This is a genomic window from Pseudomonas sp. TE3-3-F2023 (genome assembly GCF_036784815.1).
GTDB classification, from domain to species: domain Bacteria; phylum Pseudomonadota; class Gammaproteobacteria; order Pseudomonadales; family Pseudomonadaceae; genus Aquipseudomonas; species Aquipseudomonas pudica.
On sequence record NZ_CP145113.1, the window covers coordinates 5292509 to 5348173 of the forward strand.

The window sequence follows — 55665 nt, forward strand, 5'->3', positions numbered from 1 at the left end:
GCTCCCACAGGTACTGCACAGGTATTGAAAACTGTGAAGTACCTGTGGGAGCGGGTTCACCCGCGAAAGGGCCACTGCCGACATCAGAACAATCCACAGCAAACATCAGAATTCCCCTCCCCACTCCTTCCCCATCTGCATCTAGTCTTCCCTCAGCCCAGCCAGTAACACCATATAACAAAAACGAATATAGTTTTTGTTTGAAAGCATATCGTCACAGGCTAGGGTGTATGCCCGTTCCATCGTCAACTGCTCATGGAGAGCCTATAGCCCGTGCGTAGCCTGTTCACCCGCTTCTTCCAGCTCGAAGCCGCCAGCGGCCTTTTGCTGATCGCCGCGGCCATTCTGGCCCTGGTCATCAACAACTCACCGCTGTCCTATCTGTATAGCGGCCTGCTCGACGTTCCCGTCGCCGTCCAGGTCGGCGCGCTGCATATCGCCAAACCGTTGCTGCTGTGGATCAACGACGGCCTGATGGCCCTGTTCTTCCTGCTCATCGGCCTGGAGGTCAAGCGCGAGGTGGTCGACGGCCACCTGTCCAAGCCCTCCCAGGTGATCCTGCCTGCCACCGCCGCCGTGGGCGGCATGGTGATTCCGGCACTGATCTACTGGTTCATCAACCGTGACAACCCTGCCGCCGTGGCCGGTTGGGCGATCCCCACCGCCACCGACATCGCCTTCGCCCTCGGCGTACTGGCCCTGTTGGGCAAGCGCGTGCCGGTGTCGCTGAAACTGTTCCTGATGACCCTGGCGATCATCGACGATCTGGGTGCGATCATCGTCATTGCCCTGTTCTACTCGGGCACCCTGTCAAGCGTGTCGTTGCTGCTGGCCGCCGCTTGCCTGATAGTGCTGGTGGCCATGAACCGGCTTGGCGTGGTCAAGCTTGGGCCATACATGATCGTTGGCCTGATCCTGTGGGTCTGCGTGCTCAAGAGCGGTGTGCATGCCACCCTGGCCGGGGTAGCCCTGGCCCTGTGCATCCCGCTGCGCACGCGCCATGCCGAACGCTCGCCACTGCTCGCCCTGGAACACGCCCTGCACCCGTGGGTCGCATACGCCATCCTGCCACTGTTCGCTTTCGCCAATGCCGGTGTATCGCTGGCAGGCATGACCGTAGACAGTTTCACCCACCCGGTGCCACTGGGCATCGCCGTCGGGCTGCTGCTGGGCAAGACCGTGGGGGTCTTCGGGCTGACCTGGGTCGCGGTCAAGCTGCGCCTGGCCGCGCTGCCTGTCGGCGCCAGTTGGGGGCAATTGCTGGGTGTGGCGATACTTTGCGGCATCGGCTTCACCATGAGCCTGTTCGTCGGCTCGCTCGCCTTTGTACCTGGCAGCAGTGATTACGCCGGTATGGACCGCATGGGTATTCTCACCGGCTCGTTCTTCGCCGCCGTGATCGGCTATGCGGTAACCGCCATGGCCAGCCGCAAGCCCAACGTCGGCTGACCTGGTCGCAGCATGAAAAAACCCCGACTGGCGAGCGCCATGTCGGGGTTTTTCTTGTTGGGCTACGGTCAGTGCGTAACGCGGCTGGTGCCGTCGACGGTCATGATGCGTACGCGGTCGCCAACGCGGAAGATCTCGTTCTGCTGTACGGCCTGCACATAGGCCCGCATGCTGCCATCGTCCTCACGCACGGTGATTTCGACACCCTGGGTACGAGTCAGGCCTTCTTCGGCGGCGGAACCGGCCAGACCACCGGCTACGGCACCGATCACGGCGGCAACGATGCTGCCACGACCACCACCCACGGCGCTGCCGGCCACACCACCGACGATGGCGCCAGCACCACCACCGATCGGGGTCTTGGTGCCCTCGATCTTGACCGGACGCAGGGACTCGATGGTGCCCATGCGCACGGTTTGCACGCGGCGGGCCTCATCACGGGAGTAGCTGTCACCGGTCAGGCTCGAGGCACAGCCACCCAGCAACAACGACATGGTGGTAAAGGTCGCCACCAGCAAAGCGGATTTACGCATGGGTAAAGTCTCCATAAGTCAGGTGTCCATTAGACGCTGCAGGTTGACCGCTGTCACGGTACAAACGTAATAAAATTGTTTTCATTCAGCCAGGGTACAGCCTGCATGGCTGTGTCGAGGCCATTTCAAGTGAGACCAAGGATAGCCATGGATTACTTCATCGTCGTGGTCACCACCGTCGCGGGGCTTTACTTCCACTGGTGGCTGTATGTGCGCATGCGCCGCTGGATGGACCGTGACCTGGCATTGTCGCTGGCTGGGTCGGCCCCAGAAAAGCGCGCGTATATGCTGCAACGGCTGGAGCAGGCGCGCGTGGAGAAGGTGGGGCGCAAGCAGTTGGCGGGGTGGTTGGAGCGGGAGGCTGCCGGGTTTCCGGGATAGCCTTGTGTCGCGAAAGGGCCGCAAAGCGGCCCCACAATTTCAGGGCGCCAACCGCTCCCGCAGCCATTGCCCATCCACCAGCCGGTAGTTCAGTCGGTCATGCAGGCGACTGGCCCGCCCCTGCCAGAATTCGATGCGTTCAGGCAGCAAACGATACCCACCCCAATGTTCCGGACAATGCGGCTGAGTGTCGCAGAAGCGCGCCTCGGTGGCCTTGACCAGCAGCTCCAGCTCCTCACGGCTGGCGATTACCTGGCTCTGCGGCGAAGCCCATGCCCCCAGGCGGCTGCCCAGCGGGCGCACCTGGTAGTAGGCGTCAGATTCCTCAGGCGTGACCTTTTCCACACGCCCTTCGATGCGCACCTGGCGCTCCAGTGCAGGCCAGAAGAAGGTCATGGCGGCGAAAGGGTTGAACAGCAGTTGCTGGCCCTTGGCGCTATCGTAGTTCGTGAAGAAGGTGAAACCACGCTCATCGAGCCCCTTCAGCAACAAGATACGACAGTGAGGACGGCCTTCACCATCGACAGTGGCCAGGGTCATGGCGTTGGCTTCCACCGGTACCTGCTCGGTTTTCACCGCGTCGGCGAACCACTGGTGGAACAGGGCGAACGGCTCCCCCGGGGCCTGGGCTTCAGCCAGGCCATCGCGGGTGTAGTCGCGGCGCATATCAGCCAGGGATTGGGTCATTGCTGCGTTCCTTGACGATCAGTTGGTCTTCGCAGGGCTGTTTGCAGCTACTTTCTTGTCAGCGGTAGCTTTCTTGGCGACGGGCTTGGCCGGCGCGGCTTTTTTCTTGGCCGTTGTCTTGGCAGGCGCCTTGGCCTTGGCTTTGGTGACAGATTTCTTCGCCGCAGCCTTGGTGGCCGGCTTGCTGTCGGCAGGCTTGGCAGCAGGCGCCTTGACGTCCTGCACCGCCACCATCGGGGCCCGCGCCGGAGCGGCTTGCTGGTACTTGGCCAGCAGGGCGACCATGGTGTTCTGCGGGGTCAACAGCATTTCCACACGGCGGTTCAGGGCACGGCCCTCGGCGCTGTCGTTGGCGGCGCGCGGCATTTCCGAGCCCATGCCCTTGAGGTTCAGGCGATCACGCTGCAGGCCGCTGAGGCGGAAAATGGCCGACACCGAAGCGGCGCGCTCCAGGCTGAGCTTCTGATTGGCAGCAGCGACACCGCTGCTGTCGGCATGGCCAAGCACCAGCACGGCGGTCTTGGCATCGCCTTCGACGGTCTTGGCCACACGGGTGATCGGGCCCAGGGTCATCGGCAGCAGCATGTTCGGACGATCGGGGTTGTACGAGCTGTCCACCGGGATGGTTACGGCCAGCACGTTGTCACGGCGCTCCAGCTCCAGCTTGCTGCCCTTGATCGCCTCACGCAGCTTGGGCTCGTACTCGTCCAGCCAGGCCTGGGTGGCCTTCTGGTCGATCTTCGGTACCACCGGCCCCTTTGCCTGCTTTTCTTCACCGCCAAACGGCCACCACCAACGGCTGGCGTTGTCGGACTTGGCGTCGGCCTTGGCCACGTTTTCAGTGACGGCTTCCTTCACTTCCTGCTCGGCAACCTTTTCCGAACCAAAGGGCCACCAGCTCGAGGCGCTGTCCTTCGAGCCGTCCTGGGGGTGACTGGCGCAGCCTGTAACGGCGGTCAGGCACAGGGCGAGTGCTAAGGTTTTGTGTGAAGACATCAGCGATACACCATGAAATAGAAAGAAATTTTGCCTACACGCTTCAGGCGTTGGCATTGAGGATAGTCAAAGGGGTGGGGCAACACCCGCATTACCCGATCAAAGGCAACTGGCAAGGACACGTACCAGTTTCTGGGCTCGCGGGTCCATGAGCACATAAGGGCCGAGGGTATTGACCACGAAACCGAAGGCCACATCGTGTTCCGGGTCAGCGAAACCGACCGAGCCGCCGGCGCCTGGATGGCCGAAGGCGCGGGCCCCGAGGCCGAAGGTGGCATTGGCCACATCGGGCTGGTCGAGCATGCAGCCCAGGCCAAAACGCGTCTGGGTGAGCAGGGTGCGATCCTGCCCGATGCTGTGCTCACGGGTCAGTTCGTCGAGCAGTTCGGATTCGAGCAGGCTACCGTCCAGCAACCCGGCATAGAAACCCGCCAGGCTACGCGCATTCCCATGACCATTGGCCGCTGGCTGCTGCATGCGCCGCCACTCAGGCTTGTTGGTACTGGTCAGTATCGCCGGCGGGTTGGTGAAGGCACGGGTCGACAGGGCCTCGGGCTCGCGCATGGTCACCTGCAGCAGGCGCTGCGCCGCGGCGTCCCCGGCGTTGCCCTTGCCACGGGCGATATGCGCTACGCGATGGAACTCATCGTCCGCCAGGCCGACATGAAAATCCAGCCCCAACGGCCGAGCGGTACGGGCCACGATCGAGTCGCCGGGGCCACGGCCGTCGGCACGGCGGATCAGCTCGCCGATCAGCCAGCCATAAGTAATGGCGGCGTAGCCGTGCTCGGTGCCGGGTTTCCACCAGGGCGTTTCGGCTGCCAGCGCATCGACCATGGCCTGCCAGTCATACAGCGCCTCGGCCGGCAGCAGCTCACGGATGGCCGGCAGACCGGCACGGTGGCTGAGCAACTGGCGCAGGGTGATCGCCTGTTTGCCTGCCTGGGCGAACTCGGGCCAATAGTTGGCCACTGGCGCATCGAGCGCCAGCTTGCCCTCGCCGACCAGTTGCAGGGCGGTGACAGCGGTGAAGGTCTTGGTGCAGGAGAACAGGTTGGCGATGGTATCGCTGTGCCAGGCCTGCTGGCCGTCCTTGTCGGCACAGCCAGCCCACAGGTCGACCACGGTTTCGCCACCGACCTGGATGCACAGCGCGGCGCCACGCTCCTGGGGATCATCGAACAGCGCGGCAAAGGCTTCGCGCACTGCTTCGAACTTCAGCTCATAGTGACCCTGGATCTGCACCCGCTGTTCTCCGTACGACCAATTCCGAAAATGGTGTGCATTGTTTCAGTAGTTGCGTGTTTTGCAAACTGGCTTGGGCCAAGTGGTCGCGACGAATGGCAGCCAGGACGAACGGTGCCCCTGTAGGAGCGGCCTTGTGTCGCGATAGGCTGCGCAGCAGCCCCAGGATCTCAGCCGCAATGCACAAATTGCCGGGGCTGCTGCGCAGCCCATCGCGACGCAAGGCCGCTCCTACACCAGACCGCGTCAGCCGGTTGCTAGGGCGCCGGTTTTTCCAGTTGGGCTCGCAGCTGGCTCATTGCCTGCAAGTTGCTCTTGCGCACGGCATCGACAAACCCCGGGTAAGGCACATCGGTGATCGCCACCAACCCAAGGTGGCCGTTCTCGCCATCGAGCAGGCGGCCGCTGGCCGGCTGGTCAAGGTACTGGAACCAGTGCGCGCCAACGATCATCGGCTGCGCCAGGGCTGCCTTGAGGAAGTTGCCGTAGGCCGGGCCGCGGTCTTCTTCCCGCGCTACTTCCAGCGGCCCCGGCCAGAACGGCCCGCGATCGCGCGAGCCGAACTGGAACTCGGACACCAGCACCGGCTTGTCCAGCTCGGCCAGGCGGGCAAAGTCGTAGCCGTCCTGCGGTTTGAGGGTATAGAAGTTGAAGCTGAGCACATCGCAGAACTCGGCGCAGGCCTTGACCGCCTCCGGCGTGCTGACGGCATAGCGGCCACCCAGCAGCAGGTGATTGGGCGCATGCCACTTCAACGAGTCGGCAATGGTCTTGAAGTAGGTTTCGGCGAACACCTGCTGGAAGTGCTGGTAGTCACGCTCGATTTCCGGATGCTCCGGGTTGGGTAACGGTGCCTCGAAGCCTGGGTCTTCCATCAGTTCCCAGGCGGTCAGCTCGATGCCCCAGGCCTTGGACAAGCCTTCCTGGTTGCGGTATTTGTCACGCAGCTGCTTGAGGAAAGCACGCTTGGCCGGTACATCGGTGGTCAGGCGCAAGGTTCCGTAGGCCAGGCCGTAACGCGCCTTCGCGTCACTACCGGGGGCGGCCCAGGCCAGTTCGTTGTCGGCGAAATAGCCGATCAGCCAGGGGTCGTCACGGTGATCGCGGGCGGCAATGGCCACGGCGCGTTCGGTGGCCATGGCAAAACGCGGGTCGAACGGGTCGGGCATGCGGCCCCACCAGTCCATGCCGGTGCTGATGCTGGCGTAATCCCCGACGATCGATAGCGGCAAGGTGTACGGCATGCGCCTGGCTTGGCCCAGGGCCGGCTCGCTCCAGTTGCCGACCGTGTTGAAACCCCAGGCCTGCAGGCGATCGAGCGCATGCGCCTGCCAACGGGCGGTATCAAGCGCCAATGGAGGGCAGTTGGCCGGCTGCCCTTCTACCGCGGGCGAACAGGGTTTGCCATAGGTGCGCTGCAGGTTGGCGGCATAGAAATCGAACCAGCGCCCCTGTTTGAAGTTGCGCCCCTGCGACGAGGGGTTGCCGTCGTCGTTGTTGCCGTCGCCATAGAATGCGGCCAGTGCATCCCCCTCGCCCGGCAACGCCTTGAACATTCCCTCACGCCCGGCGATGTAGGTACGCCCGCCATCCGCGGCCACGGCATTCACCCCCAGGGAGTAGAACGGATGCCCCTCGGGCGTTACCAGGTACCAGCGGCCGTCACGCTTTTCGGTGCGGAAAAAGCCTTTGGCCTCGAACGCCGGCCCGGCCAGCAGGCCACCGTACGCGTCCAACTGCTGCTTGCCACGCTCTGCCAACCAGCCTTTGAGCTGTTGCTGCTCGCGCATATCGGCCGCCTTGAGCTGCTCGTCATTGGCAACCTTTTCAGGCCAATGGCCGCGAGTGGACTGGCCATAGGCATCGATCAGCTCCTGGTAGGCCGCCTTGTAGGCCTGGTCGTCATCCTGGATGCCGACCCGCTCGATCAACAGGTTCTGCGCCACCCTGGGGTTGGGGATACTCAGGCTGACCGACACCACCTGCTTGAGGTCGAGCGCGCCGGCGCTGCTGGTCAGCAGCAGGCGCTGGCCGCCATGGTTCCAGGGCATGGGCGGGCCGGCGCGCATGCCCTGGCTCAGCGGCGAACTGGCCGTCAGCGGTACCATCACGGTTTGTGCAGGCCCGGCCGGTAGGTCGATGCGGCTGGTCAACGTGCGACCATCACTGCTCTGTACCATGACGTCCACGGTCAGCGCCCAATCCATCGCGCTTTGCAGTCGCAAGGTCAGGAACTGACCGCCGGACCAGTCCCACACACCGCTTTGCGGGCTCAGGCGCAGGGTCGGCCGCTGGGCAGGGTTGAACACCACGCGCCGCAACACTTCGCCTTCGGCCGTCTGCTCCGCGTTGTACTGCGGCATACCGGCATCCTCGGTCACCACGTTGACCACCGAGGCCGGGCGCACGAAGCTGAACAGCGTCTGCTGCCCAGCCAGCAAAGGCGAGCTGAACAACAGGGCGAAAACGGCGGGCAGGGTACGGCGGACCATAAGGCTGGGGCTCTCCTTCAGGGCCCTCATGGCCCACGACTGAGTATGGACAACGCGCCAGAGCAAGTGCTCCGGCGGTCAGGAAATCTCCCGCCGGAACGGCGGCAGCGCATTGAGAATAGCCTTGCCATAGCGTTGGGTGACCAGACGCCGGTCAAGCAAGGTGATGACACCGCGGTCCTGCTCGGTTCGCAGCAGGCGGCCGCAGGCCTGGATCAGCCGAAGCGACGCGTCGGGCACGGCAATTTCCATGAACGGGTTGCCGCCGCGAGCCTCGATCCACTCGGCCAGCGCCGCTTCGACCGGGTCGTCTGGCACGGCAAAGGGAATCTTGGCGATCACCACGTGCTCGCAGTAGGCACCCGGCAGGTCGACACCCTCGGCAAAGCTGGCCAGGCCGAACAGCACGCTGTGCTGGCCATCATCTACCCGCGCCTTGTGCTTGTTCAGGGTTTCCTGTTTGGACAGGTTGCCCTGGATCAGCACCAGCTTGCGCCAGTCACGGTCCAGGCCATCGAACACGTCCTGCATCTGCTTGCGCGAGGAGAACAGCACCAGCGCGCCACGGGCCTCTTCCACGATACTCGGCAGTTCGCGGATGATTGCCGCGGTATGCGCCGCTGCATCGCGCGGGTCGGCCTTGAGGTCGGGGACCCGCAGCAGGCCGGCATCGCCATGCACGAACGGACTGGGCACCACGCAGGTGACCGCGTCACGCGGCAACCCCGAGCGCATGCGGAAACGGTCGAACTTGCCGAGCGCGGTCAGCGTCGCCGAGGTCACCAGCGCGCCATGGGCCACGCTCCACAGACTGCGGCGGAGCATTTCGGCGGCCAGGATGGGGCTGGCGTTGACTTCGATATCGAACAGCGCACCGCTCTCGGCCAGGGTCAGCCAGCGGGCCATGGGCGGGCTGTCTTCCGGGTCTTCGGCGGTAAAGGCCGTCCACAGCTCCCAGTTGCCCTGGGCACGGGTGACCAGGCTTCCGAACAGCGGGTACCACTCCTCGGCCTGGTGGCTGGCGATGCCGATGTTGACCTCACCGTCCATGCCTTCCTTGAGCAGGTCGGCCAGGCGAGTGAACAGGTCGTTGAGGCGAGCAAAGCCCTTTTTCAGCTCGATGCCCACTTCGCGAATCTGCTCCGGCACCACACCGCCTTCGAAGCGGTAGCGCGGGCGCTCACGGCCTTCGTTGTCCTCGCTGGGGCGGAAGTCGGCAACCTGCTCGCACAGGGTGAACATGAACTGCTGCTGGGTGCGCACTTCCCGCGCAAGCTCCGGCACCTGCTCGATGTACTTGCCAAGGTCACCGGGCAGCGGGTGCTGGGCCAGCAGCTTGGTCAGGTTCTTGGCGGTCTGCTCCAGCCAGTCGGCAGTGGAGCGCAGGCGCGAATAGTGGGCGAAATGGCCGATGGCCTTGTCCGGCAGGTGGTGGCCTTCGTCGAACACGTACATGGTGTCGCGCGGGTCGGGCAATACCGCGCCGCCGCCCAGGGCCAGGTCGGCCAGCACCATGTCGTGGTTGGTGACGATCACGTCGACCTTGCCCATGCCTTCGCGGGCCTTGTAGAACACGCACTGCTGGAAGTTCGGGCAATGACGGCCGGTGCACTGGCTGTGGTCGGTGGTCAGGCGTGCCCAGTCCTGGTCTTCCAGGGCTTCTGGCCAGCTGTCGCGGTCACCGTCCCAGCGGTTGCCGGCAAGCTTCTCGATCATGCTGTTGAACAGCTTCTGGCTGCGCTCGTCGACTTCGATGTGGAAGCCTTCTTCCTCGAACAGCTGGGCGGTAGCCGATTGGGCGTGGCCTTCCTGCAGCAGGATGTCGAGCTTGGACAGGCACAGGTAGCGGCCACGGCCCTTGGCCAGGGCGAAGCTGAAGTTCAGCCCGCTGCTGCGCATGAGGTCGGGCAGGTCCTTGAAGACGATCTGCTCCTGCAGCGCCACGGTGGCGGTGGCGATCACCAGGCGCTTGCCGGCGGCCTTGGCGGCCGGAATGGCAGCCAGGCTGTAGGCCACGGTCTTGCCGGTACCAGTACCCGCCTCCACTGCCACCACGGCAGGCTCGCCGGCACGGCGGCCTTCCTCGTCGCAGGCGATGTCGCCGAGCACCTTGGCCACTTCTGCGATCATCAGGCGCTGGCCATAGCGCGGCTTGAGGCTCTTGGCTTCGAGAAAACGCGTATAGGCGCCCTGGATGGTGGCTTTGAGTTCGTTGCTGATCATGGTCTGCAGGCGCCCGGAGGGCTGGATATATTTTCAGTGTTTCGCATGGGGCGGCTATCATACCCCGCTATTGCCCTTTATGCCGCATGGAGATCCAGATGCTTGCCTTTGCCTTGCCCTACACACTGCATGTCATTGCCGCCCTGGTGTGGGTCGGCGGCATGTTCTTCGCCTGGCTGGTGCTGCGCCCGGCAACGGTTGCAGCCCTTGAGGGGCCTGCCCGGCTGCGCTTGTGGGTAGAAGTTTTCCGACGCTTCTTCGGTTGGGTCTGGCTGGCCGTGGCGATTTTGGCGATAAGTGGTATCGGCATGTTGCACATGCGCTTCAGCGGCTTCGAGACTGCACCGAAGTATGTGCAGGTGATGATCGGTGGGGGCATCGCCATGTTTGCCCTGTTCATGCGCATCCAGGCGTTGCTGCTGCCGGAGCTGAGGGCTGCGGTGCAGGCCGAGGACTGGCCGGCGGGTGCGGCAGTGCTGGGGCGGATTCGGCGGATGGTAGGGATCAACCTGCTGCTGGGCCTGGCGGTGGTAGCCGTGGCCAGTTCGCGGCTGATGCTCTGACAGGATCTGCGCGGCCCGTGTAGGAGCGGCCTTGTGTCGCGATGGGCTGCGCAGCAGCCCCGACAATTTGTGCGAAGGCACTGAAATCCTGGGGCTGCTGCGCAGCCCATCGCGACACAAGGCCGCTCCTACAGGGGGCGCAGCAAGGCTTCAGAGGCGCTGCAGAATCAGCTCACCTGCAGCGCCGGCCAACCCAGGCTGGCCCGGCTGCCCCGGTCGGCCATTTGCGCCGGCGTCTGTGCGGTACACCAGGCACCCCTTGCTAGCCCCGCCCTTGCCGGCCTTGCCTGCTGCCCCGGCCTTGCCCGGTGCGCCGCCGTCCAGGCGCACCACGATGCGCTCCTGCGGGAAGCCCTGCGGCACGCTCAAGCGGATGCGCCCACCCGGCGCACCATCGTGCCCGTTGCCGCCGTCATCGCCATTGGCACCGCGGCTGGCCTGGCCCCAGGTGCAGCCACCGGCCTGGCCGTTAGCGCCATCGAGTCCCACGTACCCTGGCGCACCGGCACCGCCACGGGCATCGATAGCCAGGCGCTCGGCATCCACTTCAGCCAGTTTCAGGTCCAGGCTGCGGCCAGACCGGGCTCCCCGCTGGTAGGTGCCCGCCGCCCCCGGCGCACTGAATTCACTACCCTCACCCAGCCGTGCGCTGCGCGCCTCGATCAGCAACGGGCTATCGGATGGAGCAATGGCGATACGCGCATCACGCCCCAGTTCCAGCTGGTCGACCTTCAATTCCGCGAGCGTGGCAGGCAGCAGCAGGGTTGCGGCATCGGCGACACGCAACTGTGCCAGGTGCACGCTAGCCGACTTGTCGGGCAGGCGAAGCATGGAATTGGCAGCGACCTCCAGGTTTTCGGCCTGGGCCAGGGGAGCGGCCATCATGGCCAGCAACATCAAATTACGCATTTCGCGGCGCCTCCTGCACACGGGGAATGGACATGACATGGAAGATACCCGTCAACAGGATCTGCAGACGATCGAACCAACGGTGGCTGCGCCCGCGCAGGCTGCCATTGAAGAACAACACTTCGAGCAGGTGCAGGCCGAGCAAGGTGATGCCGGCGGCGTTGATCAGCAGGTTGAAGGGCAAGGGTTGTGGCATCAACTGATTGAACAGCACCACACCCCAGAAAGCGACAGTCAGGACCTTGCCCAAGCCCAGGATGAACTTCATATCCCGCCCCCATGGATTGTTGTTATGTCGAGCCGGCCCGTTCGAGCGGGCCGTGCGGCCAACATTAACCGCAATGTCAAGACAGGCGCCAGCACCACTCAGTTGAGGTGCAGTTCCACCCGTCGGTTGCGGGCGCGGCCCTCCTCGCTTTCGTTGTCGCTGAGCGGCTCACTCTCACCGCGCCCCTGGCTGGTGACCTTGCCCGCCTCCAGCCCCTGGCTGATCAGGTAAACGGCCACGCTGCTGGCGCGGCGTTCGGAAAGTGCCTGGTTGTAGCTGTCGGAGCCTACGTTATCGGTATGTCCGATCACGCTGACTTTGGCCACCGTCGGTGAATCGAGTTTTGCCACCAGGCCTTGCAGGCGCTGCTGGGCCGCCGGGGTCAGCTCGGCGGAATCGAAGGCGAACATCACCGCGCCGTTGTCATCCAGGATGATCACCTCCGGCGAGGGTTCGGGTTCAGTGGCAGGCGGCGATACGGGGTACACCTTCAACGGGCACCCCATATGGTCGACCGCAGTGTTTGCCGGGGTATCGGGGCAACGATCGCGGCGGTCGAAAATGCCATCGCCATCTTCGTCACCATCCTGGACGTAACAGATCAGCCCCCCGGCAATGGCACCAAGGGCACCGCCACCAGCCGCCCAACTCGAGCTTTCGATGGCGCCCAGGCCACCACCGACCAGGCCGCCGAGCAGGCTGCAGATGGGCCAGGTCTTCTGGTTGAGCGGCGCGCTACCATCGCTTTGGGTGGCGCAGCCCGCGAGCAGGCTGGCAGCCACCAACAGCGGCAGCGCCGCTTTCGACGTCACACTCATGCTGAATGCTCCTGTGTCATTGGCCACGGACGGCTGACTGCCGTTGAAGACACGCCCGTGCCACTGCTCAAGGCACGGGCGCAAGTCGCTCTACCGCTGGATCTTGATCTCGGTACGGCGGTTCATGGCGCGCCCCTCAGCCGTGGCGTTGTCTGCCACCGGCTGGGTTTCACCAGCCCCTACCACCGACACGAAGCTGCTGCGCGGTACTCCGCTCTCGACCAGGTAGTCGGTCACCGAGTGGGCGCGGCGCTCGGACAGTTTCTGGTTGTAGCTGTCGGAGCCGACGCTGTCAGTATGGCCGCTGACGCTCAGGCGGGCGGACGGCGCTTCCTGTTTCAGGCGCGTGGCAATTGTGTTGAGGCGCTCCTTGTCGCTGGCGGTCAGGCGCGCAGAGTCGAACTCGAAGTGCACATCGCGGATGACGATGACTTCTTCCTTCTGCACCACCACTTCCTCGACCACTGCGGCCGGCTCCGGTGGGCAGCCGTTGGCATCGACCTGCACACCGCGCGGGGTACCTGGGCACTTGTCACGGCTGTCCGGCACACCGTCGCCATCCTCGTCGCCATCGCCATGGGCCCAGCAATAGCCTGCCGCCAGGCCACCACCCAGCAACGCGCCCCAACCAGCCCAGCTGGAGCTCTCGATGGCGCCCAAGGCAGCGCCGCTTACACCCCCGACGGCGGCACATTTAGGCCAGTCGGTCTTTTGCAAACCTGCACAACCAGTCAACACACTGGTGAGCAGAACCAGGGGTATCGCTGTGCGTACTATGCTCATTTCATTGCTTCTCCTAGGGGGAATCGGCATAAGGCCGATTTCAGGGAGTAAAGACCGAGCATCTGATCCCTGCCACCAATAAGCCACGACACAGCCACATGCCTCTTTGCCCGCACGCTGCGGCCCGCTAGTCTTGGACGACTTCAACGAGGATTGCCAATGACCGACGGTTTTTCCCAGCGCACCCCGCAGCAGGCCCTGGCGGCCCTGCTCGAGCGCTTCACCCCGCAACGCCTGCTGCTGGTGGGCACGCGTTTCCCGGCGCTGGACGCCTTCGCCCAGGCGCACCCACAGGTAACCATCGCCACAGCCGCCCCAGGCCCGCTGCCGGCCGAACTGGCAGCCCAGCGCTTTGACCTGGCGGTACTGGTGGACTGCCTGGAGCACCTGCCCAAACGCACCGGCCTGGAGTTGCTCGGCGGCATTCGCAACCTCAATGCCAGCCGGGTCGCGGTGCTTGCCGACCTGGGCGCCTGTGGCTGGCAAGACACCGATTTCTTTGCCCTGGCCCTGTCGGCCAGCGAGAAATTCCGCCGTGACCAGCAGGTATTGAGCCTGTTCACCTATGATCTACATGACTACAAGCAGGTACCGGACTGGCTGAATGCCAAGTTCTGGGCCAACCCTGAAAACTTCGGCAAGTACTGGTGGTGATGATGAGTGTCTCGGTCTGCCCTTGTGGCAGTGGCAACCTGCTCGACGCCTGCTGCGGGCATTACCATGCCGGCACCCCGGCACCGGATGCCCAGGCGCTGATGCGCTCACGCTACAGTGCCTACGTGCTGGGCCTGGTCGACTATCTGGTGGCCACCACCCTGCCAGCCCAGCAAGCTGGCCTGGATCGCGCTGCCATGGCTGCCTGGAGCGCCCAGAGCACCTGGTTGGGCCTGGAGGTAGAAAGTGCGGAGGTGCTCGGCGGCCAGCCAGAGCACGGTTTTGTCACCTTCACTGCACGCTGGCACGACCAGGAGGGTGACCATCAGCACCGCGAGCGCTCGGCATTCGTCCAGCATGCCGGGCGCTGGTACTTCATCGACCCCACGGTCGGGCTCAAGGCCGGGCGTAACGACCCCTGCCCCTGCGCCAGCGGGCAGAAGTTCAAGAAATGCTGCGCCAGTTACGTGGGTAGCTGAACATGGTCGCCCGCACCCGCCCGCTGCTGCTCGCCCCCCTGATGGCATGGCTGGCACTGCTGGCGGGCTGCGCCAGTTGGGGCGGTGACGAGTGGCGCGAACCCGAGGTGCAACTGGTCGAGGTGGAGACAGTCAAGGCCAGGTTGCTGGAGCAGGAGTTCGTGCTGCACCTGCGAGTCGACAACCCCAATGACAGCCGACTGTTCATCCGCAACCTGTCGTATGCCATACGCCTCAACGACCTGTTGCTGGTGCAGGATGAAACCAGCGTGTGGCGCAGTGTCGGCGGGCACGCCCAGCGTACTTTCAAGATCACCGCGCGAACCAACCTGTGGCAGCACCTGAAACCACTGGCCAAGCTGCTGAAAAGCGAACAACCGCTGCACTACAGCCTGCAGGGCGAGCTGGCGACCGGGTTGCTCATCCATCGGGACCTGCACTTGTCGCGCAGTGGTGAGATAATCCCCGGCGACTACAACCCGGAGTAACCCTGCAATGTCCCAGCAACCCCACGTTCATGGCCCTGACTGCAACCACGATCATGATCACCACCACGATCATGGCCATGTACACGGCCCGCACTGCAACCACGGCCACCAGGAGCCGGTACGCAACGCCCTGAAGGACGTTGGCCGTAACGACCCGTGCCCGTGCGGTAGCCAGAAAAAGTTCAAGAAGTGCCACGGCGCCTGACCTGAACAGCACTTGCGCGTCCCAGCCGCGGGCCGCGCAGTGGGTAGCCAGGGCCTAGCTGACCCTGGCAGGCCCTGAAACATTGCGCTGCAGCACCACTGAGGTGGCCATCAGCAGCACGATGCACAGGGCCATGCAAATGGCATTGGTACCATCCCAACCGACCGTGCCCAGCAACAGCGACGGGCTGAATGCGCCAATGGTCGCGAACACCGCGATGGCCAGATCGTTCTTCCCCTGCATCTGCATCGCTGCCGGGCTGTTTTGCAACGTCTGCGCCAACAGCGCCCCACCGCCCACGTAAGTCAGGTTCCAGCCCAGGCCCAGGGCTATCAGTGACAAGGTCATCATCGCGTAGCTGTGCGACCACATGTTCATGGCCGTGCAACCGATCAGCAGGCCCAGGCCGAGACAGATGGTGGCCCTGATACCGAGCTTGTGGATGATGGCGCCAGTGAAGAACGATGGCGCAAACATGGCAATCACATGCCATTGAATCGCCAGGCGAACGTCGGAAAAGTCCTCATGCATGTGTTTCATGTGCATGGATGCCTGGATCATCAGCAAATTCATGATCCCGTAGCCCAGCGCGGCCACTGCCATGGCCACGGCAACCACCGGGCTCAGTGGCTCGGCGGTCGTATCAGCCGGTTTCGCTGCACGGTCTTTACTGGCGGTGCCGGTATCGGCGGGCAGGCAGGCCGCTGTCAGCAACGACATCACCGCCAGGACGACAAAAGCGGCGTAGCAGAGAGAAAACAGCGGATACCCGCCAACGTCCCTCAGCCACTCGGTGAGCGCCGGCCCGACCACGGCAGCGATCACCCCACCGGCCACTACCAGGGAAAGCGCCTTGGGTTTCAGGTTCTGGGCCAGATTATCGGTGGCCGCGAAGCGATTGAAGTTGGCAAACGCAATGTAGATGCCCAATGCCGAATGGCTGATCACCAGCGTCGGGAAGTGCTGGTACTGCACCGCCAGGTAGCCACTGATGCCAGACACCGCCAAAGGGATCGAGCCCAGCATGAAGGCGCGCTTGCGGCCGATACGGCTCATCAGCCTGGAGACCGGATAGGTGGCCAGCATCAGGCAGAGGAACTGGAAACCATAGGGCACGGTGGACCACGTGGCGGCAGGCGCCAGCGCCGCCCCGACAATGGCCGCCATGGTCACGGACATGACCGCAGTCGTCAGGTTGATCGATTGGGCGGTGAAATACAGGTACGTGCGCCGCGGGAGTGTGCTCGACATAGCGTGTGCTCACGGTTGGTGGACGGGTCGATTTCGGAATTGGGAAAGATGCCGACAGGTCCATGGTCGCATCTGCCGCGCCCTGAAATTCGAACAGTCGACGCGTTTTCCGGTTAACTGTTAGGCTGTTTTTTCTAACAGCCGCTGGACCCACCATGCGCCCGCACAGCCTTCATGACCAGTTGAAACAGCGCCTCGAAGCCGGCGAATGGCTGCCCGGCCAGCGCATGCCGTCCATCCGCAAGCTGACGGCAGCGGTTGGCTGCAGCTACCACGATGTCGTCTCCAGCTATGCCCGGCTGGTCAGCGAAGGTGTGTTGACCGCCATTCCTGGGCGCGGCTACTTCGTCGCCAGCCACTCACGGCAAACCGGCGCATTGGATGCGCCCGCAGGCATGGCCGGCGACCCGCTGTTCAAGCTGCTGCAGGGGGGCCAGCACAACATCAAACTGGGCAGCGGCTGGCTGCCACCCGCCTGGCGTGACACCGAGCTGCTGGCCAAGGCGATTCGGCGCACGGCGCGGCTGGAGCAGAGCTCGCTGGCGGAATATGGCGATATCCAGGGCTACCTGCCCATGCGCAAGCAGTTGTGCGTGCACCTGCAACGCCTGACCCGTGTCGATGCCCGGCCAAGTCAGTTGCTGACTACGCTGGGCGCCACACAAGCGCTGGACCTGGTGGCGCGGTTGTTGATCAAGCCAGGGGATCACGTGTTCGTCGACGAGCCTGGCAATGGCAACCTGATCAAGCTGATCCAATTGGCCGGCGGCCACGTGGTCGGGGTGCGCCGAACCCAGGACGGACCAAACGTGCAAGACATGAAGGAGCACCTGGCCAGGCACAAGGTGAAGGCATTCTTCTGCAACAGCACCTTCCACAACCCGACCGGTGGCAACATCAGCCCGCACAATGCCTTCAGCGTCCTGCGACTGGCGGTGGAACACGACTTCTTCGTGGTCGAGGACGATGTCTACGGCGACTTCAGCCCGGGTGTACGCCAGACCTTTGCCGAACTGGACAACCTTGAGCGGGTCATCTACATCGGCAGCTTCTCGAAATGCCTGTCCGCTTCATTGCGCGTGGGCTACATCGCCTGCTCGGCAGAGCTGATGGAGCCGCTGACGCGCCTGAAGCTGCTGACCTGCGTGGCGGTGCCGGCGTTTTGCGAACGCTTCGTCAACACCATCTTGTCCGACGGCACCTATGCCCGGCACATGCAAGACCTGCAGCAGCGCCTGATCCGGCAACAGGCACAGACGCAGCAGTTGTTGCGGGCGCGTGGCTGGCAGTTCGACATAACGCCCCAAGGTGGCATGTTCCTGTGGGTCTACCACCCCGAACTGGCCGACCTGCAGCCTTTCATGCGTCGCCTGGAACTGCACCAGGTGCTATTGATGCCAGGCTCGGCCTTCGCTGTCAGCCGCGACTTTCAACGCCATGCACGCATCAATTGCGCGCACTTTTCCGACGCCGTGGCCGAACATTTCAAGGTTTGAGTGCATGTCTTGATGTTTGAGGTGGCGCTCGATCTAACAGGCACCACACACCCCACGCCAAGCACAAAAAATAAACCGCCCAGGGACCTTGCATGGCGCCTGCGCGCTCACTACCTTAGCGCCTTTCGAAACCCGCCACGCCTTGCAGGAGCCCTCGTCATGGCCGCCTCCGCCTTTCCTCCATTCCGCCCGCGGTTCGCAACCGCTGCCACGCTGCTCGGCATGCTCGGGCTGGCAGGCTGCCAGACGGGCGGCTATCAGGACAGCGTGCCACCGGCCAGCGGTGTGCAGCCGCTCAAGGGTCTGGCGCAGAACGTGTCGGTTCGGCGCAACGCAATGGGCGCACCATTGATCGAAAGCAGCAGCTTCCATGACGCTCTGTTCAGCTTGGGCTATGTGCATGCCGGCGACCGCATCGAGCAGATGGTCGCCATGCGCCTGCTGGCCCAGGGCCGCCTGGCAGAACTGGCCGGCAGCGACGCGCTGGACATCGACCGCCTGATGCGTGCGGCCAACCTCAAGCAGAGCGCCGCCCAGCAGTATGCTGACGCCTCGCCACGGCTCAAGCGCTTCTTCGAAGTGTATGCGCGCGGCGTCAACGCCTACCTGTTCCGCTACCGCGACAAGCTGCCCGCCGGCCTGGCCAGCAGTGGCTACCGCCCCGAATACTGGAAGCCCGAAGACTCGGCGCTGATCTTCAGCCTGTATGCCTTCAGCCAGTCGGTGAACCTTCAGGAAGAACTGAGCGCCCTGACCCTGGCGCAGAAAGCCGGCAGCGACAAGCTGGCCTGGCTGCTGCCTGGTGCCCCGGACGAGCCGTTGGCCGAAGCCGAAGTGGACAAGCTCAAGGGCCTGAACCTGGCCAACCAGTTGCCGGGGCTGCCGGCCTTGGCGGCTGCCAGCCAGAAGCTGGCCGACCTCGATCTTCTGGGCAGCCCGGGCTCGGCCAACCTGGCCCTGGCGCCGCAGCGCAGCCGCAGCGGCAAGAGCCTGCTGGCCAGCGACAGCCGAGCCGCCTGGGCCCTTAGCCCGGTGCAGATCCACACCGGCAAGTACCAGGTCGCCGGCCTGTCGCTGCCTGGTTTGCCGATCGTGCTGGCCGGCTACAACGGCAAGCTGGCCTGGAGCAGCAGCGCGGTCATGGCCGATAACCAGGACCTGTACCTGGAGCAACTGCGCCACCAGGGCAGCCAGCTGAGCTATCTGGCCGACGGCAAATGGCTGCCGGCCCGCGCCCGCAGCGAAACCTTCTTCGTCCGCGGCCAGCGCCCGCTGCACGAGGTGATGTACGACACCCGTCACGGCACTCTGCTGGCCCAGCCAGGCAATGCCAGCCTGGGCCTGGCGCTGAACCTGCCACAGTTCAAGGGCGACCGCAGCCTGGATGCTTTGTTCGACCTGACCCGCGCCAAGAGCGTGGAACGTGCCTTCGACAGCACCCGTGAGGTGAGCGCCGCCGCGCTCAACTTCGTCTTCGCCGAACCCGAACACATCGGCTGGCAAGTCAGTGGCCGCTACCCCAACCGCCGTGAAGGCCAGGGCCTTCTGCCCTCGCCGGGCTGGGACGGGCGCTACGACTGGGACGGCTATGCCGACCCGATGCTGCACCCTTACGACCAGGACCCGCCCGCCGGCTGGATCGGCCACGCCAACCAGCGCAGCCTTCCGCGTGGCTATGGCATGCAGCTGTCCAGCACCTGGTACTACCCCGAACGCGCCGAACGCCTGGCCCAGCTGGCCGGCAATGGCCTTCACGACAGCCGCAGCCTGATGGCCCTGCAGAACGATCACAGCACCCTGCTGGCCGACAAGCTCAAGCAGATGTTTGATGCCCCAGGCATGGCCCAGCCGCTCAAGCAGGCGATCGATGCGCTGCCCGCCGCACAGCGCGACAAGGCCAGCGACGCTCTGGCCCGACTCAAGGCCTTTGATGGCCGTCTGAGCCCTGTATCGGCCGATGCCGCGCTGTACGAACTGTTCCTCCAGGAAGTCGCCCGGCAAACCTTCCTCGACGACCTGGGCCCGGAATCCGGCCCGGCATGGCAGGCTTTCGTCAGCAATGCACGGTTGTCGTTCTCGGCACAGGCCGACCACCTGCTGGGCCGCGACGACAGCCCATTCTGGGATGACCGCAGCACCCCGCAGAAAGAAGACAAGCCGGCCATTCTAGCGCGCAGCCTGGCGGGCGCGGTGGATGCTGGCACCGCGCAACTGGGCGCCGACCGCCGCACCTGGCAGTGGGGCAAGCTGCACCAGTACCGCTGGCCTGCACCGGCCTACCATGGCCTGGGCGACGCCCTCGGCCGCTCGCCGCTGGCTGCCGGTGGAGACTTCACCACCCTGGCCTTGACGCCATACGCCTGGGGCAGGGATTTCGACACCCGCCTGCCGGCCTCGGCGCGGATGATCGTCGACTTCGGCCAGGCCGAGCCATTGCAGGTGCTGACCAGCAGCGGGCAGTCCGGCAACCCGGCCAGCAAGCATTACAGCGATGGGCTGGACGCCTGGTTCAAAGGGCGCTTCATGAGCCTGCCACTGCAACAGCAGAACTTCGCGCGGGCATATGGCAACCAGCGTTTGACGTTGGTACCCGGGAAGTAAGCAGTAGCATCTGTGTTGGGGCCAACTTGTGCCCCAACCATTCCCAGTCGAACTTCCCGCCCCTACCATGGTTCCTAACTGGTAACTCCAAGCCAGCACCCATGCCATGGACCTCGTCATCGCCCGCCCCGAAGGCCTGTACTGTCCGCCAGGTGATTTTTACATCGATCCCTGGCGGCCAGTGGAACGTGCCGTCATCACCCACGGCCACGGCGACCATGCCCGCGTCGGCAACCGCCACTACCTCACCGCCGCCCCAGGCGCCGGCATCCTGCGCAGCCGCCTGGGCCAGGACATCGACCTGCAAACCCTGCCTTACGGCGAACGCCTGCTGCACCATGGCGTAACCCTGAGCCTGCACCCAGCCGGGCATGTACTGGGCTCGGCGCAAGTGCGCCTGGAATATCAGGGTGAGGTCTGGGTCGCGTCCGGCGACTACAAGGTGGAACCCGACGGCACCTGCACGCCGTTCGAACCGGTGCGCTGCCACACGTTCATCACCGAATCGACCTTTGGCCTGCCCATCTACCGTTGGCCCAGCCAGGGCGAGATCTTCACCAGCATCAATACCTGGTGGCGCGCCAATAGCGAACAGGGGAAAGCCAGCGTGCTGTTCTGCTACGCCTTCGGCAAGGCCCAGAGAATCCTCCACGGGCTGGACGCCGACATTGGTCCTGTCCTCGTGCATGGCGCTGTCGAACCACTCAACCGGGTGTACCGGGACGCTGGCGTCTACCTTCCGCAAACCCGCTATGTCGGCGATATCCCACGCAACGACCCGCTGCTGCGCCAGGCACTGGTCCTGGCACCGCCTTCGGCGGGTGGCAGCAGCTGGATGCGCCGTTTCGGCGACTACAGCGATGCCTTTGCCAGTGGCTGGATGCTGTTGCGCGGCACCCGTCGCCGGCGCGGGGTAGACCGAGGTTTCGTGCTCTCGGACCATGCCGATTGGCCGGGGTTGCTCTGGGCCATCGGCCAGACTGGCGCAGAACGCGTGATGGTCACCCACGGCTCGGTCAATGTGCTGGTGCGCTACCTCATCGAACAAGGCCTCGATGCCCGCGCCTTCGTGACCGAGTATGGCGAGGAAGATGACGTGGTAGCCGCGGAGCCAGACGCATGAAAGCATTCGCCGAGCTGTACCTGAGGCTGGATGCGACCACCTCCAGCACTGCCAAGCTCACGGCGCTGCGCGACTACTTCAGCACCGCCCCGGCTGGGGATGCCGCCTGGGCGGTGTACTTCCTTGCAGGCGGCCGCCCTCGTCAACTGGTACCTACACGCGTGCTGCGGGAGCTGGCCGGCAGGTTGGCGGGGCTGCCTGACTGGCTGTTCGAGGAATGCTACCAGGCCGTTGGCGACCTGGCCGAAACCATTTCCCTGCTGATACCGGAAAGCCATCACCCTGGCGACGACGGCCTCGCCCGCTGGGTCGAAGCCCATCTACTGCCATTGCGCGGGTTGCCGGTAGAGGAGATCCAGGAACGCCTGCCGCCTCTTTGGGCCCAACTGGACCGACCCAGCCTGATGCTCTGCCTGAAACTCATCACTGGCAGCTTTCGCGTAGGCGTATCGAAGCTGCTGGTCACTCGTGCCCTCGCACAACTGGCCAGGCTGGATGCCAAACGCGTGGCCCAGCGCCTGGTTGGCTACACCGACATCAGCCACCGCCCGACGCCAGCCAGCTATCAACGGCTGATAGCCCCGGAATCAGACGATGAACATAGCCAGCGTGGCGGCCAGCCCTACCCGTTTTTTCTGGCCCACCCCCTTCAGGTACCAACCGACCAGCTCGATGCACTGCTCGGGCCGCCGAGCGAATGGCAGATCGAATGGAAATGGGACGGCATTCGCGCCCAGGTGGTCAAGCGCGAAGGCCAGCTGTGGGTCTGGTCGCGCGGTGAGGAACTGGTCACCGAACGCTTCCCCGAATTGCACAGCCTGGCACAGACGCTACCCGACGGTGTCGTGCTCGATGGCGAGATCCTGGTATGGAAACCCGGTGGTTCAGCAGATGAACTGGCTGTACAACCCTTTGCCATGTTGCAGCAGCGCCTGGGGCGCAAGACCTTGGGCAAGAAGCTGTTGAGCGACGCACCGGTCGTGCTGCAGGCCTACGACCTGCTGGAATGGCAAGGCGAGGACTGGCGCAGCCGGCCGCAGCATGCACGCCGCCAACAGCTGGAACACGTGCTTGAGCAGCATCCATTGGCCCCGGTGTTGCTCTCGCCTCTGCTCGAAGGCCAGGACTGGGCCGACCTTGCCCGCCAGCGCGAACAATCCCGCAGCCTGGGGGTGGAAGGGCTGATGCTTAAGCAGCGCGAGGCCTTGTACGGCGTGGGGCGCACCAAGGACATGGGCACCTGGTGGAAGTGGAAGATCGACCCGTTCAGCGTCGATGCCGTGCTGATCTATGCCCAGCGCGGTCACGGCCGGCGGGCCAGCTTGTACAGCGACTACACCTTCGCCGTGTGGGACGCGCCAGCCGGTACGCCGGGGCGGGCATTGGTTCCCTTTGCCAAGGCCTATTCAGGGCTCAGTGACGAAGAAATGCGCAAGGTCGACGCCATCATCCGCAAGACCACGGTTGAAACTTTCGGGCCGGTACGCAGCGTGACGCCGACGCTGGTGTTCGAGCTTGGGTTCGAGGGCATCGCCCTGTCCAGGAGGCACAAGAGCGGCATTGCCGTGCGTTTTCCGCGGATGCTGCGCTGGCGGCTGGACAAGCCAGTGGAAGAAGCGGATGACCTGGCCACATTGCAGGCGCTGTTGGCCTGAAAACATTTCTGGACCGTGCTGGCTTCTTCGCGGCTAAACCCGCAAAGAAGCCAGCGCGGTGACCAGGAGGGCACCGATGCAGGCGCAAGGCCAAAAACTGTGCTTCTATCTGTGTGCCGCCCCGTGTCGCAGACCGTTTTCGCCACGCACCCAGGACCACCATGCACCATTCAACTCACGACCTGCTCTCGCCCGTTCCGGGTATCACCCGCCAGTTGCACAGCTTCCACTTCGGACCTCGCGGTGGCGGCAAAGTCTATATCCAGGCCTCGCTGCATGCCGACGAGCTGCCCGGCATGCTGGTGGCCTGGCACCTCAAGCGCCGCCTGGGTGAACTGGAAAAGCAAGGCCGCCTGCAACGCGAAATCATCCTGGTGCCGGTGGCCAACCCGGTCGGTCTGGAACAAGTGCTGCTGGATGCGCCGCTGGGGCGCTTCGAACTGCAAAGTGGCGAGAACTTCAACCGTAACTTCGTCGACCTTTCGGACAGCATCGGCGACCAGATCGAAGAGCACCTTACCGAAGACCCGGCGCACAACCTTGCGCTGATCCGCGAATACCTGCGCCGCGGGCTGGACGCACACCCGGCGCGCACACCGCTGCAAGCCCAACGCCTGATACTGCAGCGCCTTGCCTGCGATGCCGACATGGTGCTGGACCTGCACTGCGACTTCGAGGCGGTCGAGCACCTGTACACCACGCCAGACGCCTGGCCGCAGATCGAGCCGCTGGCCCGCTACCTGGGTGCCCAGGCCAGCCTGCTGGCTACCGACTCAGGCGGGCAGTCGTTCGATGAGTGCTTCAGCCTGGTCTGGTGGCAGTTGCAGCAACGCTTTGGCAAACGGTTCCCGATTCCGCTGGGCTGCTGCTCGGTCACCGTCGAGCTGCGCGGCCAGGCCGATGTAAGCCACGACCTGGCCAGCAAGGACTGTCAGGCGATCCTCGACTTCCTGACCCATGCGGGGGTCATCGAAGGAGCCGCAGCCGCCCTGCCCGCCTTGCGCTGCCCGGCCACGCCGCTGGCCGCCGTCGAACCGGTGATAACGCCACTGGGCGGGCTGCTGGTGTACCACGCCCGGCCAGGCCAGCACCTGGAGGCGGGCCAGCTGATCGCTGAAGTAATCGACCCGCTCAGCGACCGGGTCACTGCCATCCGCAACAGCCAGCCCGGCCTGCTTTATGCACGAAACGTACGGCGCATGGCTACCGCAGGCATGGTCATCGCCCATGTCGCAGGCGAGCAGGTGTGCCGCAGCGGCTACCTGCTTGCCAACTGATCCGGTAAAACCATTGCACCAGCCTGGTTGTCTGTAGCAACACAGCCATCGAAGGACCCTATGCCCCATGCCCGCCGCCACCGACCTCGCCAAGGCCTGGTTCGCCAAGCGTGGCTGGAAGCCTTTCGCTTTCCAGCGCCGTGTCTGGGCTGCCGTGGAACGAGGCGAATCCGGCTTGCTGCATGCCAGTACCGGTGCCGGCAAGACCTACGCGATATGGCTCGCCGCGCTGCGGGCCTTCAAGGCCCAAGCCCAGGGACGTCATGCTGCCCCCTTGCAGGTGGTGTGGGTCACCCCCATGCGAGCCTTGGCCGCCGACACCGCCCGCGCGCTGCAGCTGCCGCTGGACGACCTGGGCCTGCCCTGGAGCGTGGGCGTTCGCAGCAGCGACACCGGCAGTGCCGAACGTGCCCGGCAAGCACGGCGCCTGCCCAGCGTACTGGTCACTACCCCTGAAAGCCTTACGCTGCTGTTGACCCGGGCACAAGCCCGCGACGACTTCGCCACGCTGCGCCTGGTAGTGGTGGACGAATGGCACGAACTGCTGGGCAACAAGCGTGGGGTACAACTGCAACTGGCTCTGGCCCACCTGCGCCATTGGCACCCGACCCTGCCGACCTGGGGCCTGTCTGCCACCCTCGGCAATCTTCAACATGCGCTGGACGTATTGCTGCCACAAGGTGGCTTGCTGGTACAAGGCCGACAAGACAAGCCGCTACAGGTCGATACCCTGCTGCCAACGGCCATCGAGCGCTTCCCCTGGGCTGGGCACATGGGCTTGAAGATGCTCGACCAGGTCAGTCGGGAAATCGACGCCAGCAGCAGTTGCCTGGTATTCACCAACACTCGGGCGCAGGCCGAACTCTGGTACCAGGCCCTGCTCGAAGCACGCCCCGACTGGGCCGGACTGATTGCCTTGCACCATGCCTCGCTGGCCCGCGATACCCGTGACTGGGTGGAGCGCAGCCTCAAGCAAGGCAGGCTGAAGGCAGTGGTCTGCACCTCCAGCCTGGACCTGGGAGTAGACTTCCTGCCCGTGGAGCGAGTACTGCAGATCGGTTCTGCCAAGGGCATTGCCCGCCTCGTGCAACGGGCCGGGCGCTCCGGCCATGCGCCGGGGCGGCGCTCCCGGGTTACTCTGGTGCCCACCCACAGCCTGGAACTGGTGGAAGCAGCCGCCGCCAGGCAGGCCCTGGCAGCCGGGCACATCGAGGCCCGTCATTCGCCGCGCTTGTGCATGGACGTGCTGGTGCAACACCTGGTCAGCATGGCCCTGGGCAGTGGCTTTCATCCGGAGCAGTTACTGGACGAAGTGCGTAGCACCTGGGCCTTTCGCCAGTTGCGCGACAGCCAGTGGCAATGGGCGCTGGACTTCGTCTGTCATGGCGGCAGTTCACTGAGCGCCTACCCGGATTACCAGCGCGTCGAGCGCCAGGCCGACGGCGCTTACCGGGTTGCCAGCGAACGTCTGGCACGCCGCCATCGCATGAGTATCGGTACCATCGTCAGCGACGCCAGCCTGCAGCTCAAGTACTGGAGCAAGGGTGGTGGGGGCAAGGCGCTGGGCAGCGTCGAAGAGGCATTTATTGCCCGTTTGCGCCCTGGCGATACCTTGGTGTTCGCCGGGCGAGTGCTGGAACTGGTGCGCGTGGAAAACATGACCGCTTACGTACGCCGCAGCACCGCGCGCAAGGCGGCGGTTGCACGCTGGAATGGTGGCCGCATGCCGCTCTCCAGCGAACTGGCCAACGCACTGGTCGAGCAGTTCGGCGCAGCATCTCAGGGGTGTTTCCAAGGCCCGGAGATGCGCGCAGTGCGCCCCTTGCTTGCCTTGCAGGCGCAGTGGTCGGCGCTGCCCACTCCCACCACGCTGCTGGCCGAAACCTTCAAGTCGCGCCAGGGTTGGCACCTGTTCCTGTATCCGTTCGCCGGGCGTATGGCAAATCTTGGCCTGGCCAACCTGATTGCCTGGCGAGTGAGCCGCGTGCAGCCGCTTTCGGTTTCGATTGCCGTCAATGACTACGGGTTCGAACTGCTCAGCCCTGGCAACGTGGACTGGGCAACGCACCTGCCGCAGGCACTCGGTACCGAACACCTGCTGGACGATGTGCTGGCCAGCCTCAATGCAGGAGAAATGGCATTGCGCCGCTTTCGCGAGATCGCGCAAATTGCCGGGCTGGTGTTTGGCGGGTATCCGGCGGCGCAGAAAAGCCTGAGGCAGATCCAGGCCTCCAGCGGGTTGTTCTACGAGGTATTTCGCAAGCACGACGCCGGCAACCTGCTACTGACCCAGGCACGGGACGAAGTGTTGAACGAGGAACTGGAGATCGAGCGGCTGCACCGGCAATTGCTGAAAATGGGGCAGTTGCGGCTGGAGCTGCGACAGCTTGAGCGACCTGGGCCGTTGGCCTTTGCCTTGCTGGTGGAAGGCATGCGCGAGACATTGAGCACCGAGAAGCTGGCGGACCGGATTGCCAGGATGGTCGCTGAGCTGAACAGTGTGGCGGACGCTACGGTATGACCAACTTTCTATCCATCGAACACCATGGCCAAGTGCTCTGGCTGCTTTCGGACAAGGCGATCTACTGGCCAGCCCGTCGTGCCCTGCTGGTGGCCGACGTGCACATCGGCAAGGCAGCGAGTTATCGCGCCCTGCACCAACCGGTACCACGCGGCACCACCGACGCGACACTCGACCGCCTGGATGCATTGCTGGCCGCACATGATTGCGAGCAACTGATCATTCTTGGCGATTTCCTGCATGCACGAACAGCGCGTGCGCCGGCAACGCTCGCCAAGCTGCAGACGTGGCGGGAACGGCACAAGGCCCTGAAAATTGTGCTGATACGCGGCAATCATGATCGGAACGCCGGCGATCCACCCGTGTCGCTCGAAATAGAAGTCTTGAGCGAACCCTGGCTGCTGGAACCCTTCGCGCTACAGCACGAACCCGATCCACACCCGAGCCATCCGGTACTGGCAGGCCATGTACATCCGGTATTCGTATTGCGTGGCAAGGCTCGGCAACGCCTGCGGCTACCTTGCTTCCTGATCGACGGCCAAGTCAGCCTGCTGCCGGCGTTCGGTGAATTCACCGGGGGTTGGGAAATCGCGCCCACGAGCACCAGCCGGGTGTATCTCGCCGGAGCAAACCGTGTCTGGGCACTCTAGCCGAGGTCATTCAGGCTACAGGCGCCGGAGGAGGCTCATCAGGCAAGGTTGGCTCGCCCGGTTCCATGGGTGGTGCTTCACCGGGCTCCGGCGGTTGCGGGGTATCCGGGTCAGGCTGGTGGGGCACGCCGCCCGCCTGCATGGGCAGCGGGTGTGCCAGCAGTGACCATGGCAGCAACCCGACGTGGTTGGGCTGCAGAACTGCCAGCTTGGCACTGATTGCGGGGTGGAGTTTCATTGGCTGCTCCTGACAAGGCCGCTGCGCATCATGCGCACCGGCGTTATCCAGTTGGAGTGCCAAAGGCGCGGGGAATTCCCCGCGCTCGTCGGCTCAGGTACGCGGCAGGGTGACGCCGCGTTGGCCCTGGTACTTGCCGCCACGGTCCTTGTACGACACGTCGCATTCTTCGTCGGACTGCAGGAACAGCATCTGGGCCACACCTTCGTTGGCGTAGATCTTCGCCGGCAGCGTGGTGGTATTCGAAAACTCCAGCGTCACATGGCCTTCCCACTCGGGCTCGAGCGGGGTGACGTTGACGATGATGCCGCAACGGGCGTAGGTGCTCTTGCCCAGGCAGATGGTCAGCACGTCGCGCGGAATGCGGAAATACTCGACGGTGCGCGCCAGGGCGAAGGAGTTCGGCGGGATGATGCATACGTCGCTCTTGATGTCGACGAAGCTGCCGGCATCGAAGTTCTTCGGGTCGACGGTGGCCGAATTGATGTTGGTAAACACCTTGAATTCGTCGGCGCAGCGCACGTCATAGCCGTAGCTGGAAACGCCGAAGGAGATCACCCGGCTGTCCTGTTCGCCGCGCACCTGGCGCTCGACGAACGGTTCGATCATGCCGTGTTCCTGCGCCATGCGGCGAATCCACTTGTCCGATTTGATGCTCATGGCGGAGTGTCCTGAAGAGTTGCGAGGTGAAAATTCGAGACGCGCATCTTACCGGTCCCGGCGCCCAGGTTAAAGTTCCATGCCTCACCCCGCGCCGGGCGGGGGCTGCAGCCGCCGTCGATCCGAATTTGCGTAAAGCGCCTTCTGACCATTGGCAGGTTGCGGAAAGTGGGGTAAGGTGGCGCCACTGTGCTGCACGTGACACCGAGAATCTCTAGTTTGATGCACGATCCTGATCGGCCCATCGCTGAATTTTCTGCTCTCTTTGCGCTCAGTCCCGGCCAGGGTTTTTCCTGACCGTTATCAAATTGTCCAAGGAGACAGAAAAATGTCCAACCGTCAATCCGGTGTTGTTAAGTGGTTCAACGATGAAAAAGGCTACGGCTTCATCACCCCTCAGTCGGGCGACGACCTGTTCGTGCACTTCAAAGCCATCCAAGCTGACGGCTTCAAAACCCTGAAAGAAGGCCAGGCTGTTACTTTCGTCGCTACCCGCGGCCAGAAAGGCATGCAGGCTGAAGAAGTTCAGATCGCCTAAGTCGATCGAAGCTTCCTAGCTTTCAAAAAAACCCGCCTTCCGGCGGGTTTTTTTATGCCTGGCCGAAAGACCGAGTCGCTTGCTTCGCGGGTAAACCCGCTCCCACAGGGACAGCGCGGTGCTTGAAGGCTGCGCTGTCCCCGCGAAGCAGGCGACTCGGTCTGCCAGTCAATCTTCGCTGATGGTAATGCTCGGCATCGCCGGCGCCGCAGCTTCCTGTAGCACGATCCGTGCGCCCACCTGGCGGGCCAGTTCCTGATAGACCATGGCAATCTGGCTTTCCGGCTCGGCGATAGCCGTCGGCTTGCCGCTATCGGCCTGCTCGCGAATCAGCATCGACAAAGGCAACGACGCCAGCAGATCGACGCCGTACTGGCTCGCCAGCTTCTCGCCACCGCCTTCGCCGAACAGGTGCTCGGCATGGCCGCAGTTCGAGCAAATGTGCACGGCCATGTTCTCCACCACGCCCAGCACCGGGATGTTGACCTTGCGGAACATTTCCACGCCCTTCTTGGCATCCAGCAGGGCCAGGTCCTGCGGGGTGGTGACGATCACCGAACCGGCCACCGGCACCTTCTGCGCCAGGGTAAGCTGGATGTCACCGGTGCCCGGCGGCATGTCGATCACCAGGTAATCCAGGTCGTCCCAGGCGGTCTGGGTCACCAGCTGCAGCAGCGCGCCGGAAACCATCGGGCCACGCCATACCATCGGCGTGTTGTCGTCGGTAAGAAACGCCATGGACATGACTTCCACGCCATGGGCCTTGATCGGCACGAACCACTTCTGCTCGCGAATCTGCGGGCGGGTGCCTTCGGCGATGCCGAACATCACGCCTTGGCTGGGGCCATAGATATCGGCATCGAGAATACCCACCCGCGCACCCTCGCGGGCCAGCGCCAGGGCCAGGTTGGCCGCGGTGGTCGACTTGCCCACACCGCCCTTGCCCGAGGCCACTGCGATGATGTTCTTGACGTTGGCCATGGCCGGCACCTGAGCCTGGGCCTTGTGCGCGGCCACCACGCAGTCGATCGACACCTGGGCACTGCTGACACCCTCGAGGTTGCCGATGGCGGTCTGCAGCACCTGGGCCCAGCCGTTCTTGAACAGCCCTGCGGCATAACCCAGCTGCAACTGCACGCTGACCCGCTCGCCCTGGATATCGATGGCGCGCACGCAGCCGGCGCTGACCGGGTCCTGGTTCAGATAGGGGTCGGTGTACTGGCGAAGCACGCCCTCGACGGCGACACGGGTGACGGCACTCATGGAGACTCCCAATGGCAAACTGAATGTAAAACAGACGCCTATCCTAACCCGTCAATCGTCAGCAGATGCGCATGCGGGGTGAAATATCTTCGCCAGCCCTTTATAGTGGCCGATCAACCTCATTTTTACCCCGTCGCCAGATAAGTAGCCAAGCCACCATGTCCGAGCCACGTCAGATTCTCGTCACCAGCGCCTTGCCCTATGCCAACGGTTCGATCCACCTGGGCCATATGCTCGAGTACATCCAGACAGACATGTGGGTCCGCTTCCAGAAGCTGCGCGGCAACCAGTGCATCTACGTCTGCGCCGACGACGCCCACGGTTCGGCCATCATGCTGCGCGCCGAGAAGGAAGGCATCACCCCGGAGCAGCTGATCGCCAACGTCCAGGCCGAACACAGCAGCGACTTTGCCGACTTCCTCGTGGACTTCGACAACTTCCACTCCACCCACAGCGAAGAGAACCGCGAGCTCTCGGGCCTGATCTACGCACGCCTGCGTGACGCCGGGCACATCGCCACCCGTTCGGTGACCCAGTACTTCGACCCGGAAAAGGGCATGTTCCTCGCCGACCGCTTCATCAAGGGCACCTGCCCCAAGTGCGCGGCCGAAGACCAGTACGGCGACAACTGCGAGAAATGCGGCGCCACCTACGCGCCCACCGAGCTGAAGAACCCCAAGTCGGCCATTTCTGGTGCCACTCCGGTACTGCGCGATTCCCAGCACTTCTTCTTCAAGCTGCCGGACTTCCAGGCCATGCTGCAGCAGTGGACCCGCAGCGGCACGCTGCAGGACGCTGTAGCCAACAAACTGGCCGAATGGTTGGACTCGGGCCTGCAGGAATGGGACATCTCTCGCGACGCGCCGTATTTCGGCTTCGAGATCCCGGGCGAGCCAGGCAAGTACTTCTATGTGTGGCTGGATGCACCGATCGGCTACATGGCCAGCTTCAAGAACCTCTGTGCACGCCGCCCGGAGCTGGATTTCGACGCGTTCTGGAACGAGGGCTCCAAGGCCGAGCTGTACCATTTCATCGGCAAGGACATCGTCAACTTCCACGCCCTGTTCTGGCCAGCCATGCTCGAAGGTGCAGGCTTCCGCAAGCCAAGCGCGGTCAACGTGCACGGCTACCTGACGGTGAACGGCGCCAAGATGTCCAAGTCGCGCGGTACCTTCATCAAGGCCCGCACCTACCTCGACCACCTGCAGCCGGAATACCTGCGCTACTACTACGCCGCCAAGCTGGGCCGTGGCGTCGATGACCTGGACCTGAACCTGGAAGACTTCGTGCAGAAGGTCAACTCCGACCTGGTCGGCAAGGTGGTAAACATCGCCAGCCGCTGCGCCGGTTTCATCCACAAGGGCAACGAAGGTGTGATGGTGGCTGGCGATGCCGCACCGGAGCTGACCGAAGCCTTCCTGGCGGCAGCTCCGTCGATCGCCGACGCTTACGAAGGCCGCGATTTCGGCCGTGCCATGCGCGAAATCATGGCGCTGGCCGACCGCGCCAACGCCTGGATCGCCGACAAGGCACCATGGTCGCTGGCCAAACAGGAAGGCAAACAGGATGAAGTGCAGGCCATCTGCGCCCAAGGCATCAACCTGTTCCGCCAACTGGTGATCTTCCTCAAGCCGGTGCTGCCGGTGCTGGCCGCCGACGCAGAGGCCTTCCTCAACGTGGCACCGCTGACCTGGAACGACCACCTGTCACGCCTGGAAAACCACCAGCTGAACCCGTTCAAGGCGCTGATGAGCCGCATCGAACCGGCCAAGGTCGAAGCCATGGTCGCCGCCAGCAAGGAAGACCTGCTGGCCTCCGAAACCACGGCCCCAGCCGGCAACGGCGAGCTGGCCAAGGACCCGCTGTCGGCGGAAATCGAGTTCGACACCTTTGCTGCCGTCGACCTGCGCGTGGCGCTGATCGTCAAGGCCGAGGCCGTACCGGGTGCCGACAAGCTGCTGCAACTGACCTTGGACATTGGTGATGAGCGCCGCAACGTGTTCTCCGGCATCAAGTCGGCCTACCCCGACCCGTCCCAGCTGGAAGGTCGCCTGACCATGATGGTGGCCAACCTCAAGCCACGCAAGATGCGCTTTGGCGTGTCCGAAGGCATGGTCATGGCGGCCGGGCCTGGCGGCGAAGAGATCTACCTGCTTAGCCCGGACAGCGGTGCCAAGCCGGGCCAGCGCATCAAGTAACAAAACTGCTGGTACTTGTGGGAGCGGGCCTGCCCGCTCCCACAATGATTCCGGCACCTTGACGCCAACCCGGACAATCGCCCCGATTCCCGGCTATCGTCATCTCATGAGCGACTACATCCTGGTCCTGATCAGCGCTGCGCTGGTCAATCACCTGTGCCTGCAACAACAGCCATTTCCCAGGCTGCACCTCCACGTGCACGGCCTCGCCTGCGCGCTGTGCATTGCCTTGGGCATGATCGGCGCACGAATACTGGTGCGCGGGGTGCTTGCCCCGCTGCAGGCCCAGGACCTTGCCCTGTTCCTGTTGTTGCCCTGGCTGGCCGTGCTTGCCTGGGGCGCGCCATGGTTGCTGACAAGGTGGCGCCCGAGCTGGCCAGTGACGCAACTGCCCGCGCTGCTGTTGAGCAACGCGGTAGTACTGGGGTTGACCCTGCAACAGACAAACGACGACAGTACATGGCTCGCTACCGTGCTGCAAGGCCTGCTGGCCGGCGGCGGCTTCTGGCTGGCGTTGGTGTTGTTCGCCGACCTGCGCCAGCGTAGCAATCATGCCGACGTCCCCGGGGCAATGCGCGGCCTGCCCATCGAATTGCTCGGTGCCAGTGTAATGGCGATGGCGTTTTCCGGCTTCAACGGGCTGCTCACCCAATGACTGCCAAGCCCGACCCGCGGCTACGCACCAGCATGGGGCTGGTGTTGCTGGCTTGCGTACCTGGCCTGTTGGCGCTGTTCTGGCTGCATGGCTGGAGCATGCTAATCAACCTGTTGCTATGCGCCAGTGCCGCGCTGCTGTGCGAGATGTTGTCGCTCAAGTTGCGAGCACAACCGCTGAGCACGGCGCTGAACGACGGCAGCGCGCTGGTGACTGCCGTGCTGCTGGCCGCCGCCCTGCCGACCCTGACGCCGTGGTGGTTGCCGGTAGTCGCAGCCAGCGTTGCCATAGGCATCGGCAAGCAGGCCTTTGGCGGGGTCGGGCGCAACCTGTTCAACCCGGCCATGGTCGGCTATGCCTTCGTGCTGCTGAGCTTCCCGTTGCAGATGAACCATTGGCCGGGGCCGGCACCTGGCCTGCTCGATAGCCTGCAGCTGGTGTTCGCCGGCGGCGAGCAGATCGATGCCTGGGCCCGGCCGACACTGCTCGACGGCCTGCGCCACAATCGCAGCCTGACCATCGATGAACTGTTCGCCAGCCACCCGGGATTCGGCAGCATCGGAGGGTGGGGCAGCGAATGGGTCAACCTTGCGTTCCTGCTGGGCGGCCTGTTTTTGCTGCAACGCAAGGTGATCAGCTGGCATGCGCCGGTTGGCCTGCTGGCAGGGTTGCTCCTGTTCAGCCTGCTGGGCTGGAATGGCTCGGGTTCGGACTCCAACGGCTCCCCCCTGCTGCACCTGTTCTCCGGCTCGACCATGATGGCGGCGTTCTTCATTGCCACCGAGCCGGTGTCCGGCCCGCGGCAGGAGTGGGCGAAGCTGGGGTTCGGCCTGGGGGCGGGCCTGCTGATCTACTTGATCCGTACTTGGGGCAGCTACCCGGACGGCACGGCGTTCGCCATCCTGCTGATGAACCTCATGGCGCCGAGCCTCGAACGCCTGGCTGTGCAGCGCCAGCAGGTTGCACGATGAAGCGTCTGGTACGTGATGTCGGCCTGCTGGTACTGACCGGGGCACTGGCACTGTCGGCAACCCTGGCCTGGCGACACTGGACCAGCGCGGCCATCGCCGACGCCGAGAAACAACTGAATAGCCGCCAGCGGCTGGCGGTGCTGCCAGAAGGCAGTTACGACAACCACCCCCTGGACAACCCGCTGCCCAGGCCCGTCGCACAGCGGCCAAACAGCCGGATCCTGGCAGCTTACCGGGCGACGCTGGCGGGCAAGCCGGCCGCCATCATCCTGGTCACCCAGACCCAGGGCTATGCCGGGCCGATCGTGCTCAGCGTGGCCATCAGCGCGGACGGCCGGCTGATCGGCAGCCAGGTGGTCGAACAACAGGAGAGCCCCGGATTAGGTGCACGCCTGGGAGATCCGCAGCTGAACTGGCTGGGGCAATTTGCCAACCGCCAGTTGGGCGATCGCTGGGCGCTGAAGCGCGACCAGGGCGACTTTGACCAGTTGGCTGGCGCAACCGTGACCTCACGAGCAGTAATCGGCGCGCTGCAAGAGGCGCTGAGATACTTCGATGAGCAGCGCAGCGCGTTGCTGGAGGACGCCATGCATGAATAGGTTCTACTTGCTCGGCGCAGGCCTGGTGCCCCTGCTGGGCGCCACCCGAACACTGAGCGAAGGGGCCACCATCGGCGTGTGTGCGGTGCTGATGAGCAGCCTTCACCAGCTGTTGCTGGCGCCCCTGCGCCAGCGGCTTGCCACCTGGACCTATGTGCTGGCCAGCCTGCTGCTGTTGGCGGCCTTGGCCAGTTGCCTGCAACTGGCACTGCGTGCCTGGTTGCTGCCAGTGGCACTTGCCCTCGGCCACTATCCCGCACTGCTGTGCCTGCAATGCCTGGCCACTGACCACCTGCTGCCCGATCAAGGGCGCTGGCGCCTGCTCGCCGGCCACCTTTGCGCACTGCTTGCCACATGCCTGCTACTCGGCGCCAGCCGCCAATGGTTGGCCGACGGTACCGGCCTGCACATGGCCAGCCTGGCCCCGGGCGCCTTGCTACTGCTCGGACTGCTGTTGGCCTTGTACAATCGCCTGCGTCCGGGCCCCGCCCAACCACGTCGTCAAGGAAAGCTCTGATTTCATGAATGCCGCCAAACGCCTGGAGATCTTTCGCAGGCTGCACGAAGATAACCCCGACCCGAAGACCGAACTGGCCTACACCACCCCGTTCGAACTGCTGGTCGCCGTAACCCTGTCTGCGCAGTCCACCGATGTCGGCGTCAACAAGGCCACCGCACGCCTGTTCCCGGTCGCCAACACCCCCGAGGCCATCTATGCGCTGGGCGTCGAAGGCCTGAGCGAGTACATCAAGACGATTGGCTTGTACAACAGCAAGGCCAAGAACGTCATCGAAGCCTGCCGGCTGCTGATCGAGCGCCATGGCAGCCAGGTACCGCAAACCCGCGAAGCCTTGGAGGCGCTACCAGGCGTGGGCCGCAAGACCGCCAACGTAGTGCTCAATACGGCGTTCCGCCAGCCGACAATGGCTGTGGATACCCATATCTTCCGGGTCAGCAACCGTACCGGCATTGCACCAGGCAAGACAGTGCTGGAAGTGGAGAAAAAGCTGATCAAGTTCGTACCAAAGGATTACCTGCTGGACGCCCACCACTGGCTGATCCTGCATGGGCGCTATGTGTGCCAGGCACGCAAGCCTCGCTGCCGCAGTTGCAGGATCGAAGACTTGTGCGAGTACAAGCACAAGACCTCCGACGATTGAGTCGATAGTTGGAAACCACCTGTTTCGATTGAAAAAATCTTTTTTACCGGCGTCTGCTTTCTGGTTATAAGGACGGCCAATGGCCCCTTGGCTTGGAGCGACTCATGAGTAGCGATAAAGACGACCTGTCGATCGAAGATGATTTTGTTGCCGCGGACGACGAAGCGGAACCCCAGGTGGAAACCGCAAAGACCAACCTGAGCAAGCGCCGCACCATCGACAATATGCTGGAAGAAAGGCGCCTGCAGAAGCAGCTGGCCGACTTCGACTACGATCTGTAACCTTGGCAAAGCCTCCTGACTGGAGGCTTTACGGCCCTGGCGGTCAGTTCAACCCTTGCCGCTGCGCCAGCTCGATCAGGTCCACCAGCGACCGCGCATTGAGCTTGAGCAGCAGGCGCGACTTGTAGGTACTGACCGTCTTGTTGCTGAGGAACATGCTGTCGGCAATCTCCTTGTTGGAACGTCCTCGCGCCAGCTGTTGCAACACGGTCATCTCGCGCGCCGAGAGGCGGTTGACCATATCCGCCTCGCTTCCTCCCCTCCCACGTGACACATGCAACGCCTGGTTGGGGAAGTAGCTGTAGCCCGACAGTACGGCCTTGATGGCGCTCAGCAGTTCGGTGAGTTCCTGCTGCTTGCACACATACCCCGCCGCCCCCGCCTGCATGCAGCGCATCGAGAAGTTGCCGGGTGCCTGCGATGTCAGCACCAGTACCTTGCTACCCGGACTGAAGGTTGTCATGCGGCCGATCACCTCCAGGCCATCCAGCTTGGGGATACCGATATCGAGCACCACGATATCCGGCAGGTGTTGCCGTGTCAGTTGCAGCGCAGCCACCCCGTTGTCGGTTTCCGCCACGACGTCATACCCATGCCGCTCCATCAGCATGCGTACGGCCAGGCGTATGACCGGATGATCATCCACGATAAGCACTTTATTCATGCGATATCCATTCATTGCTTTTGCTTTGGCCCGCCAAGATAACCTACACAACGCTTGGCTGGTGCGGTGATTTACCGGCGAAATATATGAACAGATGGAACCTACAACACTTACAGAAATTTCCTACACTCAACCGATGTGCTTGTAACATTCAAATTCCTTGTTACCAAATAAACGGTATCACCGGCCTGCAAAAGTGCACCAGTTGAAAACCGGCCGACACTTAGGGAAATATTCGATTCAAATACGCTGAACAGACGCGGCCATCAGGATTTCGAGCGATTATTCTCACCCGGGAAACAGTCCAGTCTTTAGTTGAGCAACGCCGTAAGGTAAAGATGTGCAAAATCGCTGGAGACGACCCATATGCACCAAGTACAACCTGTCGCCCCGCTGACGATCATTGCCATCTTCGCAGGGATTATCGAAGCCTCCGCCCTTGCCACATTGCCGTTTCTCAGCGAGTCCAGCCAGAAGCTCTATACTTGGTTCCTGGTGGGCTTCCCATTCTTCCTGACGGCACTGTTCTTCCTCACGCTCAACTTCAATTACAAGTCGTTCTATGACCCCTCGTCAAACAGGACGGCAAATGACAACAAGTCGACACAGAGCGATGTGGCGAAACATGCAATGCCCGGCAACACCAGCGAAGCGCTGCAGGGCGAGCCTGTCACATTCATGTTTTCCGGCCCCGATGCCTATCGCATGATGGAGCAGCAATTGCTATCCGCCCTTGCCCAACCGCCTCAGCAAGCGCGCACCTGGCGTTTTTGCAATCTGGATAGGCGTCAGTGTGCACAACTATCGATCAGCACGCTTGATGGACAGGTGGCGAACGACGGCCGTTGAATGCCTCAGGTTTTCCACAGGCCAAAAAAACCCCGGCCTGGGCCGGGGTCCTTGATGCACGTGGCCGCTATCAGAGCAGCGAGCGGCCCTTGTTGGCAGCAATGCGCATACGCAGCGCGTTGAGCTTGATGAAGCCCGCTGCGTCCGCCTGATTGTAGGCGCCGCCATCTTCCTCGAAGGTAGCGATGTTGGCATCGAACAGCGAGTCGTCCGACTTGCGGCCGACAACGGTGACGTTGCCCTTGTACAGTTTCAGGCGAACCACACCGTTCACGTTGACCTGCGAAGCGTCGATCATCTGCTGCAGCATCAGACGCTCCGGGCTCCACCAGTAGCCGGTGTAGATCAGGCTGGCGTACTTCGGCATCAGCTCATCCTTCAGGTGAGCGACTTCGCGGTCCAGGGTGATCGACTCGATGGCACGGTGGGCCTTGAGCATGATGGTACCGCCAGGGGTCTCGTAGCAGCCACGCGACTTCATGCCAACGTAACGGTTCTCGACGATGTCCAGACGGCCGATGCCATTGGCACCACCGATACGGTTCAGGTCGGCCAGGACGGTGGCCGGGGTCTTCTCGACGCCGTCGATGGCAACGATGTCACCGTTGCGGTAGGTCAACTCGATGTAGGTAGCCTGGTCCGGGGCGTTCTCGGGCGAGACGCTCCAGCGCCACATGTCTTCTTCGTGCTCGGTCCAGGTATCTTCCAGGACACCGCCTTCGTAGGAAATGTGCAGCAGGTTGGCGTCCATCGAGTACGGCGACTTCTTCTTGCCGTGGCGCTCGATCGGGATGCCGTGCTTCTCGGCGTAGTCCATCAGCTTCTCGCGGGACAGCAGGTCCCACTCGCGCCATGGGGCGATGACCTTGACGCCTGGCTTCAGGGCATAGGCACCCAGCTCGAAGCGCACCTGGTCGTTGCCTTTGCCGGTGGCGCCGTGGGAAATGGCGTCGGCGCCGGTTTCGTTGGCGATCTCGATCAGGCGCTTGGCGATCAGCGGACGGGCGATGGAAGTACCCAGCAGGTACTCGCCCTCGTAGACGGTGTTGGCGCGGAACATCGGGAACACGAAATCACGCACGAACTCTTCGCGCAGGTCATCGATGTAGATCTCTTTAACGCCCATTGCCTGGGCCTTGGCACGAGCAGGCTCGACCTCTTCGCCCTGCCCCAGGTCAGCGGTGAAGGTCACCACTTCGCAGTTGTAGGTATCCTGCAGCCACTTGAGAATCACCGAAGTATCAAGGCCGCCGGAATACGCCAGTACGACCTTTTTTACGTCCGCCATGCCATCACTCCACGGGGTTGTACGGAAAGGGATCGATTCTAACGACGTTACGGATAAATTTACAGTGGGGCGACAGCTTCTGACGACAAAGCGACAGGAAGTTTCGGAAGGGCGACTTACCGTCGGAAAGTATGAAATGCCGTGTAGAAGCGGCCTTGTGTCGCGATGGGCTGCGCAGCAGCCCCTGGATCTCAGCTATGCAGCGAAAACTGCCGGGGCTGCTGCGCAGCCCATCGCGACACAAGGCCGCTCCTACAGAAAGCTCCGCAGCCTTCAGGACTTGGCAGGTGTTGGCTCAGGGGCCTTTTCGACAGGCTTCTCAACCGGCTTCTCGATTACCGTCACCCGATCCAGTTCAATATTCACCCGACGATTACGCGCCCGGTTGGCAGCATTGGTGTTCTTCGCCAATGGGTAACGCTCGCCGTGGAAACGCACGGTAATCTGCTCTTCCGGAACGCCATGGGCCTTGAGGTAGTCGGCCACCGCCAGTGCCCGGCGGCGCGACATATCGCGATTGGTCAGGCGGTTGCCACTGTTGTCGGAGTGGCCGTTGAGCTCGACATGGTTCACCGTCGGGTCAGCCTTCATGTAGTCGAGGATCACATCCAGCCGCGCCCTGGCCGCGCCATCCAGCTCGAAGCCGCCCCCGGGGAAGCCCACCTGGGTCTGGCGCACCTGGTCGTAGTTCATCGGCAGCAGCTTGCCGGCACAGGCCTGATAGTCGCTGTAGGCCTTGGCAAAGCTTACCGGCAGAACACGCACTTCCATCGGCCTGCCCGCCTCGCCGGCGTAATTGCGTACCACCGTGCTGCGACCGTCGAGCAGGCCGTTGATCAGGCGGCTGGCCTGGCCCTGGGACGAACTGAACAGCACCCCGGTGCGAGCCATCCGCACACTGCCCAGGTTGATGTCGCTGCGCCCGGGTTGCCACGGTGCAGCGGCTGCCAGCAAGGTGGCCGTGCCCGCCCCCAGAACGTTGCTGTCCGAACGCAGCTGGAACACCGGCTGCTCGCCCGCGCGGCGCACGAACTCGCCACTGCCGAAGCCGTCGATCGGCTGGATCAGCCGGCATTCGAACTGGTCACCCTCAACCTTCCAGGCGATGTTCTCCATGCGCGTCTGGAAGGTCAGCGCGCCGGCCGGCAGGCTGGCGAACAGGGTCAACAGGGCTAGGTAACGCTGGCGCACGGGCGGCTCCACAAATTCTGACGGCTTACCTGCAGGCTATCGGACGCTGGGCGGAAAACTTGATAGCCGTGCTCCACCCAGGGTTTTCCGGTAGCATTGGGGCTTGAGTTCGACCCGCCTGGAATCCCCAATGTCCGATCGCCTGACCCTCCTGCGTCCCGACGACTGGCACATCCATCTGCGCGATGGTGCCGTCCTGCCCCACACCGTTGGCGACGTGGCGCGTACTTTCGCCCGTGCCATCATCATGCCCAACCTGGTTCCGCCGGTGCGCAATGCCGCCGAGGCCGGCGCCTACCGTGAGCGCATCCTGGCCGCCCGCCCGGCTGGCAGCCGCTTCGAGCCGCTGATGGTGCTGTACCTCACCGACCGCACCAGCCCCGAGGACATCCGCGCGGCAAAGGCCAGCGGCTTCGTGTACGCCGCCAAGCTGTACCCTGCCGGTGCCACCACCAACTCCGACTCGGGCGTGACCAGCATCGACAACATCTTCCCGGCCATCGAGGCGCTGGCGGAAGTTGGCATGCCGCTACTGGTGCATGGCGAAGTGACCCGCAGCGAGATCGACGTGTTCGACCGCGAGAAGCGCTTCATCGACGAGCACATGCGCCGTGTGGTCGAGCGCTTCCCCACGCTGAAGGTGGTGTTCGAGCACATCACCACCAGCGATGCCGCGCAGTTCGTCACCGAGGCCCCGGCCAACGTCGGCGCGACCATCACTGCGCAGCACCTGCTGTACAACCGCAACCACATGCTGGTTGGCGGCATTCGCCCGCACTTCTATTGCCTGCCGATCCTCAAGCGCAACACGCACCAGGTGGCGCTGCTGGACGCGGCCACCAGCGGCAACCCGAAGTTCTTCCTGGGTACCGACTCGGCACCGCACGCCCGTCACGCCAAGGAAGCCGCCTGCGGTTGCGCCGGTTGCTACACCGCCTACGCAGCCATCGAGATGTACGCCGAAGCGTTCGAGCAGCGTAACGCGCTGGACAAGCTGGAAGGCTTCGCCAGCCTGCACGGCCCGGCGTTCTATGGCCTGCCGGCGAACACCGACACCATTACCCTGGTCCGCGAGGAATGGACCGCCCCGGACAGCCTGCCATTTGGCGAGCAGACCGTGGTCCCGCTGCGCGCCGGCGAAAAACTGCGCTGGCGCCTGCTGGAGGAAAACGCGTGAGCGAAGACCTCTACGAAGACGATCTGGACAACCAAGGCAGCAGCGGCTCGCGCCACCCCATGGCCGAGCGCTTCCGCGGCTATTTGCCGGTAGTGGTAGATGTTGAAACCGGCGGCTTCAATAGCGCTACCGACGCCCTGCTGGAAATTGCCGCCGTCACCATCGGCATGGACGAAAAGGGCTTCCTGTTCCCCGAGCACACCTACTTCCACCGGGTGGAGCCATTCGAGGGTGCCAACATCGAGGCAGCAGCGCTGGAGTTCACCGGCATCAAGCTGGACCACCCGCTGCGCATGGCGGTCAGCGAGGAAAGCGCGCTGACCGACATCTTCCGCGGCGTACGCAAGGCGCTCAAGGCCAATGGCTGCAAGCGGGCTATCCTGGTGGGACACAACAGCAGCTTCGACCTGGGCTTCCTCAATGCGGCGGTGGCGCGCAATGACCTGAAGCGCAACCCGTTCCACCCGTTCTCCAGCTTCGACACCGCTACCCTGGCGGGCCTGGCTTATGGCCAGACCGTACTGGCGCGGGCCTGCCAGAGCGCCGACATCGACTTCGACGGGCGTGAGGCGCACTCGGCGCGTTATGACACCGAGAAGACGGCCGAGCTGTTCTGCGGCATCGTCAACCGCTGGAAAGAGATGGGCGGCTGGCGCGACTTCAACGATTGAGTTGAAAAAAGCATTCGCGGGCATGCCCGCTCCCACAGAGATCGCACATGGCTGAGGCCTTTGGGATACCTGTGGTAGCAGGTTTACCTGCGAAGAGGCCGGAAAAGAACGGCACAAAAAAACCGGCCACCAGGGCCGGTTTTTTCATGCAGGCGGCAATTACAGCTTGCCAGCGTTCTCGCTCAGGTAGGCAGCAACACCTTCTGGCGAAGCGTTCATGCCTTTGTCGCCTTTTTTCCAGTTGGCAGGGCAGACTTCGCCGTGCTCTTCGTGGAACTGCAGGGCGTCGACCAGGCGCAGCAGCTCGTCCATGTTGCGGCCCAGTGGCAGGTCGTTGACGATCTGCGAACGGACAACACCGTTGGTGTCGATCAGGAAGGCGCCACGGAAGGCCACGCCGCCTTCGGACTCGACGTCGTAGGCCTTGCAGATTTCGTGGGTCATGTCGGCAGCCAGGGTGTACTTGACCTGGCCGATACCGCCGTTGTTGACCGGGGTGTTACGCCAGGCGTTGTGGGTGAAGTGCGAGTCGATCGACACGCCGATCACTTCCACGTTGCGCGCCTGGAAGTCAGGGATGCGGTTGTCCAGGGCGATCAGCTCGGACGGGCAGACGAAGGTGAAGTCCAGCGGGTAGAAGAACACCAGGCCGTACTTGCCCTTGATGGCCGAAGCCAGGTTGAAGCTGTCGACGATCTCGCCATTGCCCAGCACGGCCGGAACGGTGAAATCGGGGGCTTTCTTACCAACGAGTACGCTCATTGTAATCTCCTGATGAGGGTGAAAAACCGTTTGCCGGGCCAGACGGGCTTGCCCGACATCCAACAAAGGCCGACCATCATACACGGCTTCTGGTGACAGGCCGACTCCAACGACGAAGCAGCCGCCGGTCGCTCAAGCACGGTCCTTTCAGAAACTCCTTTGACAAGCATTCTCATTAACATTAAGCTCCACCCCATCGAGCCCACCAACGATGGTCAGCCTTTATGTATGTGTGTCTTTGTGTCGGCGTCACCGACGGACAGATCCGCGATGCGATCTATGAAGGATGCTGCAGCTACAAGGAAGTGCGAGCCGCGACCAACGTCGCCAGCCAGTGTGGCAAATGTGCCTGCGTGGCCAAGCAGGTGGTACGCGAGACCCTGACCGAGCTCCAGGTCAGCCAGGCAGCCCTGCCCTACCCCGTGGAATTTACCGCGGCCTGAAACCTAGAATTCCAAGAACCGGGCCTTGTGTCCGGTTTTTTTATGCCCGCAATTCAATAAGTTAGCGCTCCAACGCGGTTCACAAACATTCTTATTTCCATTAATTTTCACTTATTATTCAAGAACTTAGGTTTGACACACCTAAGTATCGGGCTCAAACTTGCGTGTATTGGCACACTTCTACAGGGCAGGAACCCGACATGAAAGGCGACGTAAGCGTCATCCAGCATCTCAACAAGATCCTCGGAAACGAGCTGGTCGCGATCAACCAGTACTTCCTGCACGCACGCATGTATGAAGATTGGGGCCTGAACAAACTCGGCAAGCACGAGTACAAGGAATCCATCGACGAGATGAAACACGCTGACAAACTGATCAAGCGTATTCTCTTCCTCGAAGGCATCCCCAACGTCCAGGACCTGGGCAAGCTGCTGATTGGTGAGCACACCAAGGAAATGCTCGAATGCGACCTGAAGATCGAACAGAAAGGCCTGGTCGACCTGAAAGCAGCCATCGCCCATTGTGAAACCGCTGGCGACTTCGGCTCGCGTGACATGCTCGAAGACATCCTCGAGTCCGAGGAAGAACATATCGATTGGCTGGAAACCCAGCTGGGGCTGATCGACAAGATTGGTATCGAGAACTACCTGCAGTCGCAGATGGGCGAAGAATAAATATTCGCCCCATGAAAAAACCCGCGATCAGCGGGTTTTTTCATGCTTGCCGGAAAATCAGGCCTCGGAGGCCTTGGCCTTGGCAGCCGCTTCCTTGATCAGGGTCTGCAGCTCACCCTTCTCGAACATTTCCAGCATGATGTCGCTGCCGCCGACCAGCTCACCGGCTACCCAGAGCTGCGGGAAGGTCGGCCAGTTGGCGTACTTTGGCAGGTTCGCACGGATTTCCGGGTTCTGCAGGATGTCGACGTAGGCGAACTTCTCGCCACAACCCATCACGGCCTGCGATGCACGCGCAGAGAAGCCACACTGCGGGGCATTCGGCGAGCCTTTCATGTAAAGCAGAATGGTATTGTTGGCAATCTGCTCTTTGATCGTTTCGATGATATCCATGTAGCACCTCGGCTGAACTTTCCGACACGGTCGTCGGCACGGTGACGCATTGTAACGGAAAGCCGAGCAGCATGCTCGGCCTTACCGTTCCTTACGCGGCCTCTACCTGCACAGGTACGCCATTGAGGGCGGCATTACCGGAAACCTGGTCACGCAGGCGCTCATCGGTTAGGTCGTTGGCGCTCACGCCAGGCTGCGCCTTGGCGATCTGCATGTGCACGCCCTGCCGAGAATGACCGAAGCCATGGGGCAGGCTGACCACGCCCGGCATCATGTCCGCGCAGGCCTGCACCTCGACTTCAAGCTCCCCCGTACGCGAGCGGATACGAACCCTCTGGCCATCCTGCAGCTGCCTCTGCTGCAGGTCCTGCGGGTGCATCAACAACTGATGTCGCGGCTTTCCTTTCACCAGCCGATGAAAATTGTGCATCCACGAATTGTTGCTTCGCACATGGCGACGGCCGATCAGCAGCAGTTCGCCCGGTGCCGGAGGGCCTTGTTGCGCCAGCCGCCCCAGGTCGTCCAGCAGCACCTGGGGCGCCGCTTCGACAGCCTTGCTGGCAGTCGCCAGGCGCGCAGCGAGGTTGGTGCGCAATGGCCCCAGGTCCAGGCCATGCGGGTGCTTGTCCAACGCTGCAAGCGACAACTGCCAGGGCGTCGCTTCACCATAGCGCCCCTTGCGCAGGGCCAGGTCGATCATCTGCGCTGGCGCCCAGGTCGGTTTCAACTCCAGCTCGGCGCGTTTGGCGAACGCCTGTGCGAGCCCGACGAAAATTTCCCAGTCATGCAATGCCCCTTCGGGCTTGGCCAGGATCGCCCGGTTGAAGCGGGTCACGTTGCGCACGGCCAGCAAGTTGAACGTGCTGTCGTAATGGTCGTTTTCCAGCGCCGAGGTGGAGGGCAGGATCAGGTCGGCATGTCGGGTGGTTTCGTTGATGTACAGGTCGATGCTGAGCATGAACTCCAGCCCCTCCAGCGCCACATCCAGCTGGCGGCCGTTGGGCGTGGACAGTACGGGGTTGCCAGCCACCGTCACCAGCGCACGCACCTGCCCTTCGCCGGGTGTCAGCATTTCCTCGGCCAAGGCCGCCACGGGCAGTTCGCCGCCGTATTCGGGCAAGCCCGACACCCGGCTCTGCCAGGCGTTGAAATGGCCACCCGAGGTGGTCGCCACCAAGTCGACGGCAGGCTCGGTGCACAACGCGCCGCCTTCACGGTCAAGGTTGCCGGTCACCAGGTTGATCAGTTGCACCAGCCAGTGGCAAAGGGTGCCGTAGGCCTGGGTCGAAACCCCCATGCGGCCATAGCACACCGCCTTGTCGGCCGCGGCGAAGTCCCGTGCCAGCTGGCGGATGTCTGTAGCGGCAATGCCACAGTGCGCGCTCATGGCCTCCGCGCTGAACGGCGCGATCGCTTCGCGCACCTGCTGCAGCCCGATGACAGGCAAGTGCGAGCCGCGCGCCAGGCCTTCAGCAAACAGGGTGTTGAGCAAGCCACACAACAAGGCCGCATCCCCTCCAGGGCGAATGAACAAGTGACTGTCGGCCATAGCCGCCGTTTCGCTGCGCCGCGGGTCCACCACCACAAGGCGCCCACCCCTTGCCTGCAGGGCTTTGAGGCGTTTTTCCACATCCGGCACGGTCATGATGCTGCCGTTGGAGGCCAGCGGGTTGCCACCAAGGATCAGCATGAAACCGGTCTGGTCGATATCCGGAATCGGCAGGAGCAGGCCATGGCCGTACATGAGATGGCTGACCAGGTGTTGCGGCAACTGGTCCACCGAGGTGGCAGAGAAGCGGTTGCGGGTTTTCAGCAGGCCCAGGAAGTAGTTGCTGTGGGTCATCAGGCCGTAGTTGTGCACGCTCGGGTTACCTTGGTACACCGCCACCGCATTGCGCCCGTGGGTTTGCTGGATCGCCCACAGCCTGTCGGCGGCCAGGGCAAAGGCCTCGTCCCAACCGATTGCCTGCCAATGCTCGCCCACCCGCTTGTGCGGCTGGCGCAGGCGGTCGGGGTCGTTCTGGATGTCCTGCAGGGCCACGGCCTTTGGGCAGACATGGCCGCGGCTGAACGGGTCCTGGGGGTCGCCCTTGATCGAACTGATCAGCGCCCGCCCATCGCCGTCATGGCTGACTTCGATATTCAGCCCACAGATCGCTTCGCACAGGTGACAGGCACGGTGATGCAGGGTCTTGGTCATGGCCGCCTCTGCCTTGTTGTTATGGAGGATGTGTAGAGGGTTGTCGAACATCGACTATGCACCCAGCCCCTGCCGCCGGCCAGCGCGCTTCGCGGCGTGAATCCACCGACATCAGGCACACGATTTGCGACAGCCATTTGCCAAATTGCCGGCAAGCCGTGTACAACCCTCTGTAGCAAATAAAAAACAGCACTGTCCGTCGGGTAAAGACACCCTTTGCAACACCCTTTGGTACTGGGCAGCTGTTTCCCCTCTTGGCTTCAGGCGACATTTACTTATAGTATTGCGCCTTTCCCTATTTCGTCCGCCCCCGTGCGGCTTACGCCGCAGGTCACTCCCGTTGTCAAAAAAAACCATACGGTCGACCTGCATACCGTTGCAGATAAGGTAGTCAATCATGAGCGCTAGGCACTTTCTCTCCCTGCTGGACTTCACCACCGACGAATTGCTCGGGGTGATCCGCCGCGGCATCGAGCTGAAGGACCTGCGCAAGCGAGGCGTGCTCTTCGAGCCGCTGAAAAACCGCGTGCTGGGCATGATCTTCGAGAAGTCCTCCACCCGTACCCGCGTGTCGTTCGAGGCCGGCATGATCCAGCTCGGCGGCCAAGCTATCTTCCTGTCCCCGCGCGACACCCAGCTGGGCCGTGGCGAGCCGATCGGCGACAGCGCCATCGTGCTGTCGAGCATGCTCGATGTGGTGATGATCCGTACCCACGCCCACAGCACCCTGACCGAATTCGCCGCCAACTCGCGTGTGCCGGTGATCAACGCGCTGTCCGACGAGTCGCACCCGTGCCAATTGCTGGCCGACATGCAAACCTTCCTCGAACACCGCGGCTCGATCCAGGGCAAGACCGTGGCCTGGATCGGCGATGGCTTCAACATGTGCAACTCGTACATCGAGGCAGCCAGGCAGTTCGACTTCCAGCTGCGCATCGCCTGCCCGGAAGGCTACGAGCCGGACGCTCGCTTCATGGCCATCGGTGGTGACCACGTGCAGATCGTGCGTGACCCGAAGGAAGCCGTGCGCGGCGCCCATCTGGTGACCACGGATGTCTGGACTTCCATGGGCCAGGAGGAGGAAACTGCACGGCGCCTGGCGCATTTCGCGCCTTACCAGGTCACCCGCGAATTGCTCGACCTGGCGGCACCCGACGCCCTGTTCATGCACTGCCTGCCAGCCCACCGTGGTGAGGAAATCAGCCATGACCTGCTCGACGACCCACGCTCGGTCGCTTGGGACCAGGCTGAAAACCGCCTGCATGCACAGAAGGCCCTTCTCGAATTCCTTGTAGAACCGGCTTACCACCACGCATGAGTCAACCCCTACTGCTCAACCTGCGCAACCTCGCCTGCGGCTATGGCGACCAGCGCATCGTCCAGAACCTCAACCTGCACCTGAACGCAGGCGACATTGGTTGCCTGCTGGGTTCATCCGGTTGCGGCAAAACCACCACCCTGCGCGCCATCGCCGGTTTCGAACCCGTGCACGACGGCGAGATACAGCTGGCTGGCGAGGTCATTTCCCGGGCTGGCTTCACCCTGGCCCCGGAAAAACGCCGCATCGGCATGGTGTTCCAGGACTACGCGCTGTTCCCGCACCTGACCGTGGCGCAGAACGTTGCCTTCGGTATTGCCAAGCACCCGCGCCAGGCCGAGGTCATCGAAGAGATGCTCGAACTGGTCAAGCTGGGCGGCCTGGGCGGGCGCTACCCGCATGAACTGTCCGGCGGCCAGCAGCAACGGGTCGCCCTGGCCCGTGCGCTGGCACCGGAGCCGCAACTGCTGCTGCTTGACGAGCCATTCTCCAACCTCGACGTGGAGCTGCGCCGACGCCTGAGCCATGAGGTTCGCGACATTCTCAAGAGCCGCGGCACCAGCGCCATCCTGGTGACCCATGACCAGGAAGAGGCCTTTGCCGTCAGCGACCAGGTCGGCGTGTTCAAGGAAGGCCGCCTGGAGCAGTGGGACACGCCTTACAACCTTTATCACGAGCCGCAGACGCCGTTCGTGGCCAGCTTCATTGGCCAGGGATATTTCATCCGTGGGCAGATGATCAGCCACGAGGCCGTCAATACCGAGCTGGGTGAACTGCGCGGCAACCGTGCCTACATCATGGCGCCGGGCAGTTCGGTAGATGTGCTGCTGCGCCCTGACGATATCGTCCACGCGCCGGGCAGTGCACTGCAGGCGAACATCGTCGGTAAAAGCTTCCTTGGGGCATCGACCCTGTACCGCCTGCAGTTGCCGACCGGGAGCCAGCTGGAGGCGATCTTTCCTAGCCACAACGACCATCAGGTCGGTGAGAATGTGGGGATTGCGGTCAAGGCGGATCACCTGGTGCTGTTCCCGGTGCCGGGCAGCGTGGCGGCGCAATTGCCGCGGCAGGAGAACGGCGTTCGCCGGTACAGTTCGGCGACCTGATTCGAAATTTTGGGGCCGCTTTGCGGCCCTTTCGCCGGCAAGCCAGCTCCCACAGAATCACCACATGCCCTGAAGGCAACGCTGTACCTGTGGGAGCTGGCTTGCCGGCGATGGGCTGCAAAGCAGCCCCAGAAATCTCAGCCCCGACCAATCCCGGCAAACTTGCCCTGGGTGTGCTCAGCCAGCACCACGGCCGCCAACTCCACCTCCAGCCCACGCCGCCCAGCGCTGACATGAATGGTTGCAAAGTTCTGCGCCGAGTCATCGATAAAGGTGCGCAGGCGCTTCTTCTGCCCCAGCGGGCTGATCCCGCCCACCAGGTACCCCGTGGCCCGCTGCGCAACCACCGGGTCGGCCATCTCGCACTTTTTCACCCCGGCAGCATGGGCCAGGGCCTTGAGGTCGAGTGTACCCACCACAGGTACCACCGCCACCAGCAACTCCCCCTTCTCACTGCTCGCCAGCAAGGTCTTGAACACCTGCTGCGGGTCGAGACCGAGCTTTTCCGCCGCCTCCAGGCCATATGACGCCGACTTGGGGTCATGTTCGTAACTGTGCACACGATGCTCGGCACGGTGTTTCTTCAACAGGTCTAGGGCGGGGGTCATGCGGGGGCTCCGGTCGGGACAGCTCGGCGGCTACTTTAGGACAATTCCCACACCACAGCCAGCGCACCGCAGTCGCGCGCGTCTAGTACGCGGATCCGCGCCTGAAATCAGCATCCACATCGTGACCAACCGTTCACTTTCGACCTTTGACATCAGCGTTTCTTGTCTATATTTTTTCGTTTCTGAATAAATGGTGCACTTTTAAGGTGCATTTCCTACATCTGCCTGGAGTCAACGGGGATAGACTCCGGGCGTTGCTGTCGAGCGCCACGCGCCTCACAACAAAAAAAACGAGGTCATACATGACGACTGCTCTACGCCAACCCACGCTGTCCAGCCAATGCCTGGCCGAGTTCCTCGGCACTGCCCTGCTCATCTTCTTCGGTACCGGCTGCGTCGCAGCGCTCAAGGTCGCGGGCGCCAGCTTCGGCCTGTGGGAAATCAGTATCATCTGGGGCGTGGGCGTCAGCATGGCGATCTATCTCACCGCCGGTATTTCCGGCGCGCACCTGAACCCTGCGGTGAGCATCGCCCTCACCCTGTTCGCCGGTTTCGACAAGCGCAAGCTGCCCTTCTACATGCTGGCCCAGGTATGCGGCGCATTCTGTGGTGCAGCGTTGGTCTACACCCTGTACAGCAACCTTTTCTTCGATTTCGAACAGGCCCATGCCATGTTGCGCGGTAGCGAAGCCAGCCTGGAACTGGCCTCGGTGTTCTCCACCTATCCGCACCCTTCGCTATCCACCGGCCAGGCGTTCCTGGTCGAAGTGATCATCACTGCCATCCTGATGGCAGTGATCATGGCCCTGACCGACGACAACAACGGCCTGCCGCGCGGTGCCATGGCCCCACTGCTGATCGGCCTGCTGATCGCCGTGATCGGTAGCGCCATGGGCCCGTTGACCGGCTTTGCCATGAACCCGGCCCGTGATTTCGGGCCAAAACTCATGACCTTCCTGGCCGGTTGGGGCGAAATCGCCTTCACTGGCGGTCGGGACATGCCTTATTTTCTGGTTCCGGTGTTCGCACCGATCCTTGGCGCCTGCCTGGGTGCTGCGACCTATCGCGGCCTGATCGCCCGCAACCTGCCAATGGCAGCCGCCGTGAACCCTGAGACAAATGACAATCGCCAGGGCGATACTCAAGTCAACTGACGCCGGCATCACGCCCAGCCCTGACCCCCTATTTCCGCAAGGCCTACGACCATGACAGACACCCAGGATAAGAACTACATCATCGCCCTGGACCAGGGCACCACCAGTTCGCGGGCCATCATTTTCGATCGCGACGCCAATGTGGTGGGTACCTCCCAGCGCGAATTCGCCCAGCACTACCCGCAAGCGGGCTGGGTCGAACACGACCCGATGGAAATCTTCGCCACGCAGAGCGCGACCATGGTCGAGGCCCTGGCCCAGGCAGGCATCAGCCACGCCCAGGTCGCCGCACTGGGTATCACCAACCAGCGTGAAACCACCGTTGTATGGGACAAGGAAACCGGCCGCCCGGTGTACAACGCCATCGTCTGGCAGTGCCGCCGCAGCACCGAGATCTGCGCCCAGCTCAAGCGCGACGGGCATGAAGACTACATTCGCGAGACCACCGGCCTGGTCACAGACCCGTACTTCTCTGGCACCAAGCTGAAATGGATCCTCGACAATGTCGAGGGTGCCCGCGAACGCGCCGAACGCGGCGAGTTGCTGTTCGGCACCATCGATACCTGGCTGATCTGGAAGTTTTCCGGCGGCAAGGTGCATGTCACCGATTACACCAACGCCTCGCGCACGCTGATGTTCAACATTCACAGCCTGCAGTGGGACGACAAGCTCCTGGAAATCCTCGGCATCCCACGGCAGATGCTGCCCGAGGTACGCCCTTCCTCCGAGATCTACGGCCACACCAAGAGCGGCATCGCCATTGCCGGTATCGCCGGCGACCAGCAGTCGGCGCTGTTCGGCCAGATGTGCGTTGAGCCGGGTCAGGCCAAGAACACCTATGGCACCGGCTGCTTCCTGCTGATGAACACCGGCGACAAGGCGGTCAAGTCGTCCCATGGCCTGCTCACCACCATCGCCTGCGGCCCGCGAGGCGAAGTGGCCTACGCGCTGGAGGGCGCGGTGTTCAATGGTGGTTCCACCGTGCAGTGGCTGCGCGACGAACTGAAGATCGTCAACGACGCACTCGATACCGAATACTTTGCCAGCAAGGTCAAGGACAGCAACGGGGTATACCTGGTGCCTGCCTTCACCGGCCTGGGTGCCCCGTACTGGGACCCATATGCCCGTGGTGCACTGTTCGGCCTGACCCGTGGCGTGAAGGTGGACCACATCATCCGCGCCGCACTGGAATCGATCGCCTACCAGACCCGCGACGTGCTCGACGCCATGCAGCAGGACTGTGGCCAGCGCCTGTCCGAGTTGCGCGTGGACGGCGGTGCGGTGGCCAACAACTTCCTCATGCAGTTCCAGGCCGACATCCTCGGCACCTGCGTGGAGCGGCCGAAGATGCGCGAAACCACGGCGCTGGGTGCAGCATACCTGGCAGGCCTGGCCTGTGGTTTCTGGAGCGGCCTGGACGAGCTGCGCGACAAGGCGATCATCGAGCGCGAATTCAGCCCGCAGCTGGATGAAGCGCAGAAAGAGAAGCTGTATGCCGGCTGGAAGAAGGCAGTCGACCGTACCCGTGACTGGGAAGATCACGAGGCCTGATCCTATCTGACAGGCGCTATACCACCTGTAGGAGCGGCCTTGTGTCGCGAAAGGGCCGCGAAGCGGCCCCAGCAGCATTTGCTATGACGCGAAAATCCTGGGGCCGCTTCGCGGCCCTCTCGCGACACAAGGCCGCTCCTACAAAAAAGCGCTAGCGCAGGCCACAGGATCGATGCAGGGCATTTGTCTCCGCAGCCACCCAGATAGTCTACTGGTCGTAGTCCGCGTCCTACGGCATCATTGCAGCATTTGTCCGGCAGCCCCAAAGGACCGCCCATGAATCTGCCCCCTCGCCAACAACAAATCCTCGAACTGGTGCGCGAACGCGGTTACGTCAGTATCGAAGAAATGGCGCAGCTGTTCGTCGTAACACCGCAAACCATCCGCCGTGATATCAACCAGCTGGCCGAGCTCAATCTGCTACGCCGCTACCACGGGGGCGCGGCCTACGACTCGAGCATCGAGAACACCGCCTACGCCATGCGCGCCGACCAGATGCGTGACGAAAAACAACGCATCGCCGAAGCGGTTGCCCGGCAGATTCCCGACCATGCCTCGCTGTTCATCAACATCGGTACCACCACCGAATCCATCGCCCGGGCGCTGCTCAACCACAACCACCTGAAAGTCATCACCAACAACCTGCACGTGGCCGCAATCCTTGCTGCCAAGGACGATTTCGAAGTGCTGGTGGCAGGTGGCACGGTGCGCCGTGATGGCGGCGTTGTCGGTCAGGCCAGTGTCGACTTCATCAACCAGTTCAAGGTCGACTTCGCCCTGGTGGGCATCAGCGGCATCGACGAAGATGGCAGCCTGCTCGATTTCGACTATCAGGAAGTGCGGGTGTCCCAGGCGATCATCGCCAATGCCCGTCAAGTGATCCTTGCCGCCGACTCCAGCAAGTTCGGGCGCAACGCCATGGTGCGCATGGGCTCGATCAGCCTGGTCGACTGCCTGGTGACCGACCAGGCGCCAACCCCCGCACTCACCCAGCTGCTGAACCAGTACAAGATCCGGCTTGAGGTGGTTTGAGGGCTGACAGGCGCATGCCGCAAGGCTTGTCGCGCCTGTGAGATCGAGCGTCGTCCGCGCAGCGCTCGATCCCACAGACGCCACAACTTTCAAACCGATCATCCAAAATTTTCGTAAATGTTCATTTCATTGTCATCTGATCAGTTTTTTCTATAAAGACTGACTGGCGACCGGCTTTCTGTTGCGCTAGTATTTTCGAAAACGAACATCAATGTTCATATTCGATGTGAACAGCCCCAGGAGGCCTTGCCCGTGTCCCAGCCCGTTTCGTCCCAGCCACCAGCCGCCGACTGCTATGACCTCGCCGTGATCGGCGGCGGCATCAATGGCGTGGGCATTGCTGCCGACGCCGCCGGGCGTGGCCTCAAGGTATTTCTCTGCGAAAAGGACGACCTGGCTCAGCACACCTCGTCGGCCAGCAGCAAACTGATCCACGGCGGCCTGCGCTACCTGGAGCATTACGAGTTCCGCCTGGTGCGTGAAGCGCTGGCCGAGCGCGAAGTGCTGCTGGCCAAAGCCCCGCACATCGTCAAGCCGATGCGCTTCGTGCTGCCGCACCGCCCGCACTTGCGCCCGGCCTGGATGATTCGCGCCGGCCTGTTCCTCTACGATCACCTCGGCAAGCGCAAGCGCCTGGGTGCTTCGCGCAGCCTGCGCTTCGGCCCGGGTTACCCGCTCAAGCCTGCAATCAGCCGTGGCTTCGAATATGCCGACTGCGCGGTGGACGATGCCCGCCTGGTTGTGCTGAATGCGATGGCCGCACGGGAAAAAGGTGCCCATATTCATACCCGTACCCGCTGCCTGCGTGCGGAGCGTGTGGATGGCCTGTGGCAGGTGGAGTTGCAGCACGCTGACGGCCGCCTGCAGACCATTCGCGCCCGCGCCCTGGTCAACGCTGCCGGCCCGTGGGTGGCCAGCTTCATCAAGGACGACCTCAAGCTCGATGCCCCCTACGGCATCCGCCTGATCCAGGGCAGCCATATCATCGTGCCGCGCATGTACGAAGGCGAACACGCCTACATCCTGCAGAACGAGGACCAGCGCATCGTCTTCTGCATCCCGTACCTGGAGCGCTTCACGCTGATCGGCACCACTGATCGCGAATACAGCGGCGACCCCGCCAAAGTCGCGATCACCGAGCAGGAAACCGATTATCTGCTCAAGGTGGTCAACGCCCACTTCAACCACCAGCTCAGCCGCAGCGACATCGTGCACACCTATTCCGGCGTGCGCCCACTGTGCAACGACGAATCGGACAATCCGTCCGCGGTCACCCGTGACTACACCCTGGCGCTGTCCGCCAGTGAAGGGCAAGCGCCGTTGCTCTCGGTTTTCGGTGGCAAGCTGACCACCTACCGCAAACTGGCCGAGTCGGCCATGGCCGAGCTCAAGCCGCACTTCCCACAGATGCGTGGCAGCTGGACCGCTGGCGCGCCGCTACCAGGTGGTGAGTACATGACCACGGTGCAGGCTCTGGTCGATGCGGTGCTGGCGCGCTGTGGCTGGTTGCCTGTCGATATCGCGAAGCGCTGGGTGCTGACCTATGGCAGCCGTGTATGGCAGTTGCTGGAGGGCGTTCAAGGGCCGGAAGACCTGGGCCAGGCAATTGGCGGTGGGTTGTTTGGCCGGGAGGTGGACTACCTTGCACACAACGAATGGGCATGCAGCGCTGAAGACATTCTCTGGCGCCGCACCAAGCTGGGCTTGTTCACCAGCACGGGCGAGCAACAGGCGCTTGCAGACTATCTGCAACGAGAGCAACAGGCGCGCACGCAAGCGGCGTGACCCATGGCTTGCTTGCACGTACTGGAACGCCGCTTTGACGTTGGCGAAGTCTCCAAATGTATCGTGCCCGGCGGGCGTGGTCGATCGAGCGATTACCGCAAACATAGCCTTGCGCGCTTGGGATGAGCATTAATCAATGCTCATCCAGCGCCCCTTGGCTCGTCCGGCCCGTCGCCAGCGGGCCCGGATGGCACGGTCGGCAGGTCGGTGCAGCAGTAACTACCACCACCCCACATTCCCGGCAGTGATGCTCTGGTGTCTTTCAGACCCGGAGATATCTCGTGACACCCACCGAATACACCCCGTCGTACTCCGTCGACGCCCTGATCGCCCGGCAACTACCTGACTGGTTGACCAGCGCCGATGCAACGCACCTGGAAGCCTACGGCAGGGCCTTGCTTGCACAGCAACAGGCCGCGGACAGGCTTGGCCATCTGCTCGAAAGAATCCCTCGCCTCGAGGACTTCGCGAAGCCCCTGCTCGAACGCG

Annotated in this window: 55 protein-coding genes (1 of these 55 running past the window's edge); 34 read left to right on the forward strand and 21 right to left on the reverse strand. The window is 63.1% G+C overall.

All coding sequences use genetic code 11. The features are described from left to right. Positions 1 to 273: 273 nt before the first annotated feature. Complete coding sequence (gene nhaA / locus V3314_RS24250) at positions 274 to 1449, forward strand: Na+/H+ antiporter NhaA (protein ID WP_085601538.1); 1176 nt, start codon at positions 274 to 276, stop codon at positions 1447 to 1449. A 68-nt stretch (positions 1450 to 1517) separates the two neighbouring features. On the opposite strand, the gene V3314_RS24255 is transcribed toward nhaA, so the two are convergent. After that, positions 1518 to 1982, reverse strand: coding sequence for a glycine zipper 2TM domain-containing protein (locus V3314_RS24255; RefSeq protein ID WP_013973925.1), 465 nt, complete (start codon positions 1980 to 1982; stop codon positions 1518 to 1520). 147 nt (positions 1983 to 2129) lie between these two features. Between V3314_RS24255 and V3314_RS24260 the strand changes: the two genes are divergently transcribed. Beyond that, the gene (locus V3314_RS24260; protein ID WP_085601540.1) at positions 2130 to 2363 is read left to right on the forward strand and encodes a hypothetical protein; all 234 of its coding nucleotides are present in this window, start codon (positions 2130 to 2132) and stop codon (positions 2361 to 2363) included. 39 nt (positions 2364 to 2402) lie between these two features. Here the strand turns inward: V3314_RS24260 and pdxH are convergent, their stop codons facing one another. The 5 genes from pdxH to dinG all read right to left on the reverse strand — a co-directional run bounded on the left by pdxH (position 2403) and on the right by dinG (position 10006). Next, on the reverse strand, positions 2403 to 3050 hold the full coding sequence (gene pdxH / locus V3314_RS24265; protein WP_046614724.1) for a pyridoxamine 5'-phosphate oxidase: 648 nt from the start codon (positions 3048 to 3050) through the stop codon (positions 2403 to 2405). Positions 3051 to 3068: 18 nt separating this feature from the next. After that, complete coding sequence (locus tag V3314_RS24270) at positions 3069 to 4046, reverse strand: OmpA family protein (RefSeq protein ID WP_322492472.1); 978 nt, start codon at positions 4044 to 4046, stop codon at positions 3069 to 3071. A gap of 99 nt (positions 4047 to 4145) precedes the next feature. Beyond that, positions 4146 to 5291, reverse strand: a complete 1146-nt coding sequence (locus V3314_RS24275) for an EstA family serine hydrolase (RefSeq protein ID WP_046614726.1) — start codon at positions 5289 to 5291, stop codon at positions 4146 to 4148. A 257-nt stretch (positions 5292 to 5548) separates the two neighbouring features. Continuing rightward, positions 5549 to 7783: a beta-galactosidase gene (locus V3314_RS24280; RefSeq protein WP_338459734.1), complete on the reverse strand. Its 2235-nt coding sequence runs from the start codon at positions 7781 to 7783 to the stop codon at positions 5549 to 5551. A 78-nt stretch (positions 7784 to 7861) separates the two neighbouring features. Further along, positions 7862 to 10006, reverse strand: a complete 2145-nt coding sequence (gene dinG / locus V3314_RS24285) for an ATP-dependent DNA helicase DinG (protein ID WP_046614728.1) — start codon at positions 10004 to 10006, stop codon at positions 7862 to 7864. A 98-nt stretch (positions 10007 to 10104) separates the two neighbouring features. Here dinG and V3314_RS24290 point away from each other — a divergent pair, with 98 nt between their 5' ends. Next, a complete protein-coding gene (locus tag V3314_RS24290) occupies positions 10105 to 10569 on the forward strand; it encodes a CopD family protein (protein WP_046614729.1) in 465 nt (154 codons plus the stop codon). A 150-nt stretch (positions 10570 to 10719) separates the two neighbouring features. Here the strand turns inward: V3314_RS24290 and V3314_RS24295 are convergent, their stop codons facing one another. The 4 genes from V3314_RS24295 to V3314_RS24310 all read right to left on the reverse strand — a co-directional run bounded on the left by V3314_RS24295 (position 10720) and on the right by V3314_RS24310 (position 13347). Then, positions 10720 to 11478 (reverse strand): hypothetical protein, encoded by a 759-nt coding sequence (locus V3314_RS24295; RefSeq protein ID WP_046614730.1) that lies wholly within the window; start codon positions 11476 to 11478, stop codon positions 10720 to 10722. Beyond that, positions 11471 to 11746 carry a DUF1145 domain-containing protein gene (locus V3314_RS24300; RefSeq protein WP_025340369.1) on the reverse strand — a complete coding sequence of 92 codons (276 nt, stop codon included), beginning with the start codon at positions 11744 to 11746 and terminating at the stop codon, positions 11471 to 11473. The genes V3314_RS24295 and V3314_RS24300 overlap by 8 nt, the downstream gene beginning before the upstream one ends. A gap of 98 nt (positions 11747 to 11844) precedes the next feature. Beyond that, complete coding sequence (locus V3314_RS24305; protein ID WP_046614731.1) at positions 11845 to 12564, reverse strand: OmpA family protein; 720 nt, start codon at positions 12562 to 12564, stop codon at positions 11845 to 11847. A gap of 90 nt (positions 12565 to 12654) precedes the next feature. Then, on the reverse strand, positions 12655 to 13347 hold the full coding sequence (locus tag V3314_RS24310; RefSeq protein ID WP_003258902.1) for an OmpA family protein: 693 nt from the start codon (positions 13345 to 13347) through the stop codon (positions 12655 to 12657). Positions 13348 to 13506: 159 nt separating this feature from the next. On the opposite strand from V3314_RS24310, the gene V3314_RS24315 reads away from it, so the two are divergent. From V3314_RS24315 to V3314_RS24330, 4 genes are read left to right on the forward strand one after another with little or no spacing between them, the layout of a single operon-like run. Then, positions 13507 to 14001, forward strand: a complete 495-nt coding sequence (locus tag V3314_RS24315) for a DUF6231 family protein (protein ID WP_046614732.1) — start codon at positions 13507 to 13509, stop codon at positions 13999 to 14001. A gap of 2 nt (positions 14002 to 14003) precedes the next feature. Next, the gene (locus tag V3314_RS24320; protein WP_015271542.1) at positions 14004 to 14480 is read left to right on the forward strand and encodes a YchJ family protein; all 477 of its coding nucleotides are present in this window, start codon (positions 14004 to 14006) and stop codon (positions 14478 to 14480) included. Between the two features lie 2 nt (positions 14481 to 14482). Beyond that, positions 14483 to 14968 carry an LEA type 2 family protein gene (locus V3314_RS24325; protein WP_108481815.1) on the forward strand — a complete coding sequence of 162 codons (486 nt, stop codon included), beginning with the start codon at positions 14483 to 14485 and terminating at the stop codon, positions 14966 to 14968. Positions 14969 to 14975: 7 nt separating this feature from the next. Then, positions 14976 to 15173, forward strand: coding sequence for an SEC-C metal-binding domain-containing protein (locus V3314_RS24330; RefSeq protein ID WP_003258907.1), 198 nt, complete (start codon positions 14976 to 14978; stop codon positions 15171 to 15173). A 54-nt stretch (positions 15174 to 15227) separates the two neighbouring features. Here V3314_RS24330 and V3314_RS24335 read toward each other — a convergent pair whose 3' ends face one another. After that, positions 15228 to 16424, reverse strand: coding sequence for an MFS transporter (locus tag V3314_RS24335; protein ID WP_338459735.1), 1197 nt, complete (start codon positions 16422 to 16424; stop codon positions 15228 to 15230). A 155-nt stretch (positions 16425 to 16579) separates the two neighbouring features. Between V3314_RS24335 and V3314_RS24340 the strand changes: the two genes are divergently transcribed. The 7 genes from V3314_RS24340 (at position 16580) to pdeM (ending at position 27747) form a co-directional block, all read left to right on the forward strand. After that, positions 16580 to 17920: a PLP-dependent aminotransferase family protein gene (locus V3314_RS24340; RefSeq protein WP_338459736.1), complete on the forward strand. Its 1341-nt coding sequence runs from the start codon at positions 16580 to 16582 to the stop codon at positions 17918 to 17920. Positions 17921 to 18079: 159 nt separating this feature from the next. After that, on the forward strand, positions 18080 to 20521 hold the full coding sequence (locus V3314_RS24345) for a penicillin acylase family protein (RefSeq protein WP_338459737.1): 2442 nt from the start codon (positions 18080 to 18082) through the stop codon (positions 20519 to 20521). Between the two features lie 106 nt (positions 20522 to 20627). After that, a complete protein-coding gene (locus V3314_RS24350; RefSeq protein ID WP_108481811.1) occupies positions 20628 to 21644 on the forward strand; it encodes a ligase-associated DNA damage response exonuclease in 1017 nt (338 codons plus the stop codon). Then, a complete protein-coding gene (locus tag V3314_RS24355) occupies positions 21641 to 23299 on the forward strand; it encodes an ATP-dependent DNA ligase (protein ID WP_135001629.1) in 1659 nt (552 codons plus the stop codon). Before V3314_RS24350 ends, V3314_RS24355 begins: the two co-directional genes overlap by 4 nt. A 161-nt stretch (positions 23300 to 23460) precedes the next feature. After that, positions 23461 to 24576 carry a succinylglutamate desuccinylase/aspartoacylase family protein gene (locus tag V3314_RS24360; protein ID WP_046614739.1) on the forward strand — a complete coding sequence of 372 codons (1116 nt, stop codon included), beginning with the start codon at positions 23461 to 23463 and terminating at the stop codon, positions 24574 to 24576. Positions 24577 to 24643: 67 nt separating this feature from the next. Beyond that, positions 24644 to 27097: a ligase-associated DNA damage response DEXH box helicase gene (locus V3314_RS24365; protein ID WP_046614740.1), complete on the forward strand. Its 2454-nt coding sequence runs from the start codon at positions 24644 to 24646 to the stop codon at positions 27095 to 27097. Then, entirely contained in the window at positions 27094 to 27747 is a 654-nt protein-coding gene (pdeM, locus tag V3314_RS24370) for a ligase-associated DNA damage response endonuclease PdeM (RefSeq protein WP_046614741.1), read from the forward strand. Before V3314_RS24365 ends, pdeM begins: the two co-directional genes overlap by 4 nt. A 10-nt stretch (positions 27748 to 27757) precedes the next feature. On the opposite strand, the gene V3314_RS24375 is transcribed toward pdeM, so the two are convergent. Together V3314_RS24375 and dcd are read right to left on the reverse strand one after the other, a co-directional pair. Beyond that, on the reverse strand, positions 27758 to 27985 hold the full coding sequence (locus V3314_RS24375) for a hypothetical protein (protein WP_338459738.1): 228 nt from the start codon (positions 27983 to 27985) through the stop codon (positions 27758 to 27760). Between the two features lie 93 nt (positions 27986 to 28078). Next, positions 28079 to 28645, reverse strand: coding sequence for a dCTP deaminase (gene dcd, locus V3314_RS24380; protein ID WP_046614743.1), 567 nt, complete (start codon positions 28643 to 28645; stop codon positions 28079 to 28081). Between the two features lie 328 nt (positions 28646 to 28973). Between dcd and V3314_RS24385 the strand changes: the two genes are divergently transcribed. After that, complete coding sequence (locus V3314_RS24385; RefSeq protein ID WP_003254922.1) at positions 28974 to 29183, forward strand: cold-shock protein; 210 nt, start codon at positions 28974 to 28976, stop codon at positions 29181 to 29183. 168 nt (positions 29184 to 29351) lie between these two features. Here the strand turns inward: V3314_RS24385 and apbC are convergent, their stop codons facing one another. Beyond that, positions 29352 to 30446: an iron-sulfur cluster carrier protein ApbC gene (gene apbC, locus V3314_RS24390; RefSeq protein ID WP_196188576.1), complete on the reverse strand. Its 1095-nt coding sequence runs from the start codon at positions 30444 to 30446 to the stop codon at positions 29352 to 29354. Between the two features lie 158 nt (positions 30447 to 30604). Here apbC and metG point away from each other — a divergent pair, with 158 nt between their 5' ends. From metG to V3314_RS24425, 7 genes are all read left to right on the forward strand, one after another. Next, complete coding sequence (gene metG, locus V3314_RS24395) at positions 30605 to 32644, forward strand: methionine--tRNA ligase (protein ID WP_046614745.1); 2040 nt, start codon at positions 30605 to 30607, stop codon at positions 32642 to 32644. A 106-nt stretch (positions 32645 to 32750) separates the two neighbouring features. Beyond that, positions 32751 to 33299, forward strand: a complete 549-nt coding sequence (locus tag V3314_RS24400) for an Rnf-Nqr domain containing protein (protein ID WP_046614746.1) — start codon at positions 32751 to 32753, stop codon at positions 33297 to 33299. After that, the gene (locus V3314_RS24405) at positions 33296 to 34270 is read left to right on the forward strand and encodes an RnfABCDGE type electron transport complex subunit D (RefSeq protein ID WP_135001633.1); all 975 of its coding nucleotides are present in this window, start codon (positions 33296 to 33298) and stop codon (positions 34268 to 34270) included. Before V3314_RS24400 ends, V3314_RS24405 begins: the two co-directional genes overlap by 4 nt. Further along, entirely contained in the window at positions 34267 to 34869 is a 603-nt protein-coding gene (locus V3314_RS24410; RefSeq protein WP_046614748.1) for an RnfABCDGE type electron transport complex subunit G, read from the forward strand. Before V3314_RS24405 ends, V3314_RS24410 begins: the two co-directional genes overlap by 4 nt. Further along, a complete protein-coding gene (locus V3314_RS24415; protein ID WP_046614749.1) occupies positions 34862 to 35386 on the forward strand; it encodes an Rnf-Nqr domain containing protein in 525 nt (174 codons plus the stop codon). Before V3314_RS24410 ends, V3314_RS24415 begins: the two co-directional genes overlap by 8 nt. A gap of 4 nt (positions 35387 to 35390) precedes the next feature. Next, complete coding sequence (nth, locus tag V3314_RS24420) at positions 35391 to 36029, forward strand: endonuclease III (RefSeq protein ID WP_338459739.1); 639 nt, start codon at positions 35391 to 35393, stop codon at positions 36027 to 36029. Positions 36030 to 36133: 104 nt separating this feature from the next. Next, positions 36134 to 36310 carry a hypothetical protein gene (locus tag V3314_RS24425; RefSeq protein WP_003258006.1) on the forward strand — a complete coding sequence of 59 codons (177 nt, stop codon included), beginning with the start codon at positions 36134 to 36136 and terminating at the stop codon, positions 36308 to 36310. A 43-nt stretch (positions 36311 to 36353) separates the two neighbouring features. On the opposite strand, the gene V3314_RS24430 is transcribed toward V3314_RS24425, so the two are convergent. Beyond that, positions 36354 to 36974, reverse strand: a complete 621-nt coding sequence (locus V3314_RS24430) for a response regulator transcription factor (RefSeq protein ID WP_046614750.1) — start codon at positions 36972 to 36974, stop codon at positions 36354 to 36356. Positions 36975 to 37340: 366 nt separating this feature from the next. On the opposite strand from V3314_RS24430, the gene V3314_RS24435 reads away from it, so the two are divergent. Further along, positions 37341 to 37823: a hypothetical protein gene (locus V3314_RS24435; RefSeq protein WP_046614751.1), complete on the forward strand. Its 483-nt coding sequence runs from the start codon at positions 37341 to 37343 to the stop codon at positions 37821 to 37823. Positions 37824 to 37893: 70 nt separating this feature from the next. Here V3314_RS24435 and V3314_RS24440 read toward each other — a convergent pair whose 3' ends face one another. Then, positions 37894 to 39111: an argininosuccinate synthase gene (locus V3314_RS24440; RefSeq protein ID WP_013973956.1), complete on the reverse strand. Its 1218-nt coding sequence runs from the start codon at positions 39109 to 39111 to the stop codon at positions 37894 to 37896. 273 nt (positions 39112 to 39384) lie between these two features. Next, on the reverse strand, positions 39385 to 40302 hold the full coding sequence (locus tag V3314_RS24445) for an OmpA family protein (RefSeq protein WP_046614752.1): 918 nt from the start codon (positions 40300 to 40302) through the stop codon (positions 39385 to 39387). 130 nt (positions 40303 to 40432) lie between these two features. On the opposite strand from V3314_RS24445, the gene pyrC reads away from it, so the two are divergent. After that, positions 40433 to 41479 (forward strand): dihydroorotase, encoded by a 1047-nt coding sequence (gene pyrC, locus V3314_RS24450; RefSeq protein ID WP_046614753.1) that lies wholly within the window; start codon positions 40433 to 40435, stop codon positions 41477 to 41479. Further along, the gene (gene rnt / locus V3314_RS24455; protein WP_046614754.1) at positions 41476 to 42150 is read left to right on the forward strand and encodes a ribonuclease T; all 675 of its coding nucleotides are present in this window, start codon (positions 41476 to 41478) and stop codon (positions 42148 to 42150) included. Before pyrC ends, rnt begins: the two co-directional genes overlap by 4 nt. 159 nt (positions 42151 to 42309) lie before the next feature. Here the strand turns inward: rnt and V3314_RS24460 are convergent, their stop codons facing one another. Continuing rightward, positions 42310 to 42912, reverse strand: coding sequence for a peroxiredoxin (locus V3314_RS24460; RefSeq protein ID WP_003254945.1), 603 nt, complete (start codon positions 42910 to 42912; stop codon positions 42310 to 42312). Between the two features lie 224 nt (positions 42913 to 43136). Here V3314_RS24460 and V3314_RS24465 point away from each other — a divergent pair, with 224 nt between their 5' ends. Beyond that, complete coding sequence (locus V3314_RS24465; RefSeq protein WP_003254947.1) at positions 43137 to 43355, forward strand: bacterioferritin-associated ferredoxin; 219 nt, start codon at positions 43137 to 43139, stop codon at positions 43353 to 43355. Positions 43356 to 43555: 200 nt separating this feature from the next. Then, positions 43556 to 44029 (forward strand): bacterioferritin, encoded by a 474-nt coding sequence (gene bfr, locus V3314_RS24470; RefSeq protein ID WP_003258014.1) that lies wholly within the window; start codon positions 43556 to 43558, stop codon positions 44027 to 44029. 57 nt (positions 44030 to 44086) lie between these two features. Here bfr and grxD read toward each other — a convergent pair whose 3' ends face one another. Next, a complete protein-coding gene (gene grxD, locus V3314_RS24475) occupies positions 44087 to 44422 on the reverse strand; it encodes a Grx4 family monothiol glutaredoxin (RefSeq protein WP_003254949.1) in 336 nt (111 codons plus the stop codon). Positions 44423 to 44513: 91 nt separating this feature from the next. Continuing rightward, positions 44514 to 46622 (reverse strand): molybdopterin-dependent oxidoreductase, encoded by a 2109-nt coding sequence (locus tag V3314_RS24480; protein ID WP_338459740.1) that lies wholly within the window; start codon positions 46620 to 46622, stop codon positions 44514 to 44516. 397 nt (positions 46623 to 47019) lie between these two features. Here V3314_RS24480 and argF point away from each other — a divergent pair, with 397 nt between their 5' ends. Together argF and V3314_RS24490 are read left to right on the forward strand one after the other, a co-directional pair. Next, positions 47020 to 47940, forward strand: coding sequence for an ornithine carbamoyltransferase (gene argF / locus V3314_RS24485; protein ID WP_046614756.1), 921 nt, complete (start codon positions 47020 to 47022; stop codon positions 47938 to 47940). Then, positions 47937 to 49046, forward strand: coding sequence for an ABC transporter ATP-binding protein (locus V3314_RS24490; RefSeq protein ID WP_046614757.1), 1110 nt, complete (start codon positions 47937 to 47939; stop codon positions 49044 to 49046). The genes argF and V3314_RS24490 overlap by 4 nt, the downstream gene beginning before the upstream one ends. A gap of 137 nt (positions 49047 to 49183) precedes the next feature. Here the strand turns inward: V3314_RS24490 and ybaK are convergent, their stop codons facing one another. Further along, on the reverse strand, positions 49184 to 49654 hold the full coding sequence (ybaK, locus tag V3314_RS24495; protein WP_046614758.1) for a Cys-tRNA(Pro) deacylase: 471 nt from the start codon (positions 49652 to 49654) through the stop codon (positions 49184 to 49186). Positions 49655 to 49956: 302 nt separating this feature from the next. On the opposite strand from ybaK, the gene V3314_RS24500 reads away from it, so the two are divergent. The 5 genes from V3314_RS24500 to V3314_RS24520 form a co-directional block, all read left to right on the forward strand. Further along, positions 49957 to 50808: an MIP/aquaporin family protein gene (locus V3314_RS24500; RefSeq protein WP_015271568.1), complete on the forward strand. Its 852-nt coding sequence runs from the start codon at positions 49957 to 49959 to the stop codon at positions 50806 to 50808. A 51-nt stretch (positions 50809 to 50859) separates the two neighbouring features. Continuing rightward, the gene (glpK, locus tag V3314_RS24505) at positions 50860 to 52359 is read left to right on the forward strand and encodes a glycerol kinase GlpK (protein ID WP_046614759.1); all 1500 of its coding nucleotides are present in this window, start codon (positions 50860 to 50862) and stop codon (positions 52357 to 52359) included. A 276-nt stretch (positions 52360 to 52635) separates the two neighbouring features. Further along, positions 52636 to 53391 carry a DNA-binding transcriptional repressor GlpR gene (gene glpR, locus V3314_RS24510; RefSeq protein ID WP_046614760.1) on the forward strand — a complete coding sequence of 252 codons (756 nt, stop codon included), beginning with the start codon at positions 52636 to 52638 and terminating at the stop codon, positions 53389 to 53391. A gap of 252 nt (positions 53392 to 53643) precedes the next feature. Next, positions 53644 to 55176, forward strand: coding sequence for a glycerol-3-phosphate dehydrogenase (glpD, locus tag V3314_RS24515; RefSeq protein WP_046614761.1), 1533 nt, complete (start codon positions 53644 to 53646; stop codon positions 55174 to 55176). Between the two features lie 281 nt (positions 55177 to 55457). Then, a protein-coding gene (locus V3314_RS24520; RefSeq protein ID WP_338459741.1) for an NEL-type E3 ubiquitin ligase domain-containing protein crosses the window boundary here: on the forward strand, positions 55458 to 55665 show its 5' portion. It continues 3941 nt past the right edge of the window; the window shows 208 of its 4149 coding nt (coding positions 1–208); its start codon is at positions 55458 to 55460; its stop codon lies beyond the right edge, outside the window.

What these genes read in the sequence shown, in the direction of transcription:
- V3314_RS24365 (WP_046614740.1), top strand. Translation starts at nt 24,644, where the DNA reads ATGCCCGCCGCCACCGACCTCGCCAAGGCCTGGTTCGCCAAGCGTGGC.
- grxD (WP_003254949.1), bottom strand. Translation starts at nt 44,422, where the DNA reads ATGGATATCATCGAAACGATCAAAGAGCAGATTGCCAACAATACCATT.
- V3314_RS24500 (WP_015271568.1), top strand. Translation starts at nt 49,957, where the DNA reads ATGACGACTGCTCTACGCCAACCCACGCTGTCCAGCCAATGCCTGGCC.
- argF (WP_046614756.1), top strand. Translation starts at nt 47,020, where the DNA reads ATGAGCGCTAGGCACTTTCTCTCCCTGCTGGACTTCACCACCGACGAA.
- ybaK (WP_046614758.1), bottom strand. Translation starts at nt 49,654, where the DNA reads ATGACCCCCGCCCTAGACCTGTTGAAGAAACACCGTGCCGAGCATCGT.
- V3314_RS24260 (WP_085601540.1), top strand. Translation starts at nt 2,130, where the DNA reads ATGGATTACTTCATCGTCGTGGTCACCACCGTCGCGGGGCTTTACTTC.
- nth (WP_338459739.1), top strand. Translation starts at nt 35,391, where the DNA reads ATGAATGCCGCCAAACGCCTGGAGATCTTTCGCAGGCTGCACGAAGAT.
- V3314_RS24350 (WP_108481811.1), top strand. Translation starts at nt 20,628, where the DNA reads ATGGACCTCGTCATCGCCCGCCCCGAAGGCCTGTACTGTCCGCCAGGT.
- V3314_RS24300 (WP_025340369.1), bottom strand. Translation starts at nt 11,746, where the DNA reads ATGAAGTTCATCCTGGGCTTGGGCAAGGTCCTGACTGTCGCTTTCTGG.
- V3314_RS24425 (WP_003258006.1), top strand. Translation starts at nt 36,134, where the DNA reads ATGAGTAGCGATAAAGACGACCTGTCGATCGAAGATGATTTTGTTGCC.
- V3314_RS24410 (WP_046614748.1), top strand. Translation starts at nt 34,267, where the DNA reads ATGAAGCGTCTGGTACGTGATGTCGGCCTGCTGGTACTGACCGGGGCA.
- V3314_RS24340 (WP_338459736.1), top strand. Translation starts at nt 16,580, where the DNA reads ATGCGCCCGCACAGCCTTCATGACCAGTTGAAACAGCGCCTCGAAGCC.
- V3314_RS24355 (WP_135001629.1), top strand. Translation starts at nt 21,641, where the DNA reads ATGAAAGCATTCGCCGAGCTGTACCTGAGGCTGGATGCGACCACCTCC.
- V3314_RS24295 (WP_046614730.1), bottom strand. Translation starts at nt 11,478, where the DNA reads ATGCGTAATTTGATGTTGCTGGCCATGATGGCCGCTCCCCTGGCCCAG.
- dinG (WP_046614728.1), bottom strand. Translation starts at nt 10,006, where the DNA reads ATGATCAGCAACGAACTCAAAGCCACCATCCAGGGCGCCTATACGCGT.
- V3314_RS24435 (WP_046614751.1), top strand. Translation starts at nt 37,341, where the DNA reads ATGCACCAAGTACAACCTGTCGCCCCGCTGACGATCATTGCCATCTTC.
- V3314_RS24430 (WP_046614750.1), bottom strand. Translation starts at nt 36,974, where the DNA reads ATGAATAAAGTGCTTATCGTGGATGATCATCCGGTCATACGCCTGGCC.
- V3314_RS24480 (WP_338459740.1), bottom strand. Translation starts at nt 46,622, where the DNA reads ATGACCAAGACCCTGCATCACCGTGCCTGTCACCTGTGCGAAGCGATC.
- V3314_RS24325 (WP_108481815.1), top strand. Translation starts at nt 14,483, where the DNA reads ATGGTCGCCCGCACCCGCCCGCTGCTGCTCGCCCCCCTGATGGCATGG.
- V3314_RS24400 (WP_046614746.1), top strand. Translation starts at nt 32,751, where the DNA reads ATGAGCGACTACATCCTGGTCCTGATCAGCGCTGCGCTGGTCAATCAC.
- V3314_RS24290 (WP_046614729.1), top strand. Translation starts at nt 10,105, where the DNA reads ATGCTTGCCTTTGCCTTGCCCTACACACTGCATGTCATTGCCGCCCTG.
- bfr (WP_003258014.1), top strand. Translation starts at nt 43,556, where the DNA reads ATGAAAGGCGACGTAAGCGTCATCCAGCATCTCAACAAGATCCTCGGA.
- V3314_RS24330 (WP_003258907.1), top strand. Translation starts at nt 14,976, where the DNA reads ATGTCCCAGCAACCCCACGTTCATGGCCCTGACTGCAACCACGATCAT.
- pyrC (WP_046614753.1), top strand. Translation starts at nt 40,433, where the DNA reads ATGTCCGATCGCCTGACCCTCCTGCGTCCCGACGACTGGCACATCCAT.
- V3314_RS24465 (WP_003254947.1), top strand. Translation starts at nt 43,137, where the DNA reads ATGTATGTGTGTCTTTGTGTCGGCGTCACCGACGGACAGATCCGCGAT.
- V3314_RS24415 (WP_046614749.1), top strand. Translation starts at nt 34,862, where the DNA reads ATGAATAGGTTCTACTTGCTCGGCGCAGGCCTGGTGCCCCTGCTGGGC.
- V3314_RS24270 (WP_322492472.1), bottom strand. Translation starts at nt 4,046, where the DNA reads ATGTCTTCACACAAAACCTTAGCACTCGCCCTGTGCCTGACCGCCGTT.
- V3314_RS24320 (WP_015271542.1), top strand. Translation starts at nt 14,004, where the DNA reads ATGAGTGTCTCGGTCTGCCCTTGTGGCAGTGGCAACCTGCTCGACGCC.
- V3314_RS24345 (WP_338459737.1), top strand. Translation starts at nt 18,080, where the DNA reads ATGGCCGCCTCCGCCTTTCCTCCATTCCGCCCGCGGTTCGCAACCGCT.
- V3314_RS24440 (WP_013973956.1), bottom strand. Translation starts at nt 39,111, where the DNA reads ATGGCGGACGTAAAAAAGGTCGTACTGGCGTATTCCGGCGGCCTTGAT.
- V3314_RS24315 (WP_046614732.1), top strand. Translation starts at nt 13,507, where the DNA reads ATGACCGACGGTTTTTCCCAGCGCACCCCGCAGCAGGCCCTGGCGGCC.
- V3314_RS24305 (WP_046614731.1), bottom strand. Translation starts at nt 12,564, where the DNA reads ATGAGTGTGACGTCGAAAGCGGCGCTGCCGCTGTTGGTGGCTGCCAGC.
- apbC (WP_196188576.1), bottom strand. Translation starts at nt 30,446, where the DNA reads ATGAGTGCCGTCACCCGTGTCGCCGTCGAGGGCGTGCTTCGCCAGTAC.
- V3314_RS24490 (WP_046614757.1), top strand. Translation starts at nt 47,937, where the DNA reads ATGAGTCAACCCCTACTGCTCAACCTGCGCAACCTCGCCTGCGGCTAT.
- glpR (WP_046614760.1), top strand. Translation starts at nt 52,636, where the DNA reads ATGAATCTGCCCCCTCGCCAACAACAAATCCTCGAACTGGTGCGCGAA.
- pdxH (WP_046614724.1), bottom strand. Translation starts at nt 3,050, where the DNA reads ATGACCCAATCCCTGGCTGATATGCGCCGCGACTACACCCGCGATGGC.
- V3314_RS24405 (WP_135001633.1), top strand. Translation starts at nt 33,296, where the DNA reads ATGACTGCCAAGCCCGACCCGCGGCTACGCACCAGCATGGGGCTGGTG.
- glpK (WP_046614759.1), top strand. Translation starts at nt 50,860, where the DNA reads ATGACAGACACCCAGGATAAGAACTACATCATCGCCCTGGACCAGGGC.
- V3314_RS24310 (WP_003258902.1), bottom strand. Translation starts at nt 13,347, where the DNA reads ATGAGCATAGTACGCACAGCGATACCCCTGGTTCTGCTCACCAGTGTG.
- pdeM (WP_046614741.1), top strand. Translation starts at nt 27,094, where the DNA reads ATGACCAACTTTCTATCCATCGAACACCATGGCCAAGTGCTCTGGCTG.
- dcd (WP_046614743.1), bottom strand. Translation starts at nt 28,645, where the DNA reads ATGAGCATCAAATCGGACAAGTGGATTCGCCGCATGGCGCAGGAACAC.
- V3314_RS24255 (WP_013973925.1), bottom strand. Translation starts at nt 1,982, where the DNA reads ATGCGTAAATCCGCTTTGCTGGTGGCGACCTTTACCACCATGTCGTTG.
- V3314_RS24460 (WP_003254945.1), bottom strand. Translation starts at nt 42,912, where the DNA reads ATGAGCGTACTCGTTGGTAAGAAAGCCCCCGATTTCACCGTTCCGGCC.
- V3314_RS24280 (WP_338459734.1), bottom strand. Translation starts at nt 7,783, where the DNA reads ATGGTCCGCCGTACCCTGCCCGCCGTTTTCGCCCTGTTGTTCAGCTCG.
- V3314_RS24385 (WP_003254922.1), top strand. Translation starts at nt 28,974, where the DNA reads ATGTCCAACCGTCAATCCGGTGTTGTTAAGTGGTTCAACGATGAAAAA.
- V3314_RS24375 (WP_338459738.1), bottom strand. Translation starts at nt 27,985, where the DNA reads ATGAAACTCCACCCCGCAATCAGTGCCAAGCTGGCAGTTCTGCAGCCC.
- V3314_RS24360 (WP_046614739.1), top strand. Translation starts at nt 23,461, where the DNA reads ATGCACCATTCAACTCACGACCTGCTCTCGCCCGTTCCGGGTATCACC.
- V3314_RS24335 (WP_338459735.1), bottom strand. Translation starts at nt 16,424, where the DNA reads ATGTCGAGCACACTCCCGCGGCGCACGTACCTGTATTTCACCGCCCAA.
- metG (WP_046614745.1), top strand. Translation starts at nt 30,605, where the DNA reads ATGTCCGAGCCACGTCAGATTCTCGTCACCAGCGCCTTGCCCTATGCC.